General features: G+C 72.0%; 52 protein-coding genes (2 of these 52 running past the window's edge). 19 read left to right on the top strand and 33 right to left on the bottom strand.

Annotated elements, in window-relative coordinates; all coding sequences use genetic code 11:
- The 4 genes in view from ACWH95_RS12065 to ACWH95_RS12050 are tightly spaced (at most 36 nt apart) and all read right to left on the bottom strand, a layout consistent with a single transcriptional unit that may run on beyond the window.
- A protein-coding gene (locus ACWH95_RS12065) for a sulfatase-like hydrolase/transferase (protein WP_454120716.1) crosses the window boundary here: on the bottom strand, nucleotides 1-1,602 show its 5' portion. It extends 732 nt beyond the left edge of the window; only the first 1,602 of its 2,334 coding nucleotides appear in the window; the start codon lies at nucleotides 1,600-1,602; its stop codon lies beyond the left edge, outside the window.
- 14 nt (nucleotides 1,603-1,616) lie between these two features.
- A complete protein-coding gene (locus tag ACWH95_RS12060) occupies nucleotides 1,617-2,918 on the bottom strand; it encodes a hypothetical protein (protein WP_454120715.1) in 1,302 nt (433 codons plus the stop codon).
- Between the two features lie 36 nt (nucleotides 2,919-2,954).
- Nucleotides 2,955-3,299: an SHOCT domain-containing protein gene (locus ACWH95_RS12055; RefSeq protein WP_136032569.1), complete on the bottom strand. Its 345-nt coding sequence runs from the start codon at nucleotides 3,297-3,299 to the stop codon at nucleotides 2,955-2,957.
- 1 nt (nucleotide 3,300) lies between these two features.
- Nucleotides 3,301-3,735: a DUF6325 family protein gene (locus ACWH95_RS12050; protein ID WP_136032571.1), complete on the bottom strand. Its 435-nt coding sequence runs from the start codon at nucleotides 3,733-3,735 to the stop codon at nucleotides 3,301-3,303.
- A gap of 192 nt (nucleotides 3,736-3,927) precedes the next feature.
- Between ACWH95_RS12050 and ACWH95_RS12045 the strand changes: the two genes are divergently transcribed.
- Nucleotides 3,928-4,314, top strand: coding sequence for an SHOCT domain-containing protein (locus ACWH95_RS12045; protein WP_136032573.1), 387 nt, complete (start codon nucleotides 3,928-3,930; stop codon nucleotides 4,312-4,314).
- A 38-nt stretch (nucleotides 4,315-4,352) separates the two neighbouring features.
- On the opposite strand, the gene ACWH95_RS12040 is transcribed toward ACWH95_RS12045, so the two are convergent.
- On the bottom strand, nucleotides 4,353-6,884 hold the full coding sequence (locus ACWH95_RS12040; protein ID WP_454120714.1) for a LuxR C-terminal-related transcriptional regulator: 2,532 nt from the start codon (nucleotides 6,882-6,884) through the stop codon (nucleotides 4,353-4,355).
- A 111-nt stretch (nucleotides 6,885-6,995) separates the two neighbouring features.
- Between ACWH95_RS12040 and ACWH95_RS12035 the strand changes: the two genes are divergently transcribed.
- The 3 genes from ACWH95_RS12035 to ACWH95_RS12025 all read left to right on the top strand — a co-directional run bounded on the left by ACWH95_RS12035 (nucleotide 6,996) and on the right by ACWH95_RS12025 (nucleotide 10,562).
- On the top strand, nucleotides 6,996-8,135 hold the full coding sequence (locus ACWH95_RS12035; RefSeq protein WP_454120713.1) for an AI-2E family transporter: 1,140 nt from the start codon (nucleotides 6,996-6,998) through the stop codon (nucleotides 8,133-8,135).
- Between the two features lie 80 nt (nucleotides 8,136-8,215).
- Nucleotides 8,216-9,886 (top strand): SulP family inorganic anion transporter, encoded by a 1,671-nt coding sequence (locus tag ACWH95_RS12030; protein ID WP_454120712.1) that lies wholly within the window; start codon nucleotides 8,216-8,218, stop codon nucleotides 9,884-9,886.
- 4 nt (nucleotides 9,887-9,890) lie between these two features.
- On the top strand, nucleotides 9,891-10,562 hold the full coding sequence (locus ACWH95_RS12025; RefSeq protein WP_378803607.1) for a GAP family protein: 672 nt from the start codon (nucleotides 9,891-9,893) through the stop codon (nucleotides 10,560-10,562).
- Between the two features lie 71 nt (nucleotides 10,563-10,633).
- Here ACWH95_RS12025 and ACWH95_RS12020 read toward each other — a convergent pair whose 3' ends face one another.
- On the bottom strand, nucleotides 10,634-13,168 hold the full coding sequence (locus ACWH95_RS12020; protein WP_454120711.1) for a LuxR C-terminal-related transcriptional regulator: 2,535 nt from the start codon (nucleotides 13,166-13,168) through the stop codon (nucleotides 10,634-10,636).
- 249 nt (nucleotides 13,169-13,417) lie between these two features.
- Nucleotides 13,418-15,082 (bottom strand): SulP family inorganic anion transporter, encoded by a 1,665-nt coding sequence (locus ACWH95_RS12015; RefSeq protein WP_454120710.1) that lies wholly within the window; start codon nucleotides 15,080-15,082, stop codon nucleotides 13,418-13,420.
- 343 nt (nucleotides 15,083-15,425) lie between these two features.
- Here ACWH95_RS12015 and ACWH95_RS12010 point away from each other — a divergent pair, with 343 nt between their 5' ends.
- Entirely contained in the window at nucleotides 15,426-15,827 is a 402-nt protein-coding gene (locus ACWH95_RS12010; RefSeq protein ID WP_136035634.1) for a RidA family protein, read from the top strand.
- Nucleotides 15,828-15,829: 2 nt separating this feature from the next.
- Here the strand turns inward: ACWH95_RS12010 and ACWH95_RS12005 are convergent, their stop codons facing one another.
- From ACWH95_RS12005 to ACWH95_RS11985, 5 genes are read right to left on the bottom strand one after another with little or no spacing between them, the layout of a single operon-like run.
- Nucleotides 15,830-16,906 carry a DNA polymerase IV gene (locus ACWH95_RS12005; protein WP_454120709.1) on the bottom strand — a complete coding sequence of 359 codons (1,077 nt, stop codon included), beginning with the start codon at nucleotides 16,904-16,906 and terminating at the stop codon, nucleotides 15,830-15,832.
- A 49-nt stretch (nucleotides 16,907-16,955) separates the two neighbouring features.
- Entirely contained in the window at nucleotides 16,956-17,348 is a 393-nt protein-coding gene (locus tag ACWH95_RS12000; RefSeq protein ID WP_136035636.1) for a DUF1304 domain-containing protein, read from the bottom strand.
- A gap of 40 nt (nucleotides 17,349-17,388) precedes the next feature.
- Entirely contained in the window at nucleotides 17,389-18,273 is an 885-nt protein-coding gene (locus tag ACWH95_RS11995; RefSeq protein ID WP_378822704.1) for a CPBP family intramembrane glutamic endopeptidase, read from the bottom strand.
- On the bottom strand, nucleotides 18,270-18,995 hold the full coding sequence (gene trmB, locus ACWH95_RS11990) for a tRNA (guanosine(46)-N7)-methyltransferase TrmB (RefSeq protein ID WP_136032587.1): 726 nt from the start codon (nucleotides 18,993-18,995) through the stop codon (nucleotides 18,270-18,272). Before trmB ends, ACWH95_RS11995 begins: the two co-directional genes overlap by 4 nt.
- 44 nt (nucleotides 18,996-19,039) lie before the next feature.
- Nucleotides 19,040-19,879: a DUF3097 domain-containing protein gene (locus tag ACWH95_RS11985; RefSeq protein ID WP_454120708.1), complete on the bottom strand. Its 840-nt coding sequence runs from the start codon at nucleotides 19,877-19,879 to the stop codon at nucleotides 19,040-19,042.
- Nucleotides 19,880-20,001: 122 nt separating this feature from the next.
- On the opposite strand from ACWH95_RS11985, the gene ACWH95_RS11980 reads away from it, so the two are divergent.
- The 4 genes from ACWH95_RS11980 (at nucleotide 20,002) to ACWH95_RS11965 (ending at nucleotide 24,139) form a co-directional block, all read left to right on the top strand.
- A complete protein-coding gene (locus ACWH95_RS11980) occupies nucleotides 20,002-22,023 on the top strand; it encodes a TPM domain-containing protein (protein ID WP_366626845.1) in 2,022 nt (673 codons plus the stop codon).
- Nucleotides 22,024-22,082: 59 nt separating this feature from the next.
- Entirely contained in the window at nucleotides 22,083-22,829 is a 747-nt protein-coding gene (locus ACWH95_RS11975) for a PspA/IM30 family protein (protein WP_136032592.1), read from the top strand.
- Between the two features lie 66 nt (nucleotides 22,830-22,895).
- On the top strand, nucleotides 22,896-23,699 hold the full coding sequence (locus ACWH95_RS11970) for an arginase family protein (RefSeq protein WP_454120707.1): 804 nt from the start codon (nucleotides 22,896-22,898) through the stop codon (nucleotides 23,697-23,699).
- Nucleotides 23,696-24,139: a Fe-S oxidoreductase gene (locus ACWH95_RS11965; RefSeq protein WP_240744603.1), complete on the top strand. Its 444-nt coding sequence runs from the start codon at nucleotides 23,696-23,698 to the stop codon at nucleotides 24,137-24,139. Before ACWH95_RS11970 ends, ACWH95_RS11965 begins: the two co-directional genes overlap by 4 nt.
- Nucleotide 24,140: 1 nt before the next feature.
- Here the strand turns inward: ACWH95_RS11965 and ACWH95_RS11960 are convergent, their stop codons facing one another.
- The 3 genes from ACWH95_RS11960 to ACWH95_RS11950 are packed head-to-tail and all read right to left on the bottom strand — an operon-like array spanning nucleotide 24,141 to nucleotide 25,850.
- On the bottom strand, nucleotides 24,141-24,611 hold the full coding sequence (locus ACWH95_RS11960; RefSeq protein WP_136032596.1) for an SIP domain-containing protein: 471 nt from the start codon (nucleotides 24,609-24,611) through the stop codon (nucleotides 24,141-24,143).
- Between the two features lie 52 nt (nucleotides 24,612-24,663).
- Complete coding sequence (locus tag ACWH95_RS11955; RefSeq protein ID WP_136044549.1) at nucleotides 24,664-25,377, bottom strand: tyrosine-protein phosphatase; 714 nt, start codon at nucleotides 25,375-25,377, stop codon at nucleotides 24,664-24,666.
- Nucleotides 25,374-25,850 carry a carboxymuconolactone decarboxylase family protein gene (locus tag ACWH95_RS11950; protein ID WP_136036868.1) on the bottom strand — a complete coding sequence of 159 codons (477 nt, stop codon included), beginning with the start codon at nucleotides 25,848-25,850 and terminating at the stop codon, nucleotides 25,374-25,376. Before ACWH95_RS11950 ends, ACWH95_RS11955 begins: the two co-directional genes overlap by 4 nt.
- A gap of 177 nt (nucleotides 25,851-26,027) precedes the next feature.
- Between ACWH95_RS11950 and ACWH95_RS11945 the strand changes: the two genes are divergently transcribed.
- The 6 genes from ACWH95_RS11945 to ACWH95_RS11920 all read left to right on the top strand — a co-directional run bounded on the left by ACWH95_RS11945 (nucleotide 26,028) and on the right by ACWH95_RS11920 (nucleotide 31,984).
- Nucleotides 26,028-26,954 carry an alpha/beta fold hydrolase gene (locus ACWH95_RS11945; RefSeq protein WP_454120706.1) on the top strand — a complete coding sequence of 309 codons (927 nt, stop codon included), beginning with the start codon at nucleotides 26,028-26,030 and terminating at the stop codon, nucleotides 26,952-26,954.
- Nucleotides 26,955-27,046: 92 nt separating this feature from the next.
- A complete protein-coding gene (locus tag ACWH95_RS11940; RefSeq protein ID WP_136036870.1) occupies nucleotides 27,047-28,567 on the top strand; it encodes an ABC transporter substrate-binding protein in 1,521 nt (506 codons plus the stop codon).
- Between the two features lie 18 nt (nucleotides 28,568-28,585).
- Nucleotides 28,586-29,536, top strand: coding sequence for an ABC transporter permease (locus tag ACWH95_RS11935; RefSeq protein ID WP_136032606.1), 951 nt, complete (start codon nucleotides 28,586-28,588; stop codon nucleotides 29,534-29,536).
- Nucleotides 29,533-30,402 carry an ABC transporter permease gene (locus ACWH95_RS11930; RefSeq protein WP_136032608.1) on the top strand — a complete coding sequence of 290 codons (870 nt, stop codon included), beginning with the start codon at nucleotides 29,533-29,535 and terminating at the stop codon, nucleotides 30,400-30,402. Before ACWH95_RS11935 ends, ACWH95_RS11930 begins: the two co-directional genes overlap by 4 nt.
- Nucleotides 30,399-31,190, top strand: a complete 792-nt coding sequence (locus ACWH95_RS11925) for an ABC transporter ATP-binding protein (protein ID WP_136044552.1) — start codon at nucleotides 30,399-30,401, stop codon at nucleotides 31,188-31,190. Before ACWH95_RS11930 ends, ACWH95_RS11925 begins: the two co-directional genes overlap by 4 nt.
- The gene (locus tag ACWH95_RS11920) at nucleotides 31,187-31,984 is read left to right on the top strand and encodes an ABC transporter ATP-binding protein (RefSeq protein WP_206251444.1); all 798 of its coding nucleotides are present in this window, start codon (nucleotides 31,187-31,189) and stop codon (nucleotides 31,982-31,984) included. The genes ACWH95_RS11925 and ACWH95_RS11920 overlap by 4 nt, the downstream gene beginning before the upstream one ends.
- Before the next feature lie 3 nt (nucleotides 31,985-31,987).
- Here the strand turns inward: ACWH95_RS11920 and ACWH95_RS11915 are convergent, their stop codons facing one another.
- The 4 genes from ACWH95_RS11915 to ACWH95_RS11900 form a co-directional block, all read right to left on the bottom strand.
- Nucleotides 31,988-32,605 (bottom strand): GNAT family N-acetyltransferase, encoded by a 618-nt coding sequence (locus tag ACWH95_RS11915; protein WP_136036873.1) that lies wholly within the window; start codon nucleotides 32,603-32,605, stop codon nucleotides 31,988-31,990.
- 4 nt (nucleotides 32,606-32,609) lie between these two features.
- A complete protein-coding gene (locus ACWH95_RS11910) occupies nucleotides 32,610-33,326 on the bottom strand; it encodes a uracil-DNA glycosylase (protein ID WP_454120705.1) in 717 nt (238 codons plus the stop codon).
- On the bottom strand, nucleotides 33,326-34,108 hold the full coding sequence (locus ACWH95_RS11905; protein WP_168442850.1) for an SDR family oxidoreductase: 783 nt from the start codon (nucleotides 34,106-34,108) through the stop codon (nucleotides 33,326-33,328). The genes ACWH95_RS11910 and ACWH95_RS11905 overlap by 1 nt, the downstream gene beginning before the upstream one ends.
- A gap of 63 nt (nucleotides 34,109-34,171) precedes the next feature.
- A complete protein-coding gene (locus tag ACWH95_RS11900; RefSeq protein WP_136036874.1) occupies nucleotides 34,172-34,774 on the bottom strand; it encodes a hypothetical protein in 603 nt (200 codons plus the stop codon).
- Between the two features lie 208 nt (nucleotides 34,775-34,982).
- Here ACWH95_RS11900 and ACWH95_RS11895 point away from each other — a divergent pair, with 208 nt between their 5' ends.
- Both ACWH95_RS11895 and metX read left to right on the top strand, forming a co-directional pair.
- The gene (locus tag ACWH95_RS11895; RefSeq protein ID WP_136036875.1) at nucleotides 34,983-36,305 is read left to right on the top strand and encodes a bifunctional o-acetylhomoserine/o-acetylserine sulfhydrylase; all 1,323 of its coding nucleotides are present in this window, start codon (nucleotides 34,983-34,985) and stop codon (nucleotides 36,303-36,305) included.
- Nucleotides 36,306-36,411: 106 nt separating this feature from the next.
- A complete protein-coding gene (gene metX / locus ACWH95_RS11890; protein ID WP_454120704.1) occupies nucleotides 36,412-37,617 on the top strand; it encodes a homoserine O-acetyltransferase MetX in 1,206 nt (401 codons plus the stop codon).
- Nucleotides 37,618-37,619: 2 nt separating this feature from the next.
- Here metX and ACWH95_RS11885 read toward each other — a convergent pair whose 3' ends face one another.
- The 5 genes from ACWH95_RS11885 to ACWH95_RS11865 are packed head-to-tail and all read right to left on the bottom strand — an operon-like array spanning nucleotide 37,620 to nucleotide 41,882.
- Nucleotides 37,620-38,225, bottom strand: coding sequence for an NUDIX hydrolase (locus tag ACWH95_RS11885; protein ID WP_454120703.1), 606 nt, complete (start codon nucleotides 38,223-38,225; stop codon nucleotides 37,620-37,622).
- Nucleotides 38,226-38,234: 9 nt separating this feature from the next.
- Entirely contained in the window at nucleotides 38,235-39,464 is a 1,230-nt protein-coding gene (locus ACWH95_RS11880) for an MFS transporter (RefSeq protein WP_206251449.1), read from the bottom strand.
- A gap of 9 nt (nucleotides 39,465-39,473) precedes the next feature.
- Nucleotides 39,474-39,809: a thiamine-binding protein gene (locus ACWH95_RS11875; protein ID WP_454120702.1), complete on the bottom strand. Its 336-nt coding sequence runs from the start codon at nucleotides 39,807-39,809 to the stop codon at nucleotides 39,474-39,476.
- Between the two features lie 4 nt (nucleotides 39,810-39,813).
- Nucleotides 39,814-41,052: a glycosyltransferase 87 family protein gene (locus ACWH95_RS11870; RefSeq protein WP_206251450.1), complete on the bottom strand. Its 1,239-nt coding sequence runs from the start codon at nucleotides 41,050-41,052 to the stop codon at nucleotides 39,814-39,816.
- Nucleotides 41,049-41,882, bottom strand: a complete 834-nt coding sequence (locus ACWH95_RS11865) for an NAD(P)H-hydrate dehydratase (protein ID WP_206251451.1) — start codon at nucleotides 41,880-41,882, stop codon at nucleotides 41,049-41,051. The genes ACWH95_RS11870 and ACWH95_RS11865 overlap by 4 nt, the downstream gene beginning before the upstream one ends.
- 55 nt (nucleotides 41,883-41,937) lie before the next feature.
- Between ACWH95_RS11865 and ACWH95_RS11860 the strand changes: the two genes are divergently transcribed.
- The gene (locus tag ACWH95_RS11860; RefSeq protein ID WP_206251452.1) at nucleotides 41,938-43,005 is read left to right on the top strand and encodes an NADH:flavin oxidoreductase/NADH oxidase; all 1,068 of its coding nucleotides are present in this window, start codon (nucleotides 41,938-41,940) and stop codon (nucleotides 43,003-43,005) included.
- A gap of 69 nt (nucleotides 43,006-43,074) precedes the next feature.
- Here the strand turns inward: ACWH95_RS11860 and ACWH95_RS11855 are convergent, their stop codons facing one another.
- From ACWH95_RS11855 to guaB1, 3 genes are all read right to left on the bottom strand, one after another.
- Nucleotides 43,075-44,136 (bottom strand): hemolysin family protein, encoded by a 1,062-nt coding sequence (locus tag ACWH95_RS11855; RefSeq protein ID WP_136035230.1) that lies wholly within the window; start codon nucleotides 44,134-44,136, stop codon nucleotides 43,075-43,077.
- Nucleotides 44,133-45,452 carry a hemolysin family protein gene (locus ACWH95_RS11850; RefSeq protein ID WP_136030868.1) on the bottom strand — a complete coding sequence of 440 codons (1,320 nt, stop codon included), beginning with the start codon at nucleotides 45,450-45,452 and terminating at the stop codon, nucleotides 44,133-44,135. The genes ACWH95_RS11855 and ACWH95_RS11850 overlap by 4 nt, the downstream gene beginning before the upstream one ends.
- 111 nt (nucleotides 45,453-45,563) lie before the next feature.
- On the bottom strand, nucleotides 45,564-47,018 hold the full coding sequence (gene guaB1, locus ACWH95_RS11845; protein ID WP_454120701.1) for a GMP reductase: 1,455 nt from the start codon (nucleotides 47,016-47,018) through the stop codon (nucleotides 45,564-45,566).
- A gap of 162 nt (nucleotides 47,019-47,180) precedes the next feature.
- On the opposite strand from guaB1, the gene ACWH95_RS11840 reads away from it, so the two are divergent.
- Nucleotides 47,181-50,873 (top strand): multifunctional oxoglutarate decarboxylase/oxoglutarate dehydrogenase thiamine pyrophosphate-binding subunit/dihydrolipoyllysine-residue succinyltransferase subunit, encoded by a 3,693-nt coding sequence (locus ACWH95_RS11840; protein ID WP_206251454.1) that lies wholly within the window; start codon nucleotides 47,181-47,183, stop codon nucleotides 50,871-50,873.
- A gap of 69 nt (nucleotides 50,874-50,942) precedes the next feature.
- Here ACWH95_RS11840 and ACWH95_RS11835 read toward each other — a convergent pair whose 3' ends face one another.
- The 6 genes in view from ACWH95_RS11835 to ACWH95_RS11810 are tightly spaced (at most 35 nt apart) and all read right to left on the bottom strand, a layout consistent with a single transcriptional unit that may run on beyond the window.
- The gene (locus ACWH95_RS11835; protein WP_378822695.1) at nucleotides 50,943-51,959 is read right to left on the bottom strand and encodes an N-acetylglucosamine kinase; all 1,017 of its coding nucleotides are present in this window, start codon (nucleotides 51,957-51,959) and stop codon (nucleotides 50,943-50,945) included.
- Nucleotides 51,956-53,212, bottom strand: a complete 1,257-nt coding sequence (locus ACWH95_RS11830) for a family 4 glycosyl hydrolase (protein WP_136035227.1) — start codon at nucleotides 53,210-53,212, stop codon at nucleotides 51,956-51,958. Before ACWH95_RS11830 ends, ACWH95_RS11835 begins: the two co-directional genes overlap by 4 nt.
- Before the next feature lie 35 nt (nucleotides 53,213-53,247).
- Entirely contained in the window at nucleotides 53,248-54,378 is a 1,131-nt protein-coding gene (locus ACWH95_RS11825; RefSeq protein WP_136030857.1) for an ROK family transcriptional regulator, read from the bottom strand.
- A 27-nt stretch (nucleotides 54,379-54,405) separates the two neighbouring features.
- Nucleotides 54,406-55,266: an ABC transporter ATP-binding protein gene (locus ACWH95_RS11820; protein WP_454120700.1), complete on the bottom strand. Its 861-nt coding sequence runs from the start codon at nucleotides 55,264-55,266 to the stop codon at nucleotides 54,406-54,408.
- On the bottom strand, nucleotides 55,263-56,114 hold the full coding sequence (locus tag ACWH95_RS11815; protein WP_454120699.1) for an ABC transporter ATP-binding protein: 852 nt from the start codon (nucleotides 56,112-56,114) through the stop codon (nucleotides 55,263-55,265). The genes ACWH95_RS11820 and ACWH95_RS11815 overlap by 4 nt, the downstream gene beginning before the upstream one ends.
- Nucleotides 56,111-56,260, bottom strand: partial view of an ABC transporter permease gene (locus ACWH95_RS11810; RefSeq protein ID WP_136032931.1) — the end only. 843 nt of this gene lie beyond the right edge of the window; the window shows 150 of its 993 coding nt (coding positions 844-993); its start codon lies off the right edge, out of view; its stop codon occupies nucleotides 56,111-56,113. Before ACWH95_RS11810 ends, ACWH95_RS11815 begins: the two co-directional genes overlap by 4 nt.

Genomic DNA, 56,260 nt, shown 5'->3' with positions numbered 1-56,260 from the left:
GTGGAACAGCTCCCACGCGTCGTCCTCGAAGTGCCCCGTGCCCGTGAGCGGTGCGTGCACGGCGGCGGCCTTCCACCCGTCCTTCCAGATGCCGCGCGTGCCGAGCATCGCGTAGTACTGGACGTGCTTCTCGCTCGGGCCGTCGGGAGCCGCGTCGAAGCTGTACCTCATCGAGACGCCGTCGAGCGGACGCTGCGTCACCCCGCGGTACGTCTCCGGCATCTCGACGCCGATCACGTCGAGCACGGTCGCCACGATGTCGACCGAGTGGTGGTACTGGTGGCGCAGCTCTCCCTTCGCCGCGATGCCCTTCGGCCAGTGGATCACCATGGGGTCGCACGTGCCGCCCGAGTACTGGGAGTAGCGCTTGAACATCGGGAAGGGCGTCGAGAACGCCGCGGCCCACCCGGTCGGATAGTGGTTGTAGGTGTCCGCGGAGCCGAGGTGGTCGATCATCGCCAGGTTCTCGGCGAGGTCGTCGGGGAAGCCGTTGAAGAACTTGTTCTCGTTGACCGAGCCGTCGGGCGAGCCCTCCCCCGATGCGCCGTTGTCGGCACAGTAGAACACGAGGGTGTTGTCGAGCTGTCCGGTCTCCTCCAGATAGTCGATGATGCGGCCGACCTGCGCATCGGTGTACTCGCTGAACCCGGCGAACACCTCGGCCATGCGGGAGAACAGGCGCCGTTCGTCGTCGTTCAGCTCCGACCACGGCCGTACGTGATCGGCCGGGTTCGCGACGTCGTCCGGCATCGGGTTGAACGGGGTGAGCGCGGTGCCCTCGGGCAGCACGCCCCTGTCGATCATGCGCGCGAGCACCCACTCCCGGTACGCGTCGTAGCCGTCATCGAACATCCCCCTGTACTTGTCGATGTACTCCTGCGGCGCGTGATGCGGGGCGTGGTTCGCACCGGGACAGAACCAGAGGTACCAGGGCTTCGACGGGTTCGACGCCTGCTGGTTGCGGATCATCGTGAGCGCCTGGTCGGCGAGGTCCTTCGACAGGTGGTACCCCTCCTCCGGCGTCGCGGGGGCGTCGATGAAGTGGTTGTCCTCGACGAGATCCGGGTACCAGTTGTTCGTCTCGCCGCCGAGGAAGCCGTAGAACCGGTCGAAGCCGAGCTGCAGCGGCCACATCGAGCGGTTGCCACCCGGGGCGATGTCCTCCTCCGGCACGTTGTGGTTCTTGCCGACCCAGAACGTGGAGTAGCCGTTGTCCTGCAGCACCTGCCCGATCGTCGCGCACTCGGCGGGCAGCCGTCCCGCGAAGCCCGGGAACCCCGTGGTGCCCTCCATGATCACCCCGGCGCGATTGACGTGATGGTTGCGGCCGGTGAGCATGGTCGACCGCGTCGGCGAGCACAGCGCCGTGGTGTGCCACTGCGTGTAGGTGAGTCCGTTCTGCGCGAGCCGGTCCATGGTCGGCATGCTGATGCGTCCGCCGTACGGCGACCACGACGCGAGGCCCGTGTCGTCGTACAGCACCACCAGCACGTTCGGCGCGCCGTCCGGTGCGGTCCGCAGCTCGTACGGCGACCAGTCCGGCGTCGAGTCCCGCACGTCGAGCCGGATCTCTCCGGTGAAGTCCGCGTTGAAGTCCGACATGTCCACTCCTTCTCTCATGGGTGTTCCTCCGGTACCGCCGGCACGACGGGCGGGCGTCGCAGCAGCTCCACCAGCACGACGAGCACCAGTACGCCCGCCGCGACGCCCACCACGGCACCGAACGACACCGGCCGCAGGACGATCAGCAGGAGGAGCGCGACGACGAGCCCCGCGACCAGGATCGGCCCGCGGTACCGGTCGACCGCCACACCGAACCGCCCCGTGGAGACACCGTGACGCTCCGCGGCGCCCCGGAGCGCGGCGACACCGCTCTCCACGGCCGTCCGCGTGCGCACCGCGGCGCGGGACGACCCGGCGACCCAGGCCCACAGCGCGACCAGCACCGCCGACAGGGCGAGCGCCGCGACCGTCGAGGACAGCAGCGCCGTCACCTCATCGAACAGCGACGCCGCCGCCGCAGCGGTCATGATCGACGGGCTCACCGCGCCCAGGAAGAACGAGCGGCCGATGCCCAGGCCGGCAGCCAGCAACAGGAAGGCCGCGGCGAGCGCGACACTCGTCCACAGCAGCGCCCGTGGTCGGTCGCGGGCCAGCAGCACCCCCAGCACCACGAGCCCCGCCAACACCCACGGCAACCAGAAACCCGCCGCGACCGCGACCTGGTACAGCGCCCGGACGAGCACGAGGGCATCGGCCTGGGCGATCGGGATGGAGCGGTCGATCACCGGGATCAGGTCTGCCACGCCGACACCGCGCTCCGCCAGTGCATCTTTCACGCGCTCGATCACCACACCGAGGTCGAGCGACAGCACCCCGTCGTCGGCCAGCTGCAGCGCGGTCCCCGGCTCGTCCTGCAGCACGGCGACCGCACGCTCGTGCGCGACCCGCAGCGACTGCGCCCAGATGTCGGCGAACTGCGCGGACGACACGACGTCGTGCACCACGCCGTCGATCAGGGACGACAGCCCCGACGCCGCCGGAGCCTGGAGGAGCGTGAGCGCGGACTCGGCGCGGGGCGGCAGGTCGAGCGAGCGCAGCCCGTCGAACAGCTCGCCGACGACGGCGTCGAGGTCGACCTGCTCGTCGATCGCGGCGCTCACCTGGTCGGCGACGAAGTCCTGCACGTCGGGGTCGTCTGCGAGCGGCCCGAACGTGGCGACGAAGCGGTCCGCGTCCACGAGCTGGAGGCGGGCCCAGGTTCCGAGCACGGCGACGGGCGCGAGCAGCACCGCCACCGCGAGCACGACCCCGGCGAGGATGCTGCGCGCGGCGGGCCGACGGCGCGGCGTGCGCAGGGCCTCGTTCTCGCGCTCGAGCAGCTCGACCCGCGCCCGCAGCTCGTCGAGCTCGCCCATCGGTCCTCCTCGATCGTCGTCGTGGTGCACCGGCGGCTAGGTGCCGAGCAGCCGCTGCTTCGCCGCCGCGAACTCCTCCGCCGACAGCACGCCGGCCTGCTGCATCGCCGCGAGCTGCTGCAACTTCGCGATCAGGTCGTCGCCGGCGGGAGCCGTCGGTGGCGCGGGTGGCGTGGCGGGGGCCGTGGCGTCGCGCACGGTCGCCTCGACCTGCGCCTGCTGCTGCGCGGCCTCGTACTGCTGCTGCTCGTACTCCTCCTGCGCCCGGCGGGCCTGGTGCCGCTGCGCCGCCCCGGTGACGGCCGTCGCCGTACCAGCGACCACGGCCGTGCGCGCGGCGAGGCCCAGCAGTCCCGGCCGTCCGAATCTCCGCAGAGGCATGTCAGTCCCCCTCCTGGTCGAGGATGTCGATGAGCGCATTCACCACGGGTGCGGGGACGCGCTCCGTGCGCAGCACCCGTCCACCCGCGGCCGCGAGGTCGTGCGCGAGCACGCGGGCGAACGCGAGTTCCAGGACCACGACCGCCGCCGAACGACCCGGATCGAGCTCGCCGGCCAACAGCTCCACGTCTTCCTCCCCCGCGAGACCGGAGACGATGGGGGCGAACCCGGCGAGCCCGAGCTGCTCGGCGTCGTCCTCCAGCTCCAGGATCTCGATGTCCCCGTCGGTCGTCTTGCCGACGAGCACGATGTCCAGGATCCGGACGACGCCGCTCTCGGCGACGTCGGCGAGAGCACGGAAGGTGCCGGGGTCGGGTCGATCGCCCTCGAACCCCACCAGATAGAGCTCGACCGGGCCGAACCGGAAATCGTTCATGGCACCGCCTTCCTCGCGCGGATCAACGGCGTCATGCTCGCACCATCGTCGCGTGGCCCTCACGAGGGGATCACCCGGGCTGGGTGAGCTGCGACGACGGCGACTCGCCCGGATCGGGTGACCACCGCCACGCCCGGCACCGTGGTCGCTGCCACGATCACCTCACCTGCTCATCGACGAAAGGGGTCCGACGTGTCGTTCTGGGAAAGCTTCTGGGACATCATCTGGTGGTTCTTCTGGGTGTTCGTATTCGTCTCCTACCTCATGGTGCTGTTCAACATCGTCGCCGACCTGTTCCGCGACCACGCGCTGAACGGCTGGTGGAAGGCCGTGTGGATCATCTTCCTGATCTTCGTGCCCTTCCTCACCGCGCTCATCTACCTGATCGCGCGCGGGCGGGGAATGGCCGAACGTGCGGCCGCCTCCTACCGACAGCAGCAGGACGCCGCCGATACGTACATCCGCAGCGTCGCCGGGACCAGCGCGACCGACGAGATCGAGAAGGCCTCGAAACTGCTCGCGGCCGGCACCATCACCGACGCCGAGTTCGCCGCGATCAAGGCGCGCGCCCTCGCCTGACCCGGGTGGACGGGGGCCGTCGAACGCGGCGCCCCCGTTCACACCGTCGAGCGCACGGCCTCCCGGCGCGACGACACCCCGAGCTTGCGGTAGATCGCCCGCTGATGCGTCTTGACCGTGTTGACGGACACCGACAGCTCCCGTGCGATCTCGGGCAGCGTCCGTGCGGTCTGCAACTGCTGGAACACCTCGCGCTCCCGCTCGGACAGCCGATCCGCGAGCGAGCCCGCCGCGTCCATCGCGAGGCAGCGGCCGATGAAGTCCTCGAACTGCGTGCCGAAGTGCACGTGCTCGTGCAGCAGCCGCCGCACGGCCACCTCGCGCGGCCCGAACAGCACGCGGATCCCCTCGCCGGACGCGACAGCGACGGCCGCCTCGCACAGCTCGTGCGCCTCCTCGTGCCGCCCCGCGTGCCGCCGCATCACGGCGGCCGTGATCAGGGTCGACGCCTTGACGTACGACACCTCGGCGTACCCCCGCAGCGAGCGCAGCGACTCCAGCGCCGCGGGGTACTCCTCCGCGCGACGAAGCACGCCGGCGAGCGCGACGTTCACCAGCGGAAGGTCGGGACGCTGCACCGAGCGTGCCGCGATCCGGCGGGCGCGCTCGCCACTGCCTACGGCCTCGTCGAGCAGCGCCACGGCCGATTCCCGCAGCGCCGCCCAGCTGAACCCGCGGATCACCTCCAGCGGGATCTCCTGCACCGCGATCGCCGCGCGACGGCACGCGGCCACGTCGCCGGTCTCGGCCGCCGCGTAGGCGATCATCATCCTCGACAGCCCGGCGACCACCCGATCGGCTTCTCCGCCGTCGAGGACCGCGGAGAACGACTCCGTCGCGTCCGCGCTGTCGCCCGACCAGTAGGCGACGAACCCGGCCGCGGCAGCCTCGGTCCCTCCCCGATGCCGTTCGTCGGAGACGTGCGGGGCGATGCGGGCGAGCGTGTCGCGAGCGTCGACCACGCGACCGGCCCAGACCTGTCCGAACGCGAGTTGGGCGAGCGACCAACGCACGCGCTCGGGGTCGGCCGAGCGCTCGGCCTCCCGCGCCGCGGCGGCGAAGTACTCGACCGGCAGTGCGGGGTCGCCGCGATGACGGATCTCGCTCCAGCCCAGCAGGTAGTCGAGCGCGGTGCGGTCTGCGACCTCCACCGCCGTGGCGTCGTGCAGCAGCGCGTGCACCTGCGCGCTGGCCTCCACCACGTCGGCGCTGTCGTCCGCGAGCAGCAGCCGCGCGACCGGCAGGACCGTCGACGTCGGCACCCCGTCGCGGTCCCGCAGCGCGTGCGCCCGCTGGAACAGCTCGCGTGCCACGTGGCGCTCGCCGAGCGCATCGCACGCGCACGCCTGCACGAGGAGGAGATCGGGGTCGTCGGGGTCGTGCCGCCGTAGCTCCGTCACCGCGTGCTCGACCTCGGCGGCGCTCCCGCCCACGACGAGCCCGAGCCAGTGTCGATCCAGGATGGTGCGCGCGACGTCGGGCTCACCGCCCCGCAGGGCGTGCCCGATCGCGGCGACCGGATCGGACTCGGCCAGTGTCGCGGCCGCTCGACGGTGCACGTCGGCGAGCCGGTCGCGATCGGCCGCCGCGATCTCACCACAGCGGCGGGCGAACGTGCGGTGCCAGCGATAGACCGGGCCGTGCGGTCCGTCGAACCGGTCGAGGAACAGCCCCAGTCGCACGCATGCCTCTAGCAGCTCCGCGGCGTCCTCGCGCTGCGTCACCTGCGCGGAGAGCTCGGGCGTGAGCTCGGCGCACGCGGTGGCGTCGAGCACGAAACGGGCGACCTCCGGCGGCAGGGCACCCAGCACGTGCTCGCGCACGTACTCGCCGAGGAAGCTCGACGCGCTCGGGGCGCTCCGCTCCGGGCGGGCACCACCGATCATCATGAGCCGGACGGCGATCGGCCACCCGCCCGTCTCCTCCACGATCGCGTCCGCGCCGAGGCCCTCTCGCGCGGCGGGAGCGAGCCGCGCCACCTCCTCGCGCGTGAAGCTCAGAAGGTCGGCCCCGAGGAACCCCTCCGGGGCGGTCACGCGCTGGCGGCTCAGGGTCAGCTCGAGCAGCGTCGTCCCCACCAGCACCAGCCGCAGACCGTCCGGCGGCTGCTCCGCGAGCATGCCGAGAAGGCCGTGGCGCCACCGCTCCCCCGCCCGGTGCGCGTCGTCCACCACCAGGTGCACCCGCGCGTCGCGGTCGCCGAAGACCCGGCAGATCTCCTCGTACGCACGCTCCGGGTTCGTCGCAGCGATGGGCAGCTGTCTCGCGCCGTCCTCACCGCTCGTGGCCGCCCGCAGCGCCTCCACCACGCCGCGCGTCAGCCGGCCGGGATCCACGTCGAACGGACTCAGCGCGAGCCACGCCACACGGTCGACGGTCGTCGCCCACTGCGCCACGGCGGTGGTCTTGCCGAAACCGCAGGGGGCGCTCACGACGGTGACCGGCGCGCCCGAGACGGCCGCGTGCAGCGCCTCGGTGAGCCGGTCGCGCCGGAGCACGCCGGGCTGCGGGGCCGGCGGTCGGAACCGCATGGTCGGCCCTGGATTCGTCTGACGCACGGGGGACGACATGGCAGTCACCCTAGTGACGGCCGCGAGAGCCCACGGGGACGGCGCGGATTCTCACCCGGATGAGAACGATCGGCCACGGTGCGCGCCGCCACGCGGGGCTACGCTGACCGCGTGACCACCTCTCCCGACCACGGGATGGACAGATCCCTGTCGCCCTCCCTGCGCGTCCTGCTGGCCCTGGCCGCCGGCGCCATCGCGCTCGCGGGCCTCTCCGTCGCGCGGGACGTGTTCAGCCCCCTCGCCCTCGCCGTCGTCATCGTCGTGGTGTGCGATCCCGTGCGCCGTCCCTTCGGGCGGCGCGGCTGGCCGGCGTGGACGGGATCCACCGCCGTGATCGTGGTGTCGATCGCGATCCTCGTGGCGATGGGCGCCCTGCTGTGGCTCGCCGGGATCCAGTTCGCCGGGCTGATCGGCGACCTCGCGACGGACGGCAGCCTCCGTCGCACGGCCGACGACCTGGTCGCACTGCTGCAGTCGCTCGGGCTCGAGGACGCCGCGACCGACACCGCGGCCTCCGTCCTCGACCCCGAGACGCTCCTCGCCGCCGCGAGCCGGGTGGGCGGCACCGTGGTCGGCGTCGCGACCGCACTGTTCTTCGTGTGCGCGTACATCGTGTTCCTCGCGGTCGACGCGGCCCGATACCAGCGGGCGGGCGAGGTGTTCGGGACGACGCGTCGGGCGTCGATCGAGCGCATCACCCGACTGAACCGCGGCGTGCGCCGCTACTTCGTCGTCAACGCGATCTTCGGCGCGATCGTCGCCGTGATCGACGGGCTCGCCCTGTGGTGGATGGGCGTGCCAGCGCCGCTCGTCTGGGCGACCCTCGCGTTCGTGACGAACTTCGTGCCGAACATCGGGTTCGTGCTCGGCCTCATCCCGCCCGCGGTGCTGGCGCTCGTGGTGGGCGGCTGGCCCCTCCTTCTCGCCGTCGTCGCGGTGTACTGCGTCGTCAACGTCGTGCTGCAGGTTCTCGTGCAGCCGAAGTTCGTGAGCGACGCGGTCGACCTGAGCCTGACGCTGAGCTTCTTCTCGGTGGTGTTCTGGACGTTCGTGATCGGTCCGCTCGGGGCGATCCTCGCCGTGCCGCTCACGCTGGTCGTACGCACCCTGGTGCTGGAGGTCGACCCCGGCAGCACCTGGCTGCGCTGGCTGTCCGGCGACCGCACGGCCGCTCCGCCCCCGACCGTTCCCGCACGACCGGAGCCCGACCCCGCCGCAGAGCCCGACCGGAAATCACCAGGGGGAGCTTGACCGATCCCGCTGGCGAGGGCACACGCCGCGGTGGAAGGGTGGACGCGCGGCGCTCGGTGCCGCGGCGAGAGGAGGCGGGGATGCAACGACCGCTCGCCGGTCTGACGGCGCGCAACGCCCTCACGGAGGTGACGGCGGGCGTCACCCTGCTCGCGATCGCCATCCCGTTGAACATCGGATACGCCCAGATCGCCGGGCTGCCCGCGACCGCCGGGCTTTACGCGCTGATCGTCCCCACCGTGCTGTACGCGCTGGTCGTGTCGTCGCGGCAGCTCGTCGCCTCTCCCGACGCGGCGGCGGCCGCGCTCGTCGCCTCGTCCGTCGGCGGGCTGGCCGTGGCCGGGAGCGCCGACTACGCCACGCTCGCACTCGCGCAGGCCGTGCTGTCCGGGCTGATGTTCGTGCTCCTGGCGGTGTTCCGGCTCGGCTTCCTCGCCGACTTCCTGTCGAAGCCGATCCTGGTCGGCTTCGTGGGGGGTCTCGCGCTGGACATCATGGTGAGCCAGATCGCGAAGATGCTCGGCGTGAAGATCGACTCCGGTGCCGAGTTCCCCGAGAAGGCAGTTGCGCTGATCGGCGGACTGCCCACGCTCAACGGCTGGTCCCTGCTGATCGCCGCCGGCTCGGTCGCGGTCCTCCTGATCGGGAAGGCCTTCCTGCGCGCGGTCCCGTGGGCACTCGTCGTCCTGACCCTGACGACCGTGCTCGTGCTGCTGGCTGGGCTCGACGACCGCGGGGTCGACGTGCTGGGCGCCGTCCCCGCCGGTCCCCCCGCGCTGACGTGGCCGGTGCTGGACTGGGGCACGTGGCTGGCGCTCGTGCCGTCCGCGATCGCGCTCACCCTGGTCACCACGGCCGAGGGCCTGCTGGTGTCGCGGTCGTACGCGGAGAAGCACGGGTACCCGTTTCGGGCCAACCGCGACCTGCTCGCGTTCGGCGTCGCGAACGTCGCGGCCGGCGCGCAGGGCAGCTTCGCCGTGGGCTCGTCCACGTCGCGCACGGCCGCGATGGACCAGGCGGGCTCGCGCACGCAGCTGCCCTCGGTCGTGCTCGCCGTCGGCACCCTCCTCCTGCTGCTGTTCGGGACGGCGCTGCTGGAGGACATCCCCTCGCCGGCGATCGGGGCGATCGTGGGCGTCGCCATCATCCCGCTGCTGGGCGTGCGGGAGTTCATCGACCTGTGGCGCAAGGACCGGTTCGAGTTCCTGATCGGCGCGGTCTGCTTCCTCGTCACGCTCCTGATCGGTTCGATCCCCGGGATCCTCGTCGCGTTCGTGCTGGCCCTCATCAACCTCGCCAAGCGCGCGGCCTCCCCCGCGATCGACGTGCTGGAGGCCTCGGGCGATCCGGCGGAGTCGCTGCTGGAGGACGCGCCGTCCGGAGCGACGACGGCACCGGGCATCATCGTGGTGCGCCTGGCCGCGCCGCTCTTCTTCGCCAACGGCACGGTGTTCACGTCCGCGGTGAAGGAGGCGATCCGGGCCGCGGGCGACGGCGCGGTGCAGCACCTCGTCGTCGACATGGAGGCCGTGACCGACGTCGACGTCACGGGCGCCGACTCGTTCGCCGCTCTGAAACGCTGGCTCGCCGACCGCTCGATCTCGCTGTCGTTCAGCCGCGTGCGCGCGAACACCTGGCGGCGGCTGTCCGAGCTGGAACTGCTCGACGGCGAGCCGCTGCACGCCACCAACCGCGCGGCGATCGCCGCCCTCACCGCGTCGGTCCCCGAGCCGGCGCCCGACGAGAGGTAGACCCATGGGAGCCGCCATCGGAAGTGTCCTCCCCCTCGCGCTCGGCATCGCGATCAGCCCGATCCCCATCATCGCGGCGATCCTGATGCTGCTGTCGCCGAAGGCCCGCGTCACGAGCGTCGGCTTCCTCCTGGGCTGGATCGCGGGCATCGTGGTCGCCGTGAGCGTGTTCACGCTGCTATCCGCCGTGCTCCCCGAGCAGGACCCCGACGCCTCGCGACCCATCCGCGGCACGGTGCAGCTGCTGCTCGGCGTCGGCCTGCTGCTGCTCGCGGTGGGACAGTGGCGCCGTCGCCCCGGCGCCGGTCGCACCGCCAGCATGCCGGCGTGGATGAAGGCGATCGACACGATGCGGTTCCCGATGGCACTCGGGCTCGGATTCCTGCTCTCCGCCGTGAACCCGAAGAACCTGCTGATGGCGGCGGGAGCGGGGGTGGACATCGGCGCGGCCGGCCTGGACGGCGGGGCCCTGGTCGTGGTGATCGGCGTGTTCACGCTGATCGCCGCGTCGACGGTCCTCGTACCGGTGGTGGGGTACCTGGTCGCGGCCGAGCGGCTGCGGGGCCCGCTCGACGCCCTGCGCGGCTGGCTCGCGCAGGAGAACGCGGTCATCATGGCCGTGCTCCTCCTCGTCATCGGCGTGTCGATGATCGGCAAGGGCATCGCCGCGTTCTGAGTCGCCGCAGCCGGCGCGCGGGAACGGGAACGACGCGGGACCGCGGTGACCACCTCGCGACGAGTTGGGGATCACCCGATGCCGAGCGCGTGGGCGGCCGCCGTCACCCCCTCGCGGTCGGACACGCCGAGCTTGCGGTAGATGTTGCGCACGTGCGTCTTGACCGTGTTTGGGGAGATGTACTCCTGCGCGGCGATCTCCCGCAGCGTGGCGTTGCGGCACAGGGCGGCCAGCACGATGCGCTCGCGGTGCGTCAGCTCCTCCTCCGCCAGGACGCCGGCGGCGGTGAACCGCTCGCGCACGCGGTCGGCGAACCGGGTGCGCGAACCGGGGGTCGCCCGCGCCGCCAGCAGCTGCGTCACGACCGTCCCGGCCTCCGCGACCCGGCGGACGTGGTCCTCCGGCTCGGCGAGCGCCAGCGCGGTGGCGAGGGCGAACTGAGCCCGATCCGGCTCGGCGTCCTCCACGTCGAGGTGCGACTCCACCAGCCAGGCGTCGATCATCGACGCCGGCAGCAGGCAGCGTGCGGCCCCCTCCAGCACCGGGACGAGGGCTCCGCGCGCGACACCGGGCCGTCGGTCGTGCATCGCGGCGAGCGCACGGAGGACCAGCACGTCCCCGGTCTCGCCGAGCGCCGCCTCCACCTCGTCGATGAAGCGGTCGCGGATCGTGGGCTCGTTCAGACGGTGGAACGCGTGCACCACGAACGGCGCCATCATGGCGTACCAGTGCACCGGCAACGGGAGGTCCTCCCGCGGCGCGAGGAAGTCGAACAGCGCCATGGCCGCGGCGTGGGCGTCGTCGACCGCGTCCGCGGCGAGCAGTGCCTGCAACCCGTGCAGCCCCCGCGCGATCGCGGTCTCCCCTCCCGCGTCGAGGACCCGCGCCGACGGCAGCAGCGCCGGACTCGCGTCAAGCAGGTTCATGGCCTCGTACGGCACCCACGATCGCCACACCCGGGCGACCTCGACGAACGCGTTGTCCGGTGCGCCGAGCTCGTGCCACCGCTCGTCCAGGGCCGCACTCGCGTCCATCACCTCGCGCAGCCGCCCGCGGAACAGGGCTGCCGTGAGGAGCGCGGTCTCCGCCTGCAGCTCCGCCGATACGGCACCGATCGCCCGCGCCAGGTCGGCCGCCCGTCTGGCCGACACCTCGGACTGCTCCAGCCGACCGGTGAAGAGCTGGGCCATCGCGAGCTGCAGCGTCGCGTAGGCGTCGATCCGCTCCTCGCCCGTCGGCGTGCGGAGCTCCGAGCCCACCGCGGCGAGCGCGTCCTCGATCCCCCCTCGGCGCAGTGCCGTGTGCAGCGCGAGCCCCCGCCTCCACGCCCGGTGCACGTCCGACTCGTCCGTCTCCGGCGTCGACGACAGCGCCGCGACCGCCGCGGACGCGTTCCCGCGGGTGAGCTCAGCCGCCGCGATCAGCATCCGCACCCCCGGCTCCGCGCGGCGCTGCGCGGTCAGCTCCCCGGTCGCCGCGACGACCTCGTCGGGGTGGCCGTCGAGCACGAGCTGCATGCCGCTGCGACGGAGGACCGCCGAGACGCAGAACTCCTCTCCGCTGCGCACGGCGTGGACCAGTGCGGGAAGGGCCTCCCCCTGCCCGTCGAACCACGCCGACGCGATGCCCTCGAGCCGGGCGGGCTCGCTGCTGCCCCTGGCGCGCAGGCGCCCGAGCAGGAAAGCGCGCAGCAGCGGGTGGTAGTGGTACCGCGGGGGGTCCGCGCCGTCCGGGCCGGCGAGCACGTTGAGCCGCAGCAACCGCTCGATCAGAGCGCCCGCGCGTGCGCTGCCGCAGAGGACGGTCGCGAGTGCGGTCGTGAACGACTCGGGGACGGCCGTCGTCTCCAGGAAGCCGCGCAGCTCGTCACTGAGGTCTCCGAAGACCTCCTCCACGAAGTAGTCGACCACGTCGGGGTCGTCTCCCCGGAGCGGGTAGGCCCCGACCGGGCCCCCGCCGGGGGCGTTGAGCATCATGAGCTGCAGCGCCGCGGCCCACCCCGCGGTGCGGGTCAGCAGCGCGGCGATCTCGCTCGGGTTCAGGTGCAGGTCGCGGAGCGCGAAGAACGCCTGGATCTCGTGTGGACGGAACGCCAGGGCAGCACCGTCGAGTTCGAGGGCGATGCCGCTGAGCCGACGACGGGCCAGCGGGATCATGCGCGTGCCGCGACCGGACAGCACGACGTGCACGTCGCCAGGGACCGTCTGCACGAACACCGACATCAGGTGGGCGGACTCGTCGTCCTGAAGGTGGTGCACGTCGTCGACGATGATCACGATCCGTCTGCGGGCCGCGTCGAGCGCCCTGGCGAGTCCGCGCATGGTGGCCGCCCCGTGACCGCGGGGCACGCGGGCGAAGCCGCGCTGCAGTGCGGGATCGGGGATCCGTTCGAGACCCGCGATCAGGGTGTCGACGCCGTCGCCGCGCTCCATCGCGACCCACACGACCTCGACGTCGGCGTGCTCGCGCAGCTCACGCGACCACTGCGCGAGCAGCCGCGTCTTGCCGGCGCCGGCCGGCGCGCCCACGAGCGTGAGCGACCACGGCTCCTCCATCGCGGCGCTGAGCCGGGTCAGCAGTCGTTCCCTCCGTACCTCGCCCTTCATCGATGTGGGGATGGGACTGGTCGTCCCACCTCCGTGTCGAGCATCTTCCGTCATCGGTCCCCCCGATCCTGAAGCGGCTCTCCCCCTCGGCGGCAGTATATTCCCCGATGAGAGCGGTTCCGCAAGGGCATGCCCCTGCTCACGGCGGGGCCGACGCCCCGACCCGCCGACGCCCGCGATGAGGGACCGCGGCCCCGCCAGATCAGCGCCGCGCCGTGTCGGCCCGCCGCGGCCTCTCCCTTGCGCGGGTCAGCGGTCGTCGCGGGCGTCGTCCGGGTGCACGTCGCCCTGCACGCCGCCGGCGGTGCCCACCCCGATGTCGACGGTCGCGTGCACCCGTCCCTGCCGTTCCAGTCCCGCGAACCAGGGCACCCGCCCGGCGACCTCCGCCGCCCCGTCAGGCAGGGCCGCGACGTGCATCGTCACCCCCCGCTGCGCGAGCTCGCGATCCAGTTCCTCCAGCGCGTCGAGCACGGTGATGGACACCGCCGTCTGCTGCTGCAGCCCGAGCACCACCGCGGTCACCGGGGGCTGCAGACCCGCGACGGTGTCGAGCACGAGCCGTTCGTTCGCGAGGGCGTTCGCGGTGTACAGTCCCCGCTCCAGCTCGATCGCGACCACGGGACCCACGCGCGTCGTCACGCGCACCCGCGGCACGTTCAGCTCGCGCAGCACCAGGATCAGCGTCACGACCACCCCGATCGCGACGGCCGGGAGCAGCCCGGCCGTCAGTCCGATCACCGCGACCGCGGTCGCGATCCAGAAGTCCGTGCGGCTGATCCGGAACCAGCGCACGAGCTGCGGCACGTCGACCAGTCCGACGACCGCGATGAACACCAGCGCGGCGAGGGTGGCCTCCGGCAGCAGGCTCAGGACCGGGCCGAGGAACAGCGCCACGAGCACCGCGAGAACCACGGTGACGAGCGTCGCGAGTTGGGTGCGCGCCCCGGCGCCCTGGTTCACCGCGCTCTGGGAGAAGCCCCCGGCGGCCGGCATCGCGGCGAAGAACGAGCCGACCGTGTTGGCCGCGCCCGTGGCGAGCAGCTCCTGGTCGCTGTCGATCGGAGGCTCGGCGGGCCGTCGCAGGCTGCGGGCGACCGCCGCCGACTCGAGGAACGCCATCACGGCGATCGCGAGGGCACCGGGAACGAGGACGGGAGCCTGTGCGAAGTCGGGCACCCCGGGCACGGGAAGGCCGCTGGGGACCGGTTCGATCAGATCGACGCCGAGCCGGTCGATGTGGCCCAGGCCCACCAGGAGGATGCCTCCGAGCACGACCACCAGGGCGCCGGGGACCCGGGGGAGGAAGCGGCGGCACAGCAGCAGCACCGCGATCGATCCGGCCGACAGCAGCACGGTCGCCGGGTTCACACTCGCCGCCGCCTCGCCCACGGCGACGAGCGACCGCAGGAAGCCGTGTCCGGAGAAGTCGAACGTCTCTCCCAGGAGTTTCGGCAGCTGCCCGACGGCCACGGTCGCACCGACCCCGATCTTGAGCCCCAGCACGGTCGCCCCGCTGATGTTCTCCACCAGGCTCCCGAGGCGGCACAGCCGCGCCAGCAGCAGGATCGCGCCCACGAGGAGCGTGAGCATCATGAGCGAGCCGAGGGCGTGGTCCGACCCCGCGGCGACCCCGGCCGAGACCAGGGTCGTGGCGGTCAGCGTGGCGATGGTCGACGTGGTCGACACGCTCATGGCGCGACTGCCGCCCAGTGCCGCGTACACCAGCATCGGCACGATGCACGTGTAGAGGCCCACCTGCACGGGGAGGTTGGCGATCGTCGCATAGGCCATCGCCTGCGGCACGACCACGGCTCCCGCGGCGAGACCGGCGACGATGTCGCCCGTCACCCATCCGCGTCGATACCCGTCGAGAGTGCTGAGCAGCCAGGGCGGCCTGCGCCTCGCGCCCATCCGTTCTCCCTCCACCGTGAGGGAAGCGTACTGCGGTGGACCGACGCGCCGCGCGCTTCCGGCCGGGCCGCCCCGCCGATCACCCGGGTGAACTCGCGCGCCACCCGGTGCGGCAGCGCTCCCACCGCGAGTATCGTCCCACCGTGCCGCCGAAGTCCGACGGCACCGACGTGCTCGATCTCGCGATCGTCTGGGGCCCTCTCGAAGGGCACGGTCGTGGGGGCGCGAACCCCGCCGCGCGCCCTCACGGTCCGTGGACCATCCGCACGCTCCACGGTCGGCCGACGTGGCAGCGGACCCGGGTCTGAATGCCGATGTCGGTGGCCGGGAGGAGGATGCGCGCATGCAGATCACACTCACGCAGCCGGCCGGCCTCGTGGCCAGCCCGGCCTTCAGCCATGTCGCGGTCGTGCCTCCCGGGGCGACGACCATCTACGTCGGGGGCCAGAACGGCGTCGACGAGTCCGGTGCCGTCGTCTCGACCGACGTCGGCGAGCAGTCCGTGCGCGCGGTGCAGAACGCGCGGGTGGCGCTCGAGTCGGCGGGCGCGTCGCTCGACGACGTCCTCAGCTGGACGATCCTGATCCATCAGGATGCCGATCTCCGCGCCGCGTACGGTGCCGTGGCACCCACGCTGGCGCGCGAGGGGGCGCCGCCGCTCGTGACCGCCGCCCTCGTGGCAGGGCTCGGCGTCCCCGGCGCCCTGATCGAGGTGAGCGCGGTCGCCGCGGTCATCCGCGACTGAGGTCAGAGGCGGCCGCGCACGGGGGTACGCTCCGCCGTGTCCGGGGTGTCCGGCGGCGTCATCTCCGCCCGCACGCCGAGCAGCCGCACCTCCCGCGCGGGGTCGAGGGTGGCGCCGAGCCGCAGGGCCTCCGCCACCACCTCGTCGCGGCGGGTGGCGGGGGCGGGCAGCTTGTGGCCGAAGGTCCTCGTGTCGAACGGGGCGTAGCGCACCTTGAGCTGCACGCGAACCACCGCCCGTCCCTCCTCCGCGCAATCGTCGAACGCCTGTCCGGCGAGCTCCCGGAGCGCCGCCTCCACCTGCTCGGGCGTCGTGAGGTTCTGCTGGTACGTGGTCTCCCGGCTGTGGCTGCGGGCGACCCAGGGGGTGTCGTCGACCGCGGTGGGCCCGAGCCCGGAGCCGAGGCCGTGGTACCACACGCCCATCCGCGGCCCGAATTCGGCGATCAGCTCCTGCTCGTCCGCGTCGGCCAGCTCGCGCACGGTCGTGATGCCGTGCCCGGCCAGACGCTTCTGCACCTTGGGGCCGATCCCCCACAGCTCTCTCGTCCCGCGCTCGCCCATCACCTCGAACCAGTTGTCGGACGTGAGGCGGAACAGCCCCCGCGGCTTTCCGAACTCGGTCGCGATCTTGGCGCGCACCTTGTTGTCCCCGATGCCGACCGAGCAGTGCAGTGCGGTCGCCTCCCGCACCGCCGCCTGCGCCGCCCGCGCGACCCCTTCCGGGTCGTCGGTAGAGACACCGAGGAAGCACTCGTCCCAACCGAGCACCTCCACCACCACGCCCGGCAGCTCCCGCAGCGCCGACATCACCGCATCCGACGCCCGCTCGTACTCCTCGTGGTCGACCGGCAGGAACACCGCGTCCTCCGGCGCCTTGCGCGCGGCGATCTTCAACGGCATGCCCGAGCCGATCCCGTAGGCCCTCGCCTCATAGGAGGCGGTGGAGACGACCGCGCGTTCGGTGGGGTCGCCGCGCCCGCCGACGATCACGGGTCGACCGGCGAGCTCGGGGCGGCGCAGCACCTCGACGGCGGCGATGAACTGGTCCATGTCCACGTGCAGCACCCACTCGGCCATGCACCGAGTGTGGCGGCTGCGCGCGGGAAAGTCACCCCTCGCGCCGGGCTCAGCCCAGGGCGAGCCCGACCGCGGTCGCGAGCACGGCGAGTAGCGGCAGGGTTCCCTGCATCGCCGCGGCGCGTGCCTTCGAGCGATCGGAGAGCACCAGCACGAGGGCCGCGGCCAGCATCATCCCGGTGCCGGCCAGCACGAGCGTCACGCCCACCGTGACGGCGCCGACGATCACGAGCCCGATGCCGAGCAGCGTCGTGAGCGCCAGGAACAGGTTGTAGAAGCCCTGGTTGAACGCGAGCTGCTTCATGGTCACGGCGTCGGCCTCGCTCGCGACGCCGAAGATCTTGCGGGTCTCCGGCTCGGTCCAGCGCAGGGATTCGAGCGCGAAGATGAAGACGTGGAAGGCCGCAGCGGCCGCGGCGAGGACGAGTCCGACGATGAGCACACCCGATTGTCCCGTCACGGGGCGCGGCGGGGCAAGCCGCTCACACGAGGAAGACCGGCAGCAGCCCGGGGTTGTGGGCATGGACGAGGACCGCGAACACGACGGCGTCGAACAGCAGGTGGACGGTCACCACGTAGGCGAGAGAGTGCGTGCGGAGGAAGATGAAGCCCTGCAGCAGCGCGAACGGGATGGTCAGCAGCGGCCCCCACTCGCGATAGCCGAGCTCCCACAGGAACGACACGAACACGATCGACTGGAGCACGTTCGCCAGGGCGTCAGGGAAGTGCCGCCGCAGCAGGGCGAAGACGGTGCAGATGAAGAACAGCTCGTCCCAGATGCCGACCGCGCCGACGCCGACGAACAGGCGGGCGATGAGGTCGGGCGTGTCGACCACCGGCCAGTTCTGGTAGACGCCGCTGGTGATGAAGTAGTACGGCAGGATCAGCCAGCCCAGCACGAGCACGGCCACCAGCCAGCCCCACTGGAGCCGCCCCCAGCGCCGACCCGTGCGCCACGGGAACGAGATCGCCCGGTCGCCGTACACGAAGCGGGAGATCAGGTACGGCACGGCGACCGCGCCGCCCAGCGCGAGGGTGAAGCGCAGCATCGCGAGGTTGTCCAGCTCCGCGGCGAGCGGGATGACGCTCACGATCAGCATGCCGACCGCGATGAGCGACAGGTCGCGCGCGAGCGACGGGGTCCGTCGCCGCCCGTCCTCCGGCACCGCGCCAGCCTCCGTCGCGTCCGTCCGTCGGACGTTCCCCGAGCGCTCCGCGAACCACGCCGCAGCGACCCCGACCGCGAGCAGCAGCCACCCGAGCCAGGGCAGTTCCAGCACGAAGAACGCCGGAGCCGCGGCGCACACGAGCGCGGCCGCCACCACGCCGCCCGCACGGAGGGAGGTGGCCGTCGCGGGCAGGGTCACGCGCGCGCCCGCCGACGGTACACGAGGTCGCGGATGTCGCGTCCCTTCGCGATGCCCTTCCGCTCGAAGGCCGTCATCACGCGCCCGTCGAAGCGCTCCGCCCACTCACCGTCGAACGCGCGCTCGAAGAGCGGATCCTCGTCGAGCACCTCGCGCATCTGGAGCGCATAGTCCTCCCAGTCGGTCGCGAGCCGCAGCAGACCGCCGTCGCGCAGCGCCCTGGCCGCGGTCGCGCCGAAGCCCGCACGGACGAGGCGGCGCTTGGTGTGCCGCTTCTTGTGCCAGGGGTCGGGGAAGAAGATCCACACCTCGCGCGCGGCACCCTCGGGCAGGTACGACGACAGCACCTCCGGCGCGTTGGCCTCGACCACGCGGAGATTGCGCGCGCCCTCCCGGTCGGCATCGAGCATGGTGCGCGCGAGTCCCGCCCGGAACACCTCGACCGCCAGGAAGTCGTCGTCCGGGCGGGAGGTCGCGGCGGCGACGATCGCGTGGCCCTGGCCCGAGCCGATCTCGACGTACAGGTCGGCGTGCCTGCCGTACTCGGCCGCGGGGTCGAGCCGTGCTTCCGGGTGCACCGAGGTCCAGGCCACGTCGCGCGGCACGTCCAGCAGGTACTGCGGGCCGAGCTCGGCGAAGGCGCGCTCCTGCGCGTCGGACATCCGGCCGCTGCGGCGCACGAAAGACACCGGTTCGTCGCGGAACGTGCGGGGTTCGGGCATGGTTCCAGGGTAGCCGTCGGCGCTCCGCCGCCCGGACCGGAGCGCTAGCCCGCCGGCTCCGTGACGAAGTCGATCAACTCCTCCACACGGCCGAGCAGCGCGGGTTCGAGGTCGCGATACGTGGTGACCTTGGACAGGATGTGCTGCCAGGCACGCGTGGTGTCGGCCTGGGTCTCGTGCGGCCATCCGAACGCCCGGCAGATGCCCGTCTTCCAGTCCACGCCGCGCGGGATCTCGGGCCACGCCGCGATGCCCAGCGCCCGCGGGGTGACGCACTGCCACACGTCGACGAACGGGTGGCCGACGATGCGCACGTGCCGACCGTGGGGTCCGCGGGCCACGGCCTCGGCGATGCGCGACTCCTTCGATCCCGGCACGAGGTGGTCCACCAGCACGCCGTAGCGCCGCTCGCGGCTGGGCGGCTCGGCGGCGAGGAGCTCGTCGAGCAGGTCGACGCCCTGCAGATACTCCACCACGACGCCCTCCACCCGCAGGTCGGCGCCCCACACCTTCTCGACCAGCTCGGCATCGTGGCGTCCCTCGACGAGGATGCGGCTGGGAAGCGCGGTCCTGGCGCGCTGGTCGGCGACCGCGAACGAGCCGGAGGCCGTGCGTCGCGGTCCCTGCTCCTTCGCGGCGGGGACGGTCAGCCGCACGGGCGCGCCGTCGATCAGGAAGCCGCCGCCGAGCGGGAAGAGTCGCTTGCGCCCCTTCCAGTCCTCGAGCTCGACGGTGCCGCCCTGCACGCGCGTCACCGCGCCGCAGTAGCCGTCCGCGGCGACCTCGACCACGAGGTCGATCTCGGCCGGGACGATCGGCACCTGCTTCGCTCCGCGTTCGCGCCAGCCCGACGCCAGCACATCCGATCCGTACCTGTCGTCCATGCCCTCCAGCGTATGTGTCTCCGCTGACGGCGAACGGCGATGCGCCCCGCGGCGCTGTCGCGTGTCGTACCCAGTGCATAGACTCGTGACATGGGGCTCGGCTGCCGGTCGGAGGGAACACGATGACGAAACGGTGGCTTGCGCTGGCCGCGCTTCTGCTGGCCGCGATGATCGGGACGTTCAGCACGTCCGCCGCCTCCGCCACCGATCCGCTCACGCTCGACGCCGGGTACGTCACCGATCAGGCCGGGGTCCTGAGCCCGTCCGAGAAGAGCACGGTCGAGACCCGCTTGCAGGAGCTCTCGGCCAACTCCTCGGCCGACCTCTTCGTCGTCCTCGTCGACGACTTCACCAACCCCTCCGACAGCGCGGACTGGGCCGACGCGGTGGCGTCGGCGAACAACCTCGGCCCGTCGCAGTACCTGCTCGCGATCGCGGTCGACGGCCGCAGCCTCTACATCTCCGCCGACTCCTCCGGTCCGCTGAGCAACAGCCAGCTCGACGGCATCGAGAACGACATCGCACCGCTCGCGGGAGCCGGGGACTGGGCGGGCGCGATCACCCTCGCGGCCGACCGGATCCAGGGCGACGGCGGCGCGGGTGCCCTGCGGGTGACGCTCATCGTGGTCGCGGTCGTCGTCGTGCTGCTGCTGATCTGGCTCGTGGTCTCGCTCGTCCGCCGTGCGCGGCGCAACGCCGCCATCCGCGAGCGCGGCGCGATGCCCGAGACCCCCGACCCCGCCGACCCGTTCTCCACGCTCACCGACGCGCAGGTCGAGCAGCAGGCCGGTGCCGCGCTCGTGCAGGCCGACGACGCCATCACGTCCAGCCGCGAGGAGCTCGGCTTCGCGGTGGCGCAGTTCGGCGACGGGGCGACGGCCGAGTTCACGCGCGCGGTCGACGAGGCCAAGGCGAAGATCGCGGAGGCGTTCGACCTGCGGCAGAAGCTCGACGACGAGATCGAGGACTCCGTCCATGACCGCCGGGCGTGGCACATCCGCATCATCCAGCTCGCCGACGAGATCGACCGCGTGCTCGACGAGAACACCGAGGCGTTCGACGCACTGCGCCAGCTGGAGCAGAACGCGCCGCAGGAGCTCGAGCGCGTGCGCGGAGAGCGCGCCGCACTGACCCCGCTGCTGCCGACCGCCGCCTCGTCGCTCGCCGCGCTCTCGGCCGCGTACGATCCGGCCGCGTTCGCCACGGTGGCCGACAACCCGACGCAGGCGCAGGAGCGTGCAGCCCTCGCCGACCGCTCGATCCAGGCTGCCGAGCAGGCGATCGCCGCCGGGCGATCGGGCGAGGCGGCGTTCGCGATCCGCACCGCGGAGCAGTCCGTGGCGCAGGCCGGCCAACTGGTGCGGGCGATCGTGGCGCTCGGCACGGAGCTGTCCGCCACGCAGCGGGCCGCCACCGCCCTGGTCGCGGAGCTGCAGTCCGACCTCGCCGCCGCCGCGCAGCTGCCCGACCCGTCCGGCGCGATCGCCGCCGCGGCCTCCGCCACCGCCCAGCAGCTGCAGGTCGCGCAGGCCGATCTGACCGGCACGGCGAAGAATCCGCAGCGCGCACTCGACGCGCTCACGGCCGCGAACACGCAGATCGACGCCGCGCTCGCGCAGGGGCGCGAGGCCGTCGACCGCGCGCGCCGTGCGCAACAGCTGCTCGAGCCCACGCTGGCCCAGGCGAACTCCGAGATCCGCGCGACGAGGGAGTTCATCGAGACCCGCCGCGGCACGGTCGGCTCCGCCGCGCGGACGCGCCTCGCGAGCGCCGAGGCCGCACTCACGCAGGCGCTGAGCCTGCGCACGACCGACGTCGAGCGGGCACTCGCCGAGGCGACCAGGGCGCTCGACCTCGCCAGACAGGCGACCGCGGCGGCCGAGTCCGACGTGCGCTCGTACGGCCCGACCGTGGCCGCCGACGACAGCTGGGGCGGGCTCTTCGGCGGCTCGACCGGCTCGGGCGGCTCCGGCATCGGCGGCGACATCCTCGGCGGGATCATCGGCGGACTGCTGGCGGGCGGCGGGGGCGGGTCCTCGCGTCGCAGCAGCAGCGGCTGGCGCTCCTCCGGCGGCGGCGGTTTCCGCAGCTCCGGCTTCGGAGGCGGAGGCAGCCGCGGACGCTCCGGGGGGCGACGCTTCTGATCCCCCGCACAGACACGTACGACACGCTCTTTACGACGACCCTCTGAAAGGAACCACGCATGACCGCCAAGCAGTCCATCTTCGGACGGATCTCCACCCTCGTCCGCGCGAACATCAACGCCCTCCTGGATTCTGCGGAAGACCCGCAGAAGATGCTCGACCAGCTCGTCCGCGACTACACCAACAGCATCGCCGACGCCGAGTCCGCCATCGCGGAGACCATCGGCAACCTGCGTCTGCTCGAGCGCGATCACGAGGAAGACGTGCAGGCCGCCACCGAGTGGGGCAACAAGGCCCTCGCCGCGAGCCGCAAGGCCGATGAGATGCGCGGTGCCGGCAACACCGCCGACGCCGACAAGTTCGACAACCTCGCCAAGATCGCCCTGCAGCGCCAGATCAGCGCCGAGCGTGAGGCGACCGGCGCCGAGCCGCAGATCGCCGCGCAGACGGAGATCGTCGACAAGCTCAAGACCGGCCTCAACGGCATGAAGGACAAGCTCAACGAACTCAAGAACAAGCGCAGCGAGCTGCTCGCCCGCGCCAAGGTCGCCGAGGCGCAGACCAAGGTGCAGGACGCGGTGAGCTCGATCAACGTGCTCGACCCGACCAGCGAGCTGGGCCGCTTCGAGGACAAGGTCCGCCGCCAGGAGGCCATCGCGCAGGGCAAGGCCGAGCTGGCCGCGTCGAGCCTCGATGCGCAGTTCGAGAGCCTGGAGGACCTCGGCGAGCTGACCGAGGTCGAGGCGCGCCTGGCCGAGCTCAAGGCCGGGGGCGCTGCTCCCCGTCAGGCACTCGAAGGTTCCTGATCCCTCGCTGATGCCCCGGGCCGCGTGCCCGGGGCATCAGCACTTCCGCTGTCGAGAGGTCTTCCCATGGTCCGCTTCCTCGTCGTGCCGCAGTGGCAGGGTTCGCCCGCCGCGCGGGCGATGCTCCTGGTCGACGGGGCGTCGGCGATCGCCGGCGATCTCCCGCGCGCGGCGACCACCGTGCTGGAGGTGCCCGTCGAGGCAGGCGAGTCCCTCGGGACGGGGGTGCGACGCCTCAGCGCCCTGCAGCGGACGCGCGAGCTGGTGCGCGAGCACCTCACGGCCGACACGGTGCTGATCGGCGGCGACTGCAGCATCACGGTCGCGGCACTCGACGCGCTCCCCGGGGGGACGGACGATGTGGCGGTCGTGTGGTGCGACGCGCATGCCGACCTGCACACGCCGGAGACCTCCCCGTCCGGTGCCTTCTCGGGCATGGCGCTGCGCGCGGTGCTCGGCGAGGGCGAGGAGCAGCTCGCGCTGTCCCCCGGTGTGCCGCGGGAGCGCGTGGTGACCGTCGGTGTCCGAAACATCGACGACGCCGAGGTCGATCCGCTCGCCGCGCTCACCGGTCTGTCGGTCGCCGATCTCGACGATCCGGACGCACTGGCCGCCGCGGTGCAGGCCACGGGCGCCCGCCGCGTGTGGGTGCACATCGACGTCGACGTGCTCGACCCCGCCGCCTTCGCCGGAGTGTCCTCCGCGGTGCCGTTCGGGGTGTCTCCCGCCGCCCTGAGCGCCGCCATCCGCCGCCTGCGGGAGAGCATCCCGCTGGCCGGGGCGACGATCGCCGGCTTCGCGCCGCGGTCCCCGGCCGACGCGGTCGACGATCTGGGCGCGCTGCTGCGCCTGGTCGGAGCGGTCGCGTGACGCCGCCGGAGGGCTGGCAGGACGAGGCCGCCGAACGGCTGCGCCGCGGGCGGCGTGCGGATCGTCGCATCCCCGCGTTCCTGCTGCGCTCCCCCATCAGCCGCCTGGGCTACGCCTGGGGCACAGCCGTCGGCTGGCTCTGGGGCTCCCTGTGGAGCACGGGGCGGGTCGAGCGACGCAACGGCCTGTGGATCTTCCGCGGCATGCCCTCGTGGACGTTCAACCGTGGCGGTGTGTGCGTCGGTGGCTGCTTCCTCACCGGTGACGAACCGCCGAGCGACGCGGTCCTGCGACACGAGGCGGTGCACAAGGAGCAGTGGCTGCGCTACGGGTTCCTGATGCCGGTGCTGTACCTGTTCGCGGGGCGCGACCCGCTGCGCAACCGCTTCGAGATCGAGGCGGGGCTGGAAGACGGCAACTATGTCCGTCGTCCGCGCTGAGTCAGCGCGCGATCGGCAGGAGGCCGAAGCGCTCCGGTGCGTGGATCAGACCGGGGGCGATGCCGAGGGCGCCGGTGAGGTGCTCGACGATGTCGGCCGTGCCGAGGTAGCCGCCCAGCAGCGTGACGTGGGTCTCCACCTCGTCGTCGCACATCATCTCGTCGGCCCAGGCGCAGGTGGCACGGGCGAGCGCCTGTCCCGCCGTGCAGGCGCGACCGCTGCCCGGGGCTCCAGAGCGCTGTCCGCGCGCGAGCCAGGTGACCGTCATGCGACCGGGTGCCTCGATCACGCCGATGTCGGACACCTCGGGCACCTCGATGAAGATGCGACCGGAGGCGCACAGGGGCAGCGTGGCCAGGAAGGCCTCGAGCTCCGCGAGGGAGTGCTCATCGGCCGTCACCAGGTGGTGGGCGCGGCGACGCGCGGCACGACGTGCAGCGCGGGCTCCGCGGATCTCGAGCGAGGTGGTCATGATGGCTCCATGCTACACCAAGTGAAGGCTTGCCTAACCTTCCTCCGCGACCTCAGTCGATGGGCTCGACCAGGGCGGCACGCAGGGCGTCGAGCTCGCCCTCGGTCATGCCGTTGGCGCGCAGGTATCCCGCCGCCGAGCCCCAGCGCTCATCGACCTGCGCGAGCAGCCGTCGCATGACGTCGGCGGGCGACTGCGTGGCGAGGGCCACCGCGTGCACCGCCTCCGGGTGCTGTGAGCGCAGATACTCCGCGATGCGCCGCGAGCGCTCCGGCGGCAGCTGAGACTCGGTGAGCGCGTAATCCGCGATCACCGCCTCCCGATCGGCGCCGACGGCCGACAGGGCGAGCGCGACGGTCACCCCGGTGCGGTCCTTGCCCACCGTGCAGTGCACCAGGGTCGGGTCGCCGGCGGCGATGATGCGGACGGCCTCCACCAGCCGGTCGCCGCTCTCCTCCAGCAGGTGAAGGTACAGGTCGTCGAGGCTCACGTCCGACTCGAAGAAGGAGCGGACCGACCCGAGGAAGAGCGGCAGGTGCGTCGTCTCCGGCCCGTCGATCTCGCTCGGCTCCGCGGCGACCTCCTCCCCGTCGCGCAGATCCACGATGCGCGCCACGGCGTCCCGCAGGACAGCCGCCCCGGCGGGCGTCGCGGTGGAGAGCTGACCGGACCGCAGCAGCACACCCGAGCGGATGCGCCCGCCTTCCGCCGGCATCCCGCCCACGTCTCGGACGTTCGAGACGCCCTCGACGTCGAGAACGGTCATGACGCGGCCGGTGCGGTGCGCGGCGGCACCGGGTAGCGACCGGCGATGACGATGCGGTTGAACGCGTTGATCGATACGCAGGCCCAGCTCAGCGCGGCGTACTCCTTCTCGGTGAAGACGCTGCCGACCAGGTCGTACACCTCATCGGAGATACCGTCCTCCGCGATGAACGTGAACGCCTCGGCGAGCTCGAGCGCCGCCCGCTCCCGGTCGCTGAAGACGCCGCTCTCGCGCCACACGGGGATCTGCGTGAGCGTGTCGGCGTCGATCCCGGCGGCGGCCGCGCGATCGACATGGATGCGCGTGCAATAGCTGCACCCGTTCAACTGCGAGCAGTGGATCATGACGAGCTCCTTGAGCCGGTCATCGATCCCGTTCGCCGCACAGATGGAGCCGACCGTCTTGGAGAACGCGTCGAGGGCCTGATACGCAGCCGGCTCGGTCTTGGAGAGATGCACGCGCTGTTCGGTCATGCCTCCATGATATGGCGCGGTCGAGGCGCAGCGACCGGCGAGCGCGCACACCCGGAAATGCAGAAGACCAAGCTACTCGCCATGATGCTCATCGAAACAAGAAGTAATCGACCGTAGCTTCTTGTCACAATGCTCTCGCATTTCCGCGTCGGCGTGGCAGGGGCGCAGAATAGCCCCGTGGCGATCGACACCAGCGAGTTCACCTATCTTCCCGCACAGGCCGAAGCGCTCGGCGTCCCCCTCCCGGAGGTGCAGCGCCTGACACTCCCGCTCGCGGACGGCCGCGCCCTCAGCGCCCTCCGGTTCGGCACGGGCGAGCCCCGGATCACGCTCCTGCACGGGGCCGGGCTCAACGCGCACACGTGGGACACGACCGCGCTGGCCCTGCAGCAGCCGGTGCTCGCGATCGACCTCGCCGGTCACGGCGACTCCTCGTGGCGCGACGACGCCGACTACACCCCCCGCGTGCTCGCCGCCGACGTGGCCGCCGCGCTCGACGCCTGGACGACCCAGCCGCAGGTGGTCGTCGGCCAGTCCCTCGGCGGGCTCACCGGCGCCGCCCTCGCCGCGGCCCGCCCCGACCTCGTGGCCGAACTCGTGGTCGTCGACATCACGCCGGGAGTGGACGTGACCGCCGGCCCCGCGGCGCTGCGGGCGTTCTACGAGGGCCCGACCGACTTCGCCACCCGCGACGAGCTGGTCGACAAGGCCATGGCGCTCGGCTTCGGCGGCACCCGCCCCGAGACCGAGCGCGGCGTCTTCCTCAACACGCGTGTGCGCGACGACGGCCGGATCGAGTGGAAGCACCACTTCGCCCACCTCGCGGCGCAGGCGCTGTCGGCGCACGACCCCGGCACCCCGGCCGCCCCGTCCGTCCTGCACGAGACCGGCTGGGACGACCTCGCCGGCGTGCGCTCCCCGCTGACGCTGGTCCGGGCGGAGCGGGGCTTCGTGAGCGCCGAGGACGCCGCCGAGCTGCAGCGCCGCCTCCCCGCCGCCCGCGTGGTGGTGCTCGACGCCACCCACAACGTGCAGGAGACCGCGCCCGCCGAGCTGGCTGCGCTCCTGACCTCGCGCACCACGTCGGCGACCGGCGGAATATGACGTTCCGTTCCGTCGCCCACCCCCGCACCTCCCCGCAACCCTAGGCTCGTCCCACCGGCACACAGCACCTGCCGCACCGAGAGGAAACACCCATGTTCTTTCGTCACCGACGCCTCGCGCTGATCTCCGCACTCGCGGCCACCGCCGTCGTGCTCAGCGCCTGCTCCGGCTCCGCAGAGCCCGGACCCTCCACCGGGACCGGCGAGCCCGATTCGAACGCGACGCTGCACGTGGGGCTCGTGCTCGAGCCCACCAACCTCGACATCCGCCACACGAGCGGCGCCGCCCTCGAGCAGATCCTCATCGACAACATCTACGAGGGCCTCGTCAGCCGCACGCAGGAGAACGAGATCGAGGGGCGTCTGGCCTCGGACTACGAGGTGTCGGACGACGGGCTGACCTACACGTTCACGCTGAACGACGGGGTCGTCTTCCACGACGGCACTCCCCTGACCTCCGCCGACGTCGTCTCGTCGTACGAGACCGTGCGCACCGACGCCACCGTGCAGGGCAACGCCGAGTTCGCGTCGGTCGCCTCGATCACCGCCCCCGACCCGACCACCGTGCAGATCGTGCTGTCCGCGCCGAACCAGAACTTCCTGTTCGCACTCACGGGCCCGGCCGGACTCGTGTTCAAGACCGGCGACACGACCGATCTGAAGACCGCGGAGAACGGCACCGGCCCGTTCACGCTCTCGCGCTGGAACAAGGGCAGCACCATCACGTTCGCGCGCAACGACGAGTACTGGGGCGACCCGGTGAGCGTCGCCGAGGTCGAGTTCCAGTACATCCCCGACTTCACCGCCGGCGTGAACGCGGCGCTCGCCGGCGACGTCGACGTGCTCACCGCCGTCGACCCGAACCTCGCATCGCAGCTGGAGGACTCCGGCGACTTCACCCTCACGAAGGGCCGCACGACCGACAAGGCCACGCTCGCGTTCAACAACAAGAAGGCGCCGCTCGACGACGTGCGCGTGCGTGAGGCGCTGCGCCTGGCGATCGACCACGACGCGCTGATCGAGGCCGTCGGAGCCGGCACCCCGCTGTACGGGCCGATCCCCGAGCTCGACCCGGGCTACGAGGACCTCTCCGACGTGATCTCCTACGACCCGGAGCGCGCGAAGGAGCTGCTGGCCGAGGCGGGGCAGGAGGACCTCGACCTCACGCTCACGATCCCCTCGTTCTACGGCACGACCGTCCCGAAGGTGCTCATCTCCGACTTCGACAAGGTCGGCGTGAACCTCGAGGTCGACTCGGTGGAGTTCCCGACCTGGCTCGAAGACGTCTACACCAACAAGGACTACGACCTCAGCTTCGTGCTGCACGTCGAGCCGCGCGACTTCGGCAACTTCGCCAACCCGGACTACTACTTCGGCTACGACAACGCCGAGGTGCAGGACCTGTACGCCCAGGCGCTGGCCGAGGTCGACCCCGACGCCTCGGCGAAGCTGCTCGCCCAGGCCGCCCGCATCGTGTCGGAGGACCACGCGGCCGACTGGCTGTACAACGGCGAGACCATCACCGCGGTCAGCCCGATCGTCTCGGGCTTCCCGGAGGACTCGATCAACTCGCGCATCAACCTGGCGGACGTCACCGTCAGCAGCGCCGACTGAGCGCCCGGTTCCGACCCCGTGCTGCGCTACGCGCTCGTCCGAGGGGCCCTGCTCATCGCAGGGCTCCTCGTGTCGAGCGCGCTCATCTTCCTGACCCTCCGGGTGTTCCCCGGTGACGTCGCCCAGCTCATCGCCGGGACCCAGGCCTCGCCCTCCGAGGTCGAAGCCCTCCGGGAGTCGCTCGGCCTGAACCGTCCCCTGCTCGCGCAGTACACCGACTGGATCGGCGGCATCTTCCGCGGCGACCTCGGCACCTCCCTCCTCTCCGGCGCGTCCGTCGGCGAGGAGCTGCTGCTCAAGGCGCAGGTCACGGTGCCGCTCGGCCTGCTGTCGCTGCTGATCGCGGTGCTCATCGCCGTGCCGTTCGGGATCCTCGCGGCCCTTCTGCGCGGCCGGCGCGGCGGGACGGCGCTCAGCGTCGGTGCGCAGGCGCTCGCGGCCGTTCCGGTGGTCTGGGCGGGCATGATGCTGATCGTGGTGTTCTCCGTGTGGCTCGGCTGGCTCCCGCCGCAGGGCTTTCCGCGCACCGGCTGGTCGACCCCGGGCCGGGCCATCGAGGCGCTGCTGCTTCCCGCGCTGACCATCGGGATCGTGGAGGGCGCGATGCTCATGCGGTTCGTGCGCAGCGCCACGCTCCAGGCCGCCGGTCAGGATTTCGTGCGCACGGCCGCGGCCAAAGGGCTCACCCGCACGCGCGCCCTGATCCAGCACGGTATCCCGGCGGTCGGGCTGTCGATCGTGACGGTGCTCGGGCTCCAGGTCGCCGGGATCATCGTCGGCTCCGTCGTGATCGAGCAGCTGTTCACCCTGCCCGGCATCGGCCGGATGCTGGTGGCCGACGTGGGCACGCGCGACCTGATCAAGGTGCAGAGCGAGCTGCTCGTGCTCACCGGGTTCGTCCTGGTCGTGGGCTTCGTGGTCGACCTGCTGCATCGCGCGATCGACCCGAGACAGCGGGAGGCCGCATGACCCCCCGCTGGCTGCACCGGCTGTGGCAGACCGCGACCGGACGCTTCGGCCTGATCGTGGTCGCCGTCATCGCGCTCGCGGCCCTCGTATCGCTGTTCTGGACGCCGTTCGACCCGCGCGCCTCCGACATCGGCGACCGTTGGCTGCCGCCGGGCCTCCCCCACCTGCTGGGCACCGACGACACCGGGCGCGACATCCTCAGTCTGCTGATGGCCGGTGCCCGCACGACCGTGTTCGTCAGTGTCGGCGCCGGCCTCATCGCCACGCTCGTCGGCATCGCGCTCGCGGCCCTCGGAGCGCTCACCACGCGGCTCGTGCGCGAGACCGTGGCCGTGCTCGTCGACATCCTGATCGCGTTCCCGGTGCTGCTCATCGCCATGATGATCTCGTCGGTCTGGGGCGGGTCGTTGTGGGTCGTCATCTGGGCGGTCGGCATCGGGTTCGGCGTGAACATCGCCCGGGTCACGCGCCCCGAGCTGCGCCGCGTGCAGCAGAGCGACTTCATCCTCGCCGCCCGCGCCTCGGGGCTGACACCGGCGCAGACGCTCGTGCGCCACCTGCTGCCGAACGTGGCCCCGGTGTTCATCGTGCAGCTGTCGTGGTCGATGGCGGTGGCCGTGCTCGCCGAGGCCGGCCTGTCCTACCTCGGCTTCGGCGCCTCGGTGGTCGAGCCGAGCTGGGGTCTGCTGCTCGCCGATCTGCAGCGCTACATCGGCGTGCACCCGCTCACGGTCATCTGGCCGGGACTGACCATCACCCTCACGGTGCTGGCGCTCAACCTGCTGGGCGACGGACTGCGCGAGGCGACCGACCCGACCCTGCGGCACCGCGCCGCCGAGACGCACACCCCGGCGGTGGTCGCGTGAGCCTGGTGGTGGAGGACCTGGTCGTCGAACTCGACGGGCGACGCCTGGTCGACGGCGTGTCGTTCGAGGTGCCCGATGGCGCCAGGGTCGGGCTGATCGGCGAATCCGGCTCCGGAAAGTCGCTCACGGCGCTTGCAGTGCTCGGGCTGCTCCCGGACGGGGCGACCGCGCACGGCAGCATCCGCTGGGACGGCACCGAGCTGATCGGCCTTCCCGACCGGGAGCTCGCGCGGCTGCGCGGCGACGACATCGGCATCGTGTTCCAGGAGCCGCGTACGGCCCTGAACCCGATCCGCACCGTGGGGCGGCAGATCGCCGAGTCGATCCGCATCCACCAGGGTCTCGGGAAGCGCGAGGCCAGGGAGCGCGCGATCGCCCAGGCCGCACGCGTGCGGCTCCCCGACCCCGAGACCATCGTCGACCGCTACCCGCACCAGCTCTCGGGCGGGCAGCGGCAGCGGGTGGCGATCGCGATGGCCCTCGCCTGCCGCCCTCGGCTGCTCATCGCCGACGAACCCACCACGGCGCTCGACGTGACGATCCAGGCGGAGATCCTGTCCCTGCTGCTGGGGCTCGTGGAAGATGAGGGCATGTCGCTCGTGTTCATCACGCACGACCTCGCGGTGCTGGCCCAGGTGGCGACCGCGGGCGTGGTGCTCGAACACGGCAGGGTCGTCGAGGCCGCACCCGTGTCGACCCTGCTCAGCACCCCCGCCTCCCCCGTGACGCAGGGGCTGCTGCGCGATGCGACCGCCACCCTGTGGCGGCCGGAAGGCGGTGCGGCATGAGCCTGATCGAGGCGCGCGGCCTGCGGCGGGACTTCGTGGTACCGAAGCGCACGACCTTCGAGCGCGCGCGGCGGCAGACCGCGCTGGAGCCCACCGACCTCGACGTGGTCGAGGGGTCGTCGGTCGGCATCATCGGCGAGTCGGGGTCGGGCAAGTCCACCCTGGTGCGGCTGCTCCTCGGCCTCGACCGCCCGACCGCCGGAACGGTCGCGGTGGACGGTCGTGCGGTCGACGCCGCGGCTTCCGCCCGGGCGCTGCACTGGCTGCGACGGCAGACCGGGCTCGTGTTCCAGGACCCGTACGCGTCGCTCGACCCCCGCATGACCGCGGGCCAGATCGTGCGGGAGCCCCTGTGGGCCCTGGGCATCGAGGGCGACCACCGGGCACGCGTACGGGAAGTGCTCGCCCAGGTCGGGCTCGAGCCGGACATGGGCGACCGCTACCCGCACGAGTTCTCCGGCGGGCAGCGGCAGCGCATCGCCCTCGCCCGCGCGATCGTGCATCGACCGCGCATCCTCGTGGGCGACGAGCCGCTGTCCGCCCTCGACGTCACGGTGCGCGCGCAGATCCTCGACCTGCTGCGCGAGCTCAAGGCGACCTCCGAGCTGACGCTGCTGCTCGTCTCGCACGACATCGGCGTGGTGCAGAACCTGTGCGACACGGTCGTGGTGATGAAGGACGGCCGCATCGTCGAGCGCGGTGCGACGGCGGACGTGCTGCTGCACCCCGCGCACGACTACACGCGGGCGCTGCTGGCGGCGATCCCGGTCATCCCCGGGCCTGCGGAGGGCTGAGGCTCAGCGGGAGCGGCCGAACAGCGCGCCGCGACGCGGACGGGACGGGCGCAGCGCCCGGCGCAGATACACGGTGCCGAGGTCGCGGCCGAACTTGTGTCCGACGCGTCCCATCCGCCCCGCCTCGACGAATCCGAGCTTCTCGTGCAACCGGATCGACGCCTCGGCCCCGCGGTCGCTGATCACCGCGACCATCTCGCGGATGCCGCGCTGCTCGCACGCCTCGATGAGCGCCTGCAGGAGCGCCGACCCCAGCCCCTTCCCGCCCGCCCCCGGGCCGAGGTAGATCGAGTCCTCGACCGTGTAGCGGTACGCGTTCTTGCCCGCCCACGGCTGCGCCACCGCGTAGCCCAGCACGGCCCCCGATGGCGACACCGCCACCAGGAACGGGAGCCCGAGACGGTCGAGCAGCGCATACTTCTCCCGCCAGGACGGGATCGTGCTGCGGCGCTCGTCGAGCGTGACCGCCGAGTTGCTCACGAAGTGGTTGTAGATCTCGCGCACGTGAGGGAGGTCGGCGGGACGCGCGGGCCGGATGGCGTACGCGAAGACCTCGGGAGCCGGTGCCGGTCGCAGATGGCGCGGCAGCACCCGGCGACGGTCCCCCGGCTCGAACTGCATGCGCTCAGCTTAGGGAGGCCTCCGCCTCGCCCTCCACCCGCCAGTCCACCGGGTCGCCGCCCGCCTCCGCCAGCAGCGCGTTGGCGCGGGAGAAGGGCCGCGAACCGAAGAAGCCGCGGCTCGCCGAGAGCGGCGACGGGTGCGCGGATTCGATCACCGGCGTGTCGCCGAGCAGCGGACGGAGGTTCGCGGCGTCCCTGCCCCACAGCACGGCGACGAGCGGCTGGTCCCGGGCGACGAGCGCACGGATCGCGAGCTCTGTCACCTCCTCCCAGCCCCAGCGGCGGTGCGAGCCCGCCGCGCCCGGCTGCACGGTGAGCACCCGGTTGAGCAGCAGCACGCCCTGGTCGCTCCACGCCGTGAGGTCGCCGTGCGGCGCGGGCGGGAGACCGAGGTCGCTCTCGCGCTCCTTGTAGATGTTCGTCAGACTCCGCGGCAGCGGTCGCACGTGGCGGTCCACCGCGAACGACAGCCCGATCGGATGCCCCGGCGTGGGGTACGGGTCCTGCCCCGTGATGAGCACCCGCACCTCCGACAGCGGCCGCTGGAACGCCCGCAGCACGTTCTCGCCCGCGGGAAGGTAGCCGCGACCGGCCGCCTGTTCCGCACGGAGCCGCTCGCCGAGCGCGGTGATCCGCTCCTGCGCGGGACCCAGAGCCTCCGCCCAGCCCGGATCGATCAGTCCGTCGCGCGCGAGCTCGGCGAGGCCGCGGCCCGCCATCACTCCGCGGTCCGCACGCGCAGCGGACCCCGCGCGAGCAGGTGCTGGGCGGACTGCGCCACCGGGCGCATCGTGATCAGGTCGAGATTGACGTGTGCGGGAGCCCCCAGCGCGTAGGCGATCACATCGGCGACGTCGTCGGCCAGGAGCGGCGCCTCGACCCCGGCGTACACCGCCTCCGCCGCGACCGCGTCGCCACCGAGACGGTTGAGCGTGAACTCCTCCGTGTGCACCATCCCCGGTGCGACCTCCACGACCCGGATGGGCTCGCCGTTGAGCTCCTGGCGCAGGGCCCGCACCAGCATGCCCTCGGCCGCCTTCGCCGCGTTGTACCCCGCCCCGCCCGGATACGCCGTCTGCGCGGCGGTCGAGGTCACGAACACCGTGTCGGCGTGCCCGTCCACCTCGGCCGTCGCGCGCAGGAGGGGCAGGAGCCCCGCGACCAGGCGCTGCGTGGCCAGCACGTTCGCGTCGAACATCCACTGCCAGTCGTCGATCGCGGCATCCTCCACGCGGTCCGTCCCGCGCGCGCCCCCGGCGACCTGCACCAGCGCGTGCAGCGGACCCGAACGCTCGAGCTCTCCGACCAGGGCCGACACGGCGGCACCGTCGGTCAGGTCGCACGCGATCACCGAGGCCCCGGTCTCCGCGGCCAGGGCCCGCAAGCGGTCCTCCCGGCGGGCGACGCCGACCACGTCCCATCCCCGCCCCCGCAGCGCGCGCACCGTCGCCGCGCCGATCCCGGAACTCGCCCCTGTCACCACTGCACGTCTGTTCGCCATGCCCTCCACCGTACGATGTCCTCACCCGATTCCCGAGCGACGATCGCCGTGGTGCCGCGAACGTCAGAACAGCGTGGCGGTGCGCGTGTGCACGGTGCCGTCGCTGGGGCTCCCGGTCGAGGTGACCGTCACGGGGATACCCGAGTTCAGCGGCGTCGGACCGAGGATGCCGAACGTGACGTGGGTGACCCCCTGCCCCGCGACGCTGCCCACGTACGCCAGCGTGTACGTCACGGTGCCGTCGCCGTTGTCGGTCACGCCCCCCGCGGTCCAGGTCGGGTCGGTCGCCGGGAGCGCGGGAACGGACGGGCTCGACCCGCCGGCGTTCGCGATGACGACCGGTTGCAGCGCGCCGACGTCGGCTCGATTCATGGTGACGGTGACCGTGCCGCTGGTGATGTCCGCCACCGGGATCGTGGCCGCCTGCGTGTCGTCGTTGCGCAGCTGGATCGATGCGCCGTAGTACTGCGGGTCCACCCAGGTGCCGCCCTGCATGGTCTCGATCACGAATCGGCCCAGCCCTTCGGCCGACGCCGCCGCGGCCGGCGCGGCGGTCACGAGCGCGATCACCGGCACGGACCAGACCGCGCCCGCCAGCACGGTCCGGCGGGGCAGGCCCCGGGGTTCGTCATCGTGAGCGCCCGCACCGAGATCGTCGACAGTCATGGGGTCTCCTGTCCGCGGGCCCGTCGGCCGCGCCTGGCACGTACGGTAACCGGCACGGCGGCCGAGCGGAAGACCTGCGTCGTCCGCTCGAGGTGAGGAGCGCTGTGTTACGTCACATTTCCCGGCCGCTGTTGACAGCGGGGGAAGTTCCGTACTCTCGCTGCAAGGGCACCAGCCATCCGACTTCCGACCGTTCCAGGGGGAATACATGTCCGCACCCGAGACCTGGCGTTTCGAGACCAAGCAGATCCACTCGGGCGCCGCACCCGACCCGGTCACGAAGGCGCGTGCGACGCCGATCTACCAGACCACGTCGTACGTGTTCGACAACGCCGACCACGCCGCGAACCTGTTCGCGCTGGCCGAGTTCGGCAACATCTACACCCGCATCCAGAACCCGACCCAGGATGTGCTCGAGCAGCGCCTCGCGGCCCTCGAAGGGGGCACCGGCGCCCTCGTCCTGTCCAGCGGCCAGGCCGCCTCGACCTTCGCGATCCTCAACATCGCCCAGGCCGGCGACCACTTCGTCGCCTCCAGCTCGATCTACGGCGGCACCTATAACCTCTTCAAGTACACGCTCGCCAAGCTCGGCATCGAGGTCACGTTCGTCGAGAACCAGGACGACCCCGAGGAGTGGCGCCGCGCCGTCCGCCCGAACACCAAGCTGTTCTTCGCCGAGACCATCGGCAACCCGCAGATCAACGTGCTCGACATCCGCACGGTCGCCGACATCGCGCACGAGAACGGCGTCCCGCTGATCGTCGACAACACGATCGCGACGCCCTACCTCATCCGCCCGTTCGAGCACGGCGCCGACATCGTCGTCCACTCGATCACCAAGTTCCTCGGCGGCCACGGCACGACCATCGGCGGCGTCGTGATCGACGGCGGCCGTTTCGCGTGGTCGGAGAACGTCGAGAAGTTCCCCGGCCTCACCGAGCCCGACCCCTCGTACCACGGCGCCAGCTACACGGCCGCGGTCGGCGACGCGCTCGCCTACATCATCAAAGCCCGCGTGCAGCTGCTGCGCGACCTCGGCTCCTCCATCTCGCCGCAGAGCGCCTGGAACCTCATCCAGGGCGTGGAGACCCTGTCGCTGCGCATCGAGCGCCACGTGCAGAACGCCCAGGAGATCGCCGAGTGGCTGGACGGCCGCGACGACGTCGCGTCGGTCAACTACTCGGGTCTGCCCTCCTCGCCGTGGTACGCCAAGGCGAACGAGTACGCGCCGAAGGGCGTCGGCGCGGTGCTGTCGTTCGAGCTCAAGGGCGGCGTGGAGGCCGGTCGCGAGTTCGTCAACAGCCTGTCGCTGTTCAGCCACCTCGCCAACATCGGCGACGTGCGCTCGCTCGTCATCCACCCCGCCTCCACGACGCACGCGCAGCTCACGCCCGAGCAGCAGCTCACGGCGGGTGTCACGCCGGGCCTCGTGCGTCTGTCGGTGGGGCTCGAGAACATCGACGACCTGAAGGCCGACCTCGACCAGGCCCTCGCCGCCGCGCGCGCCGTCTCGGAGGCCGCCCGCGCCTGAGCGGACCGTCTCGCACGGATGCCCCGGACCACGCGGTCCGGGGCATCCGTCGTCCCCGCCGCGTAACCTGCCGCCGGAGCGTCGCCCGCCAGGCGAGAATGGGGGGATGGACTGGCAGACGACCTCCGAGGACACGGTGCCGTCGGCACCCGTGACGGAGGCCGACGTCCGTCTGCTCCGTGCCCGACCGCCCGCGACCGGCGCATGGCGCGACGGAGACCCCGTGGGCGGGCGCCGCTTCGCCGCCTTCGGGTCGTTCCGCACCGAGAGCGGGGCCGAGCTCCCCGGCATCCGGCTGGCGTACGAGACCTGGGGCGAGCTGAACGCCGCACGGGACAACGCCGTGCTCGTGCTCCACGCCCTCACCGGCGACAGCCACGTGCGCGGCGAGGCAGGAGCCGGACACCCCACGGTCGGCTGGTGGGAGGACATCGTCGGGCCGGGCGCGGCGCTCGACACCGACCGGTGGTTCGTGATCGCGCCGAACATGCTCGGCGGCTGCCAGGGCTCGACCGGACCGGCGAGCATCGCCCCCGACGGCTACGAGTGGGCGTCGCGCTTCCCCTACCTCACGATCCGCGATCAGGTGGCCGCGCAGGTGCGCCTGGCCGACGCGCTCGGCATCGACACCTGGGCGGCGGTGATCGGCGGCTCGATGGGCGGCATGCACGCGCTGGAGTGGGCGGTCACCCATCCCGCCCGCGTCGAGCGGCTCGCCGTGCTGTCCTCGCCACCGGTGACGACGGCCGACCAGATCGCCCTGAACACGGTGCAGCTCGAGACCATCCGCATGGATCCGCGCTTCCAGGGCGGCGAGTACTACGACCTCTCCGACGGCGACGGCCCCCACCGCGGCCTCGCCCTCGCCCGGCGCATGGCCCTGCTGAACTACCGCAGCCCGATCGAGCTCAACCAGCGGTTCCAGCGGTCGTGGCAGTCCGACGTGTCACCGCTCGGGCACGGCGGACGCTTCGCGGTGGAGTCGTACCTCGACTTCCACGGCAACAAGTTCACGCGCCGGTTCGACGCCAACAGCTACATCACCCTGGTCGAGGCCATGAACTCTCACGACGTGGGGCGCGGTCGCGGTGGTGTGGAGGAGGCGCTGCGCGCGGTGACGGCCACGACCCTCGTGCTCGGCATCGACAGCGACCGGCTGTTCCCCGTCGACGGCCAGCAGCGTATCGCCCGCAGCATCCCCACCGTGCTCGACGACGACGCGGTGGTGCTGGCGAGCGACTTCGGCCACGACGGCTTCCTGATCGAGACCGACGCGGTCGGCACGCAGCTGCGACGCCTCCTCGACGCCTGAGCTCACGCCGGGGCGAAGCTCCACGGACGTGCCGCGGCGTGCAGCGTGCCCTGCTCCCACGCGAAGGCCCGCCCGCCGTCGAGCACACGCGTCTGGAACAGCTCCGCCGCCCCGGCCGACGCGAGCGCCGCGGAGGCCCGGTCGTGCATCGACAGCCGGTGCAGCGTGACCCAGGTGGGCGGGAACAGCGTCCACTCCCCCGACGCGTGTCGGGCGAGGGCCTCCGCCGGGGTGGCCCAGGCGAGTTCCGCGACCTCCGCCTCGGACGGCACGGCCTCGGCCCGCGGGGCCTCGGCGAGGAAGAACCAGGTGCGGATGCGGACGGGAGCCTCCGCGGGCGGCCGCCACTCCGACAGGGGCACGAGCCCGTCGATCGCGAGGCCCACCTCCTCCGCGGTCTCGCGCACCGCCGCCCGCCGCGCATCGTCCACGCGCTCGGCGCCGTCGCGGCGGTCGCCCTGCTCGACCTTGCCGCCGGGGAACACCCAGGCTCCGGCGAACGAGCCGCGCTCCGGTCGCCGCAGCAGCAGCACGCGGAAGCCCTCGTCGGCGGGTCGCAGCAGCACGGCCGTCCCCGCCAGCGGCAGCTCGTCGTCGGGGATCGTCACCCCGTCACTCTACGACGCGAGTACGACGACCGCTGGGGCGCGACGCGCCTCCACCCCGTACGACAGCAGCGCGATGAGCAGTCCGGCGACCGCGAGCGCGGCGCCGGTCCACGCGGGAGCGGTGAAGCCCCAGCCGAGTGCGATCACGACGCCGCCCAGGAACGCGCCGAGGCTGTTGCCGACGTTCAGCGCGGAGTGGTTCATGGCCGCGGCGATCGACTGGTTGTCGCCCGCGACGTCCATGAGCCGCGTCTGGATGGTGGGGCTGAGCACGGACGAGACAAAGCCGACCAGCACCACCAGCAGGCCGAGGCTCACGATCCAGAACGACAGCACCGCCAGCAGCGCGAACACGACGCCCATCGCGGCCAGGCCACCCAGCAGCGTGCGCCGGAGGTCGATGTCGGCGAGGTGCCCGCCGACCAGGTTGCCCGCGGTCATACCCAGCCCCATCAGCACCAGCACGATCGGCACCGCCCACTCGGGTGACCCCGCGACCTCGGTGACCAGCGGCGCGATGTAGCTGTAGACGGCGAAGAAGCCGCCGAAGCCGATCGCGCCGACGCCGAGCGTGAACCACACCTGTCCGATGCGGAACACCCCGAGCTCCGCGCGCATCGTGCGACCGGGGTCGCCCGGGTGCGCCGGTACGAACAGGGCGATGCAGAGCGTGGCGAGGGCGAACACCAGCGCGACGACGGCGAACGCGGCACGCCAGCCCCACTGCTGCCCGAGGAACGTGCCCAGCGGCACCCCCACGACGTTCGCCACCGTGAGCCCGGTGAGGATGAAGGCGACGCCCTTCGCGCGGTTGCCCGGCCCCATCACCTCGGCGGCCACGAGCGCGCCGATCCCGAAGTAGGCGCCGTGCGGCAGGCCCGCCAGGAACCGCGATGCACCGACCAGCTCGAACGTGGGCAGCACGACGGTCAGCGCGTTGAACACGGCGAGCGCGAGCGCCAGCACGATCATCACGCGGTGGCGCGGGAACCGGGCGACGAAACCCGCGATCGTCGGCGCGCCGATCACCACGCCGAGCGCGTAGAGCGAGATCAGCCAGCCGGCCTGGCTCAGCGCCTCCTCCTGGCTGGTCGCCCAGACGGACGGCAGCAGGTCGGCGGCGATGTTCGGGAGCAGCCCCATCACGACGAATTCGGTCATGCCGATGCCGAAGCTGCCGATGGCGAGAGAGAGGAGCGCCCTCTTCGCCGCACCCCTCGATGCGGTCGAGGGATTCACCGGTTCAGCTTAGCGGGCGTCGCCCTCGTCGATCGCCGCCTCCAGGCGCTCGACCTTCGCGTCGAGCTCGCCCGAGTACCCCGGACGGATGTCGGCCTTGAGCACGAGGGACACGCGGGAGCCGAACGGCATGACCGCCTCGGTCGCACGCTTGACCACGTCCATCACGCTGTCCCAGTCGGGGCCCTCGATCTCGGTGAACATGCTCGTCGTGCGGTGCGGGAGTCCGGAGGCCCGCACCACGCGCACGGCGGCGGCCACCGCGTCGTGGACGGAGGCGTCGGAGCGGTCGACGGCACCGTCGGCCGGTGTGCCGCTGGGGGCGACGGAGAAGGCGATCAGCATGGGTTCACTCCTTGATTCGAGGGGGACGGACGGCGGGAACACGCAGGACGGCGCGCAAGCTCACGACGGTCAGGACGATGAGCAGCACGTTGCGCAGCGTGAGCAGCAGCACGGGCACGGGCTCGGCCCGCAGCAGCGCGTCGTAGGTGAGCGGGTAGATCAGGCAGGTGACCAGGCACAGCGCCAGCACCAGCACGGCGGGCACCGTCGCGCGCGCCCTGTCCCACACGATCCAGAGGATCACGGGCGCGAGAAGCCAGGTCTGGAACTGCGGCGACCCCACCTTGTTGCCGACGATCAGCACCGTCACGAGCGCGAGCGCGAGCGGCGGGAACAACCGGCCGAACACCGCACCGCGCGTGGCCTTGACCGCCCCGAGGGCGGTGACCGCGACGACCGCCACGGCCATCAGCGGCGTGAGGACCGCGGCGACCGCATCGACGCCCGGCGCGGTGATCTGGAACGTGAGGATGTCGAAGCTGTACTCGATGCGGGCGGCACCGGCCACCGCGAGCCACAGGAACGGCGTCGCCGCGACCGCCTCGATCTGCAGGCCGCGACCGGTCTGCGCGGTGAGGAACCCGAGGATCTCGGACCGGGCACCGAGCAGCACGAGCCCCCCGAGCACGACGGCCGTGACCACCAGCGCCGCCACGAGCTGCCGCCACCGCCGGCGCCCGGCCACCACCGCCGCGAGCAGCAGCGCGCCCGGCCAGATCTTGATCCACGCGCCGACCGTCAGGAGGGCAGCGGCGAGCGCGGGCCGCGACAGCAGCCACAGGCCGGCGACGACCGCGATCGGCACGGTGACCGCGTCGATCCGGTACAGCGCGATGGGTCCGAGCAGCAGGAGCGCGGCGCACCAGAACCACGCCGCGGCCGTGCGCGCCCGGCCCGGACGACGCCCGACCAGCACGGCGAACGCGACAGCGTCGAGCACGCCCACCAGCACCGCCCAGGCCACGAGGTACGCGGACGAGACGCCGAGCAGGGGCACGAGCGGGGTGGCCAGGAGCCCGGTGAGCAGCATCGGCAGCAGCGCGAGCTGGGGGTACACCCACGGTTCGGTGACGCCCACGACCGGGCCGCCGCCGAGCGCCGCCGACGACCAGGGCTCGTACACCAGCACGACGTCGCCCATCGGCTGGCTCGGGTAGATCCACCCCGCGAGCGCGGTGAGCAGATGCACCAGGAGGAACGCGGCCCACAGCGCGATCGTCCGGGCGGGCACGCGCCGGGTCACGACAGGACGTCCGCGATCGCGAGGGGCAGCGCCTCCGCCACGTCCAGCGCGACGATCGGGTGGCCCGTGCCGCCCCCACCCACCCCCGCGGCGATGCGCGCGGCGTGCCCGTGCAGCCAGGTGCCGGCCGCGGCCACCTCGGCGAGCGGAGCACCGGGGTTGGCCGCGATCACGGCCCCGAGCACGCCGGCCAGCACATCGCCCGTGCCCGCGGTCGCGAGCCACCCGGTGCCCGCGTCCACGGCGATCACCGGGCCGTCGGGTCCCGCGATCAGCGTGCGGGCCCCCTTGCGCAGCACGACGCCGTGCAGCTCCGCGGCCATCCGTCGTACCTCGGCCGCCGTGTCCTGATCCGCGTCGACGAGACCGAGGCGCTCCCGAAGCCGGGCGAACTCCCCCGCGTGCGGGGTCACCACGAACGGCGCGGTCGCGCCGGACGCCAGGTCGAGTGCGCCGGCGTCGATCACGACCGGGGCCCTGCCCGACACGATCTCGCGCAGCGCCCGCGCCTCGGCGTCCGTCCGCTCCTCGGGGTCGGTGCCGGAGCCGATGACCCACGCTCCGACCCGGGTGCGCCCGGTGTCGGGCCCGCCCACGGTCTCCGGGCGGCGGGCGAGCACGGCGTCGATCACGCGCTGCTCTCCCGCATACCGCACGAAGCCCGCCCCGGCGCGCCACGCGGCCTCGACCCCGAGCACGGCGGCCCCGGGGTACGCGGGCGAACCGGTGCGCAGGGCCACCACGCCGCGCGAGTACTTGTCGTCGTCGCGCGTCGCGGCGCGGACGAACCGGGCCGTGTCGACGCGTGACCACTCGCGCGCTTCGCTCATGCCTCCACGTTAGCGGGCGGCCCCGCCGCCTCCCGAGCCCCGGTAGCGTCGAACCGTGAGCCTCCTCTTCTCCCCGTTGACCATCCGCTCGACCACGTTCCGCAACCGCCTGTGGGTCTCCCCGATGTGCATGTACAGCGCCCTCGACGGCGTCGCGCAGGAGTGGCACCACGCCCACCTGGCGCAGTTCGCCTCGGGCGGCGCCGGGCTGATCGTCGCCGAGGCCACCGCCGTGGTGCCGGAGGGTCGCATCTCGCCGCGCGACCTCGGGCTGTGGACCGACGAGCAGCGCGACGCCCTCGCCCCCGTCGTCCGGGCGATCCACGACCGGGGCTCGCTCGCCGGCATCCAGCTCGCGCACGCGGGTCGCAAGGCGTCGACATGGTGGCCGTGGGCGCCCGAGCGCGGCTCCGTGCCCGCGACCGAGGGCGGCTGGACCACCGTGGCTCCGTCCGCCGTGGCCTTCGACGGGTTCGCGGATCCGGTCGCCCTCGACGCGGCGGGCATCGACCGCGTGGTCGAGGCGTTCGCCACGTCGGCGCGGCGCGCGCTCGACGCCGGCTTCGACGTGCTGGAGCTGCACGGCGCGCACGGCTACCTGCTGCACCAGTTCCTGTCACCGCTGTCGAACCACCGCGACGACGAGTACGGCGGCTCGCTCCACAACCGTGCCCGGCTGCTGCTGCGGGTGCTCGACGCCGTGCGCGCGACCGCCGGCGACGACGTCCCGGTGTTCGTGCGGATCTCGGCGACCGACCACGCCGAGGGCGGGTTCACGCCCGACGAGGCCGCAGTGGTCGGGGCGTGGGCGACCGAGCACGGCGCCGACCTGATCGATGTGTCCAGCGGCGGGCTCGTCGCGCACCAGCGCATCGCCGTGTCGCCCGGCTACCAGGTGCCGCTCGCGGAGACCGTGCGCCAGGGCGGCCGCATCCCGGTGTCGGCGGTCGGCCTCATCACCGCCGCCGCACAGGCCGAGCAGGTGCTGGCCGACGGCGCGGCGGATGCGATCTTCGCCGGTCGGGAGTGGCTGCGCGACCCGCACTTCGCGCTGCGTGCGGCGCACGAGCTCGGTGCCGAGGTCGCGTGGCCGCCGCAGTACGAGCGCGCCCGCTGGCGCTGAACCGCCTCTCGACGACGAAGGCCGCCGCCCCATCGGGAACGGCGGCCTTCGCGCTGGACGGCTGTGGTGTCAGTGCCCGCGCACGCGCCGCGTCGCGTCCTGCACCTCACCGACGAGCTCCTCCAGGATGTCCTCCAGGAACAGCACCGCCGTCGTCTCGCCCGCCGAGTCGCGCACCTTCGCCAGATGACGGCCGGCGCGTCGCATCACGGCGAGCGCGTCCTCCAGGTCGGTGTCCTCCTGCACGGGGACCATGTGGTGGATCCGCTTGCCCGGGATCGGCTCGTGCACCTTCGTGTCCGCGTCCGGCCCCTCCGAGGCGCGCAGGATGTCCTTCAGGTGCACGTACCCGATCGGGGTGTCCTCGTCGTCGACGATCACGTAGCGCGAGAACCCGTAGCGGGCCACGGCCTTCTCGATGTCGTCCGGCGTCGTGGTCTGCGGCAGCGTCACGAGGTCGCCCAGCGGCACCGCCACGTCGCGCGCCTTCTTGTCGGTGAACTCGACGGCGGCGGTCACGGTGCCCGCGGTGTCCATCAGCACGCCCTCGCGACGGGACTGGCTCACGATCGTGGCCACCTCGTCGAGCGTGAAGGTCGAGGCCGCCTCGTTCTTCGGCTCGACGCGGAACAGCCGCAGCACGCCGTTGGCTGCCGCGTTGAGCAGCCAGATCACCGGCATGAACACCTTCGAGATCCACACCAGCGGCGACGCGAGGATCAGCACCGCGCGGTCGGGCACCGAGAACGCCAGGTTCTTCGGCACCATCTCGCCGAACACCACGTGCAGGAACGAGACGACGAGCAGCGCGATCACGAACGAGACCACGTCGACCGCGCCGTCGGCCCAGCCCAGCGCGTGCATCGGCACCGCGAGCAGGTGGTGGATCGCCGGCTCCGACACGTTCAGGATCAGCAGGGAGCAGATCGTGATGCCCAACTGCGAGGTCGCGAGCATGAGCGTGGCGTGCTCCATCGCGTACAGCGCCGTCTTCGCGGCCCGGGACCCGCGCTCGGCGCGCGGCTCGATCTGCGAGCGCCGCGCGGAGATGACCGCGAACTCCGCGCCGACGAAGAACGCGTTCGCCGCCAGCAGCACGACCAGCCAGGCGAGGCCGACCCAATCGCTCATCGCGACACCTCCTCGGCCTCGAGGGAGTCCGGTCTGGGCACGTAGCGCACCCGGTCCACCCGGCGGCCGTCCATCCGGACGACGTGCAGCGTGCCGCTCTCCAGCGGCACCTCGTCGCCCACGACCGGCACGCGCTCCAGCACGCTCATGACGTAGCCGCCCACGGTGTCGTACACGTCGCCCTCCGGCACGTCGACGCCCGCACGGCTGCGTAGCTCATCGGGGCGCAGCTCGCCGGGGAACGTGATGCCGTCGCGGTTGCGGATGATGCCGGCCCGCGTGCGGTCGTGCTCGTCGGACACCTCGCCCACGAGCTCCTCCACCAGGTCCTCCAGGGTCACGATGCCCGCCGTGCCGCCGTACTCGTCGACCACGACGGCCAGCTGGTAGCCGCGGCCGCGGAGGTCGGAGATCAGCGCGTCGACGTGGGCGGTCTCCGGCACGCGCAGCGGCTCGGTCGCCAGGGCGCCGACGGGCACCTCGGCCCGCCGCTCCCGCGGGACGGCGATCGCGGCCTTCAGGTGCACGACGCCGGTGATGTCGTCGAGGTCCTCGTCGAACACCGGGAAGCGGCTGTGGCCCGTGCGGCGCGCGAGCTGGATCACGTCGTCGACCGAGTCGCCCGCGGCGATCGCGTGCATGCTCGGACGGGCCGTCATCACGTCGGCGGCCGTGAGGCGCGAGAACGTCAGGGTGCGGTCGAGCAGCGTCGCCGTGTCGGCCTCCAGCAGCCCGGCGCTCGCGGAGCGGCGCACCAGAGACGACAGCTCCTCCGCGCTCCTCGCCCCGGACAGCTCCTCCTTGGGCTCGATGCCCATGCCTCGCAGCACGCCGTTCGCGCTGCCGTTGAGCACCACGATCGCGGGCTTGAACACGGCCGTGAACGCGGTCTGGAACGGGATCACGAGCTTCGCGGTCGCCAGGGGCAGCGCGAGCGCGAAGTTCTTCGGGACCAGTTCACCCAGGATCATCGACAGCACCGTGGCCACGAACATCGCCACGACGGTCGCGATCGGGGCGACCGCGGCTTCCGGGATGCTCCAGGCGACGAGCGTCGGGCGCAGCAGGTTCGACAGCGCCGGCTCCATCGTGTAACCGGTGAGCAGCGTGGTCAGCGTGATGCCGAGCTGCGCGGACGACAGGTGCGTCGAGGTGTGCTTGAGAGCGCTGATCGTGAGCGAGAGCCGGGATTCGCCCCGGGCCTGTCGCGCCTCCAGTTCGGCCCGGTCGAGATTGACCAGGGCGAACTCGCTCGCGACGAAGAGGCCGGTGCCGACCGTGAGCAGGAGCCCCACGCCCAACATGATGAAATCCATCAGCTATTCCTCTCCGCGGAGAGTTCGGGACGGTGGGGCGATGTTCGGCAACTGGGGGGGTCGTCCATAGTGCGCTCGATTCTACAGAACGCCGCCATGACCGCGCCCGTGCTACCAGCTCACCGGCAGCGCCTTGCCCTCCTCGTAGCCGGCCGCGGACTGCAGGCCGACCAGCGCGCGCTCGTGGAACTCCGGCACGGTCGCGGCACCCGCGTACGTGAACGACGACCGCACGCCGGACGTGATCATGTCGAGCAGGTCCTCCACACCCGGCCGCAGCGGGTCGAGGTAGATCTTCGAGGAGGAGATGCCCTCGGCGAACAGCTCCTTGCGGGCGCGCTCGTATGCGTCGAGGCGCTCGAACCGCGCCTGCACGGCCTTGGTCGACGCCATCCCCCACGACTCCTTGAACAGGCGGCCCTCCGCGTCGCGCTGCAGCTCGCCCGGCGCCTCGATCGTGCCGGCGAACCACGAGCCGATCATCGCCGAGGCCGCGCCGGCCGCCAGTGCGAGAGCGACGTCGCGCGGGTAGCGCACTCCCCCGTCCGCCCACACGTGCGCTCCGGCCTCGCGGGCGGCCTGCGCCGTCTCCAGCACCGCCGAGAACTGCGGGCGCCCCACGGCGGTCATCATGCGCGTCGTGCACATCGCGCCGGGGCCGACGCCGACCTTGAGGATCGTGGCCCCCGCATCGACGAGGTCGCGCACGCCGTCGGCCGTGACGATGTTGCCCGCGACGATCGGGAGGCCGAGGCCGAGCTCGGCCACCGTGCGCAGTGCGCGGAGCATGCCCTCCTGGTGGCCGTGGGCGGTGTCGAGCACCAGCACGTCCACCCCGGCACCGGCGAGCGCGCGGGCCTTCGCGGCGACGTCGCCGTTGATGCCGACCGCCGCGGCCACCGCGAGTCGTCCGTCCGCGTCGACGGCGGGGCGGTACAGCGTGGCGCGGAGGGCGCTGCGGGCGCTCAGCGTGCCGACGAGGTGCCCGTGGTGGACCACGGTGACCATGTCGACGTCCGCCTCGGTGATCACGTCGAACGCGTGCCGCTCCGAGCCGATGTCGTCGGCGTCGATCGACGGGCTGCCGCGGTGGACAAGGTCGCCCAGCTGCGCGTCGGGGAGGGCGGTCGCGAGGCGGGTCGCCGGCAGGATGCCGAGGATCCGCTCCACGTCGATCGGGCCGGACCCCTGGGCGACCACGATCCCGTGACCGCTGGTGGCCGGCAGCAGTCGCAGCGCCTCGGCCACCGTGGCGTGCGGGGGCAGCACGATCGGCGTGTCCCACAGCACGGGCTGGCTCTTCACATCGCGGATCGCCGCGTCGAGCTCCTGCAGCGGGAGGTCCTGCGGCAGCACGCCGAGCGCACCGCGCCGGGCGAGCACCGCGGCGAGGCGGGGCCCGGTGACCGAGTTCATGTTCGCGGCCACCAGCGGCAGGGTCGCCGGGGTGCCGTCGTGCGGGGCCAGATCCACCTGGAGCCGACTGGTGACGCCCGACCGGCGCGGCACCAGGAAGACGTCCGAATAGGTCAGATCGACGGTGGGCTGCGCGCCTGAGAACTCCATGCCTCCACGGTACCGAGATCGGGACGGCGCGGGCGGGTGGCTTCGACGATTACCCGGGCGAAACAGGTTAGGCTTGGTGGTCGAGAGTGTGCGCGCCCGAACGCATTCCTGCGTCGTGCCTCCGCACCGAAGATCTTCAGCGATGAAAGAGGGCGATAGAGCGTGTCGAACCAGGTGACCGGCGTCGGTGGCGACGGGGGGTTCGGAGCCAATTCCTGGCTCGTCGAAGAGCTCTACGAGCAGTTCAAGGAGAACCGCGACTCGGTCGACAAGGAGTGGTGGCCCATCCTGGAGCAGTACCACTCCGAGGCCACGGCCGCCGGGACGAGCGCGACGGGATCCGCTCCGGCTGACACCGCAGCCGCACCCGCGCATCCGGTCACCGCGCCCATCCCCGTGATCGGTGCGCAGCCCGTCGCCCGCACGACGGCCAAACCCGCCGCGGCCGCCCCGATCCCCGCGCAGGCGCCGAAGCCCAAGCCCGAGTCGAAGGAGCCGGTCGAGTCCTCCGAAGAGGACAAGGTCACGCCGCTGCGCGGTCTGCCCAAGACCCTCGCCGCGAACATGGACGAGTCGCTCACCGTCCCCACCGCGACCAGCGTCCGCACCGTCCCCGCCAAGCTGATGATCGACAACCGCATCGTCATCAACAACCATATGGCCCGCACGCGCGGCGGCAAGGTCAGCTTCACGCACCTCATCGGCTGGGCGCTCATCCGCACGCTCGACGAGTTCCGCAGCCAGAACGTGTTCTACGCCGAGGTCGACGGCAAGCCCTCCGTCGTCGCCCCCGCGCACGTCAACCTCGGCATCGCGATCGACCTGCCCAAGCCCGACGGAACGCGCGCCCTCATGGTGCCGAGCATCAAGCGCGCCGACACCATGACCTTCACCGAGTACCTCGCCGCGTACGAAGACCTGGTCACCCGCGCCCGCGGCAACAAGCTCACCGCCACCGACTTCCAGGGCACCACGGTGTCGCTCACCAACCCGGGCGGCATCGGCACGGTGCACTCGGTGCCGCGTCTCATGAAGGGCCAGGGCTGCATCATCGGCGCCGGCGCCCTCGAGTACCCGGCCGAGTTCCAGGGCGCGAGCGAGAAGACGCTCAACGAGCTCGCGATCGGCAAGACCATCACCCTCACCAGCACCTACGACCACCGTGTCATCCAGGGCGCAGGGTCCGGCGAGTTCCTGAAGAAGGTGCACGAGCTGCTGATCGGGCAGCGCGGGTTCTACGACGACATCTTCGCCGCGCTGCGCATCCCGTACGCGCCGATCCGCTGGAACCCCGACATCGCGGTCGACCTGGCCGAGCGCGTCGACAAGCAGTCCCGCGTGCAGGAGCTGATCAACTCCTTCCGCGTGCGCGGCCATCTGATGGCCGACATCGACCCGCTCGAGTACGTGCAGCGCTCGCACCCCGACCTGGAGATCGAGAGCCACGGGCTGACCTTCTGGGACCTCGACCGCGAGTTCGTCACGGGCGGCTTCGGCGGGCGCCGCGTGGCGAAGCTGCGCGACATCCTCGGCGTGCTCCGCGACTCGTACTGCCGCACGCTCGGCATCGAGTACATGCACATCCAGGACCCGGAGCAGCGCCGCTGGTTCCAGGAGAAGGTCGAGGTCAAGTACCAGAAGCCCGGCCACGACGAGCAGCTGCGGGTGCTCCGCAAGCTGAACGAGGCCGAGGCGTTCGAGACCTTCCTGCAGACGAAGTTCGTCGGCCAGAAGCGGTTCTCGCTGGAGGGCGGCGAGTCGCTCATCCCGCTGCTCGACGAGATCCTCCAGGGCGCGGCGACTGCGGGCCTCGAGGGCGCGGCGATCGGCATGGCCCACCGCGGCCGCCTCAACGTGCTGACCAACATCGCCGGCAAGACCTACGGCCAGGTGTTCCGGGAGTTCGAGGGCACGCAGATGCCCGGCAACCAGCGCGGCTCCGGCGACGTGAAGTACCACCTCGGCACGGAGGGCACGTTCGTCGCCGACGACGGCTCCTCGCTCCCGGTGTACCTCGCCGCCAACCCCTCGCACCTCGAGACCGTCGACGGCGTGCTGGAGGGCATCGTCCGCGCCAAGCAGGACCGCAAGCCGATCGGCACGTTCGCCTGGCTGCCCATCCTCGTGCACGGCGACGCGGCCTTCGCCGGTCAGGGCGTCGTCGTGGAGACCCTGCAGATGTCGCAGCTGCGCGGCTACCGCACGGGCGGCACCATCCACGTCGTGGTCAACAACCAGGTGGGCTTCACGACCACCCCGAGCGACGCCCGCACCTCGGTGTACGCGACCGACGTGGCCAAGACGATCCAGGCGCCCATCTTCCACGTGAACGGCGACGACCCCGAGGCCGTCATCCACGTCGCGCAGCTGGCGTTCGAGTACCGCGAGCGCTTCCACCGCGACGTCGTGATCGACCTGGTCTGCTACCGCCGTCGCGGTCACAACGAGGGCGACGACCCGTCGATGACGCAGCCGCTCATGACCGACCTCATCCAGGCCAAGCGGTCGGTGCGCCGCCTGTACACGGAGTCGCTGGTCGGTCGCGGTGACATCACCGAGGAGGAGTACGACGAGGCCAAGGCCGACTTCCAGAACCGCCTGGAGATCGCTTTCGCCGAGACGCACGCCGCCGAGACGGGTGCCACGCCGATCGCGCCCGAGCTCCCGCCGGTCGAGGACCAGGTGGGCGCACCCGAGGTCACCGGCGTCCCCGCCGAGGTCATCCAGCTGATCGGTGACGCGTTCGTGAACAAGCCCGAGGGCTTCACGGTGCACCCGAAGATCCAGCAGCTGCTGGAGAAGCGCCTCGACATGAGCCGCAACGGCAACATCGACTGGGGCTTCGGCGAGCTCCTCGCCTTCGGGTCGCTGCTGGTCGAGGGCACCCCGGTGCGGCTCGCCGGACAGGACTCGCGCCGCGGCACGTTCGTCCAGCGCCACGCCGCGCTGCACGACCGCGCGAACGGCCAGGAGTGGCTGCCGCTGTCGAACCTGTCCGACGCGCAGGGCCGCTTCTTCGTCTACGACTCCCTGCTCAGCGAGTACGCCGCGCTCGGATTCGAGTACGGCTACTCGGTCGAGGCGCCCGAAGCGCTCGTGCTGTGGGAGGCGCAGTTCGGCGACTTCGTCAACGGCGCCCAGTCGGTCATCGACGAGTACATCTCCGCCGCCGAGCAGAAGTGGGGTCAGCAGTCCAGCGTCACGCTCCTGCTCCCCCACGGCTACGAGGGCCAGGGACCGGATCACTCCTCCGCCCGCATCGAGCGCTTCCTGCAGCTGTGCGCTCAGGAGAACATGATCGTCGCGCGTCCGTCGACCCCGGCCTCGCACTTCCACCTGCTGCGCCGCCAGGCCTACGCCCGTCCGCGCAAGCCGCTGATCGTGTTCACCCCGAAGGCGATGCTGCGCCTGCGCGGGGCGACGAGCCCGGTCGAGGCCTTCACGCAGGGCCGTTTCGAGCCGGTCATCGACGACGACCGCGGTCTCGACCGTTCGGCCGTCAAGCGCGTGCTCGTGCACTCGGGCAAGGTGCACTGGGATCTGCGCGCCGAGCTGGAGAAGAACCCGAACCCCGAGGTGGCCCTGGTGCGCCTGGAGCAGCTGTACCCGACGCCGATCGACGAGCTCAAGGCCATCACCGACTCCTACCCGAACGCCGAGCTCGTGTGGGTGCAGGAGGAGCCGGAGAACCAGGGTGCCTGGCCGTTCCTCGCGCTCGCATTCGCGGATGTCCCCGGCGACCGCACGTTCCGTCCGATCTCGCGCCCGGCGTCCGCTTCGCCCGCGACCGGATCGTCGAAGGTGCACGCCGCGGAGCAGGCGACGCTGCTGCGCTCGGCCGTCACGCTCGGCTGACCGTTCGACCGCAACGGGCGCCGCGACCACTCGGTCGCGGCGCCCGTTCCCGTTGCGGCGAGGGCGGTCTCAGCGCGCCACGACGGGTTCGGCCGCGTGCCGAAGATCCGAGCTGAGGTGGTCGCGGGCGCGTACCTTCGCGGTCGCCTCCGCCCCCGCGGCGTCGAGCACGAGGAGCGCCGCCCCCAGCACAGGCGGCGCGTCCACGATCTCCAGCCGCGCTGAGGGCGCGTGCTCCGCAAGCCCCGCGTGGATGCTCGCGAGCAGCAGCGGGTCTCGGCCTCGTGCGACTCCGCCGCCGAACAGCACCGGCAGCTCGACCGCGCGCAGCCCGAGCCGGTCGACGCAGGCGCGCACGAACGCCACGACCTCGTCCGCCTGACGCCGCACCACCTGCCGTGCGACCTCGTCCCCCGCGGCCGCCGCCTCGAATAGCAGCGGTGCGAGAGCCGCGAAGGCCTGAGCCGGCCGTCGTCCGAGGTGCACGTCCTCGATGAGCGCGGCGACCGAGGAGGCGTCGACCGCGGCGAGAAGCCGCTCGACCAGCAGGGTGTGCGGTCCCCGGCCGTCCTCGGCCCGTGCGGCGTGCCATACGACCGCGTCGCCCAGTTCGGCGCCCCCGCCCCAGTCGCCCGAGAGCGGGCCCAACGCGGGGAAGCGCACCTGCGCCCCATCCGCCCGCACCCCGATGGCGTTCATGCCCGTGCCGCAGATCACGGCGACGGCGTCCTGCGCGTCGGTTCCGGCGCGCAGGAGTGCGTGCAGGTCGTTCTCCACGATCGCGCCCGGCGACCAGGGCAGCGGCGCGATGGCCGCACGGAACGCCGCGATCTCCTCCGCGAGGTCGAGTCCGGACAGGTACAGCCCCACGACGTCGAGGTCACGCGGGTCGCGGTCGCCGAGGGCGCGCCGCACGAGCCCGTCGATCACGCGGACCGACGGGGCGAGTCCGTCGATCTGCGGGCTCGACCCGGTCCCGCGCTCCCACGCGAGCACCTCTCCCGCGGTGTCGAGCAGCACCACGTCGGTCTTGGAGCCGCCGCCGTCCGCCGCGAGGACGAGCCGGTTCCGGTCGCGGCGGGTCACGCCCACTCCAGGTATCGCGCGTTGGCGGCGAGCAGCAGATCGGTCAGCTTCTCGGCGCGCTCGTGCTGCAGGACGAGCGGGTGCGCACGCATCGCCCGCAGCACGCGGTCACGCCCGCCGGCGGTCGCCGCGTCGAGCGCGAGCCGCTCGTAGCCTGCGACCGCGGAGATCAGTCCGCGGATGTCGTCGGGCAGTGCCGCCACGGGCTCGGCGAGGAAGCGACCGTCGCGATACCGGGCGGGCACCTCGATCACGTGGTCGTCGGGGAGGAACGGCAGTACCCCGTCGTTGCGGAGGTTCACTACGCGCGGCACCTCGGCGCCCCCGCGGATCGCGATCAGCAGCTCGATGGCCGCCTCGGAGTAGAACGCCCCGCCGCGCCGCTCGAGGATCTCGGGCTTGGTGTCGACGGAGGGGTCGGCGTAGAGCGCCAGCAGCTCGTGCTCGATCGCGCGCACCTCGACCGCGCGGGTCGCGTGGTGACGCTGTTCGTGCAGCACCTCGTCGTGCGCGTAGTAGTACCGCAGGTAGTACGAGGGCAGCACGCCGAGCTGCGCGAGCAGGGCGGGCGGGAGCTCGACCGTGTCGGCCAGTTCTCGCCCCCGCGTCGCGAGGGCCGCGGGGAGCTGGTCGACGCCGTCGATGTAGACGCCGCGCTCCCAGGTGAGGTGGTTGAGCCCCACGTGGGCGAGGGTGACGCGGTCGGGCGCGACTCCGGCCTCCTCGGCGAAACGCCGCTGGAAGCCGATCGCCACGTTGCACAGTCCGACGGCGCGGTGCCCGTCCTCCAGCAGGGCGCGGGTGACGATGCCGACCGGGTTGGTGAAGTCCACGATCCACGCCTCGGGCTTGGCGTGGCGACGCACGACGTCGGCGATGCGCAGCACCACCGGGACCGTGCGCAGCGCCTTCGCGAGTCCGCCGGGGCCCGTGGTCTCCTGCCCGATGCAGTCGACGTCGTGCGGCCAGCTCTCGTCCTGCTCGCGGGCGTCCTGGCCACCCACGCGGAGCTGGATGAGCACGGCGTCGGCGTCGCTCACACCCGCCGCGAGGTCGGTGGTCGTGAGCAGTCGCGCGGGATGCCCTCCCCGCGCCATCATGCGGCGGGAGATGCCGCCCACGAGCCTCAGGCGGTCGGGATCCGTGTCGACGAGCACGAGCTCCTCGATCGGCAGTTCACGCTGCAGCCGGACGAACCCGTCGATCAGCTCCGGCGTATAGGTCGATCCTCCGCCGACGATGGCGAGTTTCATCTGTCCTCCTTGTTCGGGCGGGTGCCCGGTGGGCGTCAGTCGGTGGGGATGCGGTCTTCGAGGATCGTGCGGATCTGCTCGACCAGGAGCCGGCGGGCACCGAGGAGCACGGCGCTGTCGCCCGTTCCGCTCAGGCGCACCTCCGGGGTCGGCCGTTCCTCTCCGGCGGCACGCTCGGCCACGAGCTCGGCGAGCCGCTGTCCTCCCGCGAGGTTGGTCGGCCCGCCGAGCACGATCAGGGCGGGGTCGAGCACGACCAGCACGGGCTCGATGGTCAGCGCGATGCGGTCGGCGACCATCCGCAGCACCTCGTCGTGCAGCGCGAGTGCGGCGAGGCCGTCGTCGTCGGGGGGCAGGAGGTCGAGGATCACCTGCGAGCCGAGCAGATCCGTGGTCACGGCTCCGGGCTGACCGGTGCCGGCGGCCACGGTCAGGTAGCCGATCTCCCCGGCACTGCCGTGCGCGCCGCGGTGGATGGTGCCGCCCAGGTCGACGCCGACACCGAGGCCCACACCCGCCCAGAGGAACGCGAAGCTGTCGACGTCCTGGGCCACGCCGACCGCACGCTCGGCCATCGTGGCGAGGTTGACGTCGTTCTCCAGCGTCACCGCGACACCGAGCGCGGCCTCGATCCGGGCTCTGGCGCCCGTCGCGGGCCACCCCGGCAGCGAGTCCGTGAGCGACAGGGTGTCCTGCCCCTGACCCACCGCGGCCTGCACGCCGATCGTCACGGCCTCGATCGTGTCGCGGTCGGCTCCGGCGGCGGCGCATGCGGCATCGACGGCGCGCGCGATGTCCTGCTCGGGCGAGCGTTCCTCGCCGATCACCGGAAGGTCGACCACCGGATGCTCCTGGCCGGTGGCGTCGACGAGCGTCGCCTGGATGCTGCCGTCGAGCATGCTCACCGCGACCCCCGCCACCCGGTCGGTCCGCACGCCCCAGCTCACCGCGCTCGGGCCGCGACTGCCCGCGACCTCCCCCACCGGCAGCACGAGGTCGGCGCGCTCGAGTCGCGCGATCATCTGCGTGGCGGTCGGCTTCGACATCCCGGACAGCTCGCCGAGTCGCGTGCGGGTCAGCGGGCCGTGCTCGAGGATGAGTCGCAGCGCTTCGCGATCGTTCCTGGTGCGCAGCCATGCCGAGGTGCCTGGGTCGATCTGTGCCATGGTGTGTGTTCCTTCCCCGCGACCGACTCAGGCGATGCCGAGTTCAGCGCGGACGTGGTCGCGAAGGCGGCCGAGGTTCTCGGGTTCGGGAGCGGCACCGAGGAGGGTCTTGGTGTACTCGTGCTGCGGGTTCAGGATGACCTGGTCGGCGGGTCCGCGTTCGACGACGTCGCCCTTGTAGAGCACCATGATCTCATCGGAGAAGTGGCGGGCTGTGGCGAGGTCGTGGGTGATGTACAGCACGCCCAGGTTCTCTTCCCGCTGCAGCTCGGCCAGCAGGTTCAGGACCCCGAGCCGGATCGACACGTCCAACATGCTCACCGGCTCGTCGGCCACGATGAACCGTGCCCCTGGGGCCAGCGCCCTCGCGATCGCGACCCGCTGCCGCTGCCCGCCGGACAGCTCGTGCGGGCGGCGCTCGGCGAAGCTCTCCCCCGGGGTCAGCCGGACCCGTTCGAGCAGCTCGATCGCCCGCGCCCGCACCGCCGTCCCGGACAGTTTCGGGTGGTGCAGGCGGATCGGACGCTCCAGGTGATGCACGATCGTGTGGAACGGGTTCAACGACGCGAACGGGTCCTGGAACACCATCTGCACATCCGACCGGTACGCCTCCAACGCCCGACCCCGGGTGCCCGACTCGACACCGTCGAGGAGGATGGACCCGGAGGTGGGCGTCTCCAGCTTCATCAGCATCCGCGCGATCGTCGACTTCCCCGACCCCGACTCCCCCACCAGCGCGACCGTCTTCCCGGCCTCGATCGTGAACGACACGTCCTTCACCGCATGCAACACACTCGTGCGGAACCCGGAGCGCAGGGTGAAGTCCTTCACCAGATTCCGCGCCTCCAGGGTGCCGGTCGCGGTGGTGGTGTCGGCGATGGCGGTCATCGGATGCCCTCCTGGCTCATACCCGTGCGGACGAAATCGCCCCGCTCCCCGGTCAACGACGGGAAACTCGACAGCAGCCGTTTCGTGTACTCGTGCTGCGGGGTCCGGTAGATCTCCTCCGCCGTGCCCTGCTCCACGATCCGCCCCTGCAGCATCACCGCGATCCGGTCGCTGATCTCGATCAGCATCGGCAGGTCATGCGTGATGAAGATCACCGCGAACCCCAACCTCTCCCGCAACCGCATGATCTCCCGGATGATGCCCCGCTGCACCACCACATCCAACGCCGTCGTGGGCTCATCCATGATCATCACCTGCGGATCGAGCGCCAACGCCATCGCGATCATCATCCGCTGCCGCATCCCGCCCGACAGCTCGTGCGGGAAACTCGTCAACCGATTCGGATCCACCCCCACCAGGGTCAGCAGCTCCTCCGCCCGCTCCCGCTTCGCCCTCTTGCTCATCCCGGGCCGGTGCGTGTCGAAGATGTCGAAGATCTGCGCCCTCACGCTGATCACCGGGTTGAGCGAGTTCATCGCCCCCTGGAACACCATCGAGATCTTGTCCCAGCGGAACGCCCGCAACCCCTCCCCATCGAGGCCCACCACATCGATGTCGTGACCATCCCGGTCATGGAACACGATCTCGCCCTGGGTCATCAACGCCGGAGCCTTCAACAACCGGTTCATGCCGTACGCGAGGGTGGTCTTCCCACACCCCGACTCCCCCGCCAACCCCAGGATCTCGCCACGGTTCAGCGTCAGCGACACGTCGCGGACAGCCTTGACCGGCGGATCCACCTCATACTCGATCGACACATTCCTCGCCGACAGCACCGCCTCGCTCATGCGACCGCTCCTTCCCCGCCGACGCCACGACCGGCGCGACGTGCTCGGCGCTGGCGGCGCGCGGCCACCGGCGCAAGGCGCAGCTTCGGGTTCACGATCTCGTCGATCGCGAAGTTGATCAGCGACAGGGCCGTGCCGATCAGCGC

This window comes from Microbacterium sp. NPDC055502 (assembly GCF_053643635.1).
The sequence above is the reverse complement of the archived record's forward strand: the minus strand, read 5'-3'. Positions and strand labels throughout refer to the sequence as shown.

Bases quoted from the DNA above. Each gene is read 5' to 3' on its own strand.
- ACWH95_RS12010 (WP_136035634.1), top strand. From the start codon at position 15,426: ATGCAGATCACACTCACGCAGCCGGCCGGCCTCGTGGCCAGCCCGGCC.
- ACWH95_RS11970 (WP_454120707.1), top strand. From the start codon at position 22,896: ATGGTCCGCTTCCTCGTCGTGCCGCAGTGGCAGGGTTCGCCCGCCGCG.
- ACWH95_RS11815 (WP_454120699.1), bottom strand. From the start codon at position 56,114: ATGAGCGAGGCGGTGCTGTCGGCGAGGAATGTGTCGATCGAGTATGAG.
- ACWH95_RS11955 (WP_136044549.1), bottom strand. From the start codon at position 25,377: ATGACCGTTCTCGACGTCGAGGGCGTCTCGAACGTCCGAGACGTGGGC.
- ACWH95_RS12040 (WP_454120714.1), bottom strand. From the start codon at position 6,884: ATGTCGTCCCCCGTGCGTCAGACGAATCCAGGGCCGACCATGCGGTTC.
- ACWH95_RS12020 (WP_454120711.1), bottom strand. From the start codon at position 13,168: ATGAAGGGCGAGGTACGGAGGGAACGACTGCTGACCCGGCTCAGCGCC.
- ACWH95_RS12015 (WP_454120710.1), bottom strand. From the start codon at position 15,082: ATGGGCGCGAGGCGCAGGCCGCCCTGGCTGCTCAGCACTCTCGACGGG.
- ACWH95_RS11825 (WP_136030857.1), bottom strand. From the start codon at position 54,378: ATGGCACAGATCGACCCAGGCACCTCGGCATGGCTGCGCACCAGGAAC.
- ACWH95_RS11915 (WP_136036873.1), bottom strand. From the start codon at position 32,605: ATGCAGTTCGAGCCGGGGGACCGTCGCCGGGTGCTGCCGCGCCATCTG.
- ACWH95_RS12025 (WP_378803607.1), top strand. From the start codon at position 9,891: ATGGGAGCCGCCATCGGAAGTGTCCTCCCCCTCGCGCTCGGCATCGCG.
- ACWH95_RS11960 (WP_136032596.1), bottom strand. From the start codon at position 24,611: ATGACCACCTCGCTCGAGATCCGCGGAGCCCGCGCTGCACGTCGTGCC.
- ACWH95_RS11905 (WP_168442850.1), bottom strand. From the start codon at position 34,108: ATGGCGAACAGACGTGCAGTGGTGACAGGGGCGAGTTCCGGGATCGGC.
- ACWH95_RS11865 (WP_206251451.1), bottom strand. From the start codon at position 41,882: ATGAGCGAAGCGCGCGAGTGGTCACGCGTCGACACGGCCCGGTTCGTC.
- ACWH95_RS11940 (WP_136036870.1), top strand. From the start codon at position 27,047: ATGTTCTTTCGTCACCGACGCCTCGCGCTGATCTCCGCACTCGCGGCC.
- ACWH95_RS11895 (WP_136036875.1), top strand. From the start codon at position 34,983: ATGTCCGCACCCGAGACCTGGCGTTTCGAGACCAAGCAGATCCACTCG.
- ACWH95_RS11900 (WP_136036874.1), bottom strand. From the start codon at position 34,774: ATGACTGTCGACGATCTCGGTGCGGGCGCTCACGATGACGAACCCCGG.
- trmB (WP_136032587.1), bottom strand. From the start codon at position 18,995: ATGCCCGAACCCCGCACGTTCCGCGACGAACCGGTGTCTTTCGTGCGC.
- ACWH95_RS11930 (WP_136032608.1), top strand. From the start codon at position 29,533: ATGACCCCCCGCTGGCTGCACCGGCTGTGGCAGACCGCGACCGGACGC.
- ACWH95_RS11850 (WP_136030868.1), bottom strand. From the start codon at position 45,452: ATGGATTTCATCATGTTGGGCGTGGGGCTCCTGCTCACGGTCGGCACC.
- ACWH95_RS11985 (WP_454120708.1), bottom strand. From the start codon at position 19,879: ATGGACGACAGGTACGGATCGGATGTGCTGGCGTCGGGCTGGCGCGAA.
- ACWH95_RS11855 (WP_136035230.1), bottom strand. From the start codon at position 44,136: ATGAGCGATTGGGTCGGCCTCGCCTGGCTGGTCGTGCTGCTGGCGGCG.
- ACWH95_RS11950 (WP_136036868.1), bottom strand. From the start codon at position 25,850: ATGACCGAACAGCGCGTGCATCTCTCCAAGACCGAGCCGGCTGCGTAT.
- ACWH95_RS11820 (WP_454120700.1), bottom strand. From the start codon at position 55,266: ATGACCGCCATCGCCGACACCACCACCGCGACCGGCACCCTGGAGGCG.
- ACWH95_RS12055 (WP_136032569.1), bottom strand. From the start codon at position 3,299: ATGCCTCTGCGGAGATTCGGACGGCCGGGACTGCTGGGCCTCGCCGCG.
- guaB1 (WP_454120701.1), bottom strand. From the start codon at position 47,018: ATGGAGTTCTCAGGCGCGCAGCCCACCGTCGATCTGACCTATTCGGAC.
- metX (WP_454120704.1), top strand. From the start codon at position 36,412: ATGGACTGGCAGACGACCTCCGAGGACACGGTGCCGTCGGCACCCGTG.
- ACWH95_RS11910 (WP_454120705.1), bottom strand. From the start codon at position 33,326: ATGGCGGGCCGCGGCCTCGCCGAGCTCGCGCGCGACGGACTGATCGAT.
- ACWH95_RS11875 (WP_454120702.1), bottom strand. From the start codon at position 39,809: ATGCTGATCGCCTTCTCCGTCGCCCCCAGCGGCACACCGGCCGACGGT.
- ACWH95_RS11920 (WP_206251444.1), top strand. From the start codon at position 31,187: ATGAGCCTGATCGAGGCGCGCGGCCTGCGGCGGGACTTCGTGGTACCG.
- ACWH95_RS12050 (WP_136032571.1), bottom strand. From the start codon at position 3,735: ATGAACGATTTCCGGTTCGGCCCGGTCGAGCTCTATCTGGTGGGGTTC.
- ACWH95_RS11980 (WP_366626845.1), top strand. From the start codon at position 20,002: ATGACGAAACGGTGGCTTGCGCTGGCCGCGCTTCTGCTGGCCGCGATG.
- ACWH95_RS12005 (WP_454120709.1), bottom strand. From the start codon at position 16,906: ATGGCCGAGTGGGTGCTGCACGTGGACATGGACCAGTTCATCGCCGCC.
- ACWH95_RS12060 (WP_454120715.1), bottom strand. From the start codon at position 2,918: ATGGGCGAGCTCGACGAGCTGCGGGCGCGGGTCGAGCTGCTCGAGCGC.
- ACWH95_RS11830 (WP_136035227.1), bottom strand. From the start codon at position 53,212: ATGAAACTCGCCATCGTCGGCGGAGGATCGACCTATACGCCGGAGCTG.
- ACWH95_RS12030 (WP_454120712.1), top strand. From the start codon at position 8,216: ATGCAACGACCGCTCGCCGGTCTGACGGCGCGCAACGCCCTCACGGAG.
- ACWH95_RS11975 (WP_136032592.1), top strand. From the start codon at position 22,083: ATGACCGCCAAGCAGTCCATCTTCGGACGGATCTCCACCCTCGTCCGC.